The 57671-nt window shown below is 39.2% G+C and carries 46 protein-coding genes and 7 tRNA genes (2 of these 53 cut by a window edge); 26 read left to right on the forward strand and 27 right to left on the reverse strand.

Translation table 11 applies throughout. The features are described 5' to 3' along the window. A protein-coding gene (locus ABN099_RS17010) for a PhoH family protein (protein ID WP_349465535.1) crosses the window boundary here: on the reverse strand, window positions 1-209 show its 5' end (the start). The gene continues 853 nt to the left of window position 1, outside the view; 209 of the gene's 1062 nt are visible here — the first part of the coding sequence; the start codon lies at window positions 207-209; its stop codon lies beyond the left edge, outside the window. A 28-nt stretch (window positions 210-237) separates the two neighbouring features. Further along, window positions 238-1668: a tRNA (N6-isopentenyl adenosine(37)-C2)-methylthiotransferase MiaB gene (gene miaB, locus ABN099_RS17015; RefSeq protein ID WP_349465537.1), complete on the reverse strand. Its 1431-nt coding sequence runs from the start codon at window positions 1666-1668 to the stop codon at window positions 238-240. Between the two features lie 202 nt (window positions 1669-1870). On the opposite strand from miaB, the gene ubiF reads away from it, so the two are divergent. Continuing rightward, complete coding sequence (gene ubiF / locus ABN099_RS17020) at window positions 1871-3055, forward strand: 3-demethoxyubiquinol 3-hydroxylase (protein ID WP_349465539.1); 1185 nt, start codon at window positions 1871-1873, stop codon at window positions 3053-3055. Window positions 3056-3124: 69 nt separating this feature from the next. On the opposite strand, the gene fghA is transcribed toward ubiF, so the two are convergent. The 13 genes from fghA to nagB form a co-directional block, all read right to left on the reverse strand. Further along, entirely contained in the window at window positions 3125-3955 is an 831-nt protein-coding gene (fghA, locus tag ABN099_RS17025; protein ID WP_349465541.1) for an S-formylglutathione hydrolase, read from the reverse strand. A gap of 53 nt (window positions 3956-4008) precedes the next feature. After that, window positions 4009-5121 carry an S-(hydroxymethyl)glutathione dehydrogenase/class III alcohol dehydrogenase gene (locus ABN099_RS17030; RefSeq protein ID WP_349465543.1) on the reverse strand — a complete coding sequence of 371 codons (1113 nt, stop codon included), beginning with the start codon at window positions 5119-5121 and terminating at the stop codon, window positions 4009-4011. An 18-nt stretch (window positions 5122-5139) separates the two neighbouring features. Beyond that, window positions 5140-5415, reverse strand: a complete 276-nt coding sequence (locus ABN099_RS17035) for a metal/formaldehyde-sensitive transcriptional repressor (RefSeq protein WP_349465545.1) — start codon at window positions 5413-5415, stop codon at window positions 5140-5142. A 317-nt stretch (window positions 5416-5732) separates the two neighbouring features. After that, a tRNA-Leu gene (locus ABN099_RS17040) sits at window positions 5733-5817 on the reverse strand. A gap of 51 nt (window positions 5818-5868) precedes the next feature. Continuing rightward, window positions 5869-5943, reverse strand: a tRNA-Gln gene (locus tag ABN099_RS17045). 4 nt (window positions 5944-5947) lie between these two features. Continuing rightward, window positions 5948-6024 (reverse strand) — tRNA-Met (locus ABN099_RS17050). A gap of 45 nt (window positions 6025-6069) precedes the next feature. Beyond that, window positions 6070-6144, reverse strand: a tRNA-Gln gene (locus ABN099_RS17055). Window positions 6145-6187: 43 nt separating this feature from the next. Beyond that, window positions 6188-6262, reverse strand: a tRNA-Gln gene (locus tag ABN099_RS17060). A 27-nt stretch (window positions 6263-6289) separates the two neighbouring features. Then, window positions 6290-6374, reverse strand: a tRNA-Leu gene (locus ABN099_RS17065). A 9-nt stretch (window positions 6375-6383) separates the two neighbouring features. Then, window positions 6384-6460: transfer RNA gene (locus tag ABN099_RS17070), tRNA-Met, on the reverse strand. Window positions 6461-6868: 408 nt separating this feature from the next. Continuing rightward, window positions 6869-8101: a DNA-binding transcriptional regulator NagC gene (nagC, locus tag ABN099_RS17075; RefSeq protein WP_349465547.1), complete on the reverse strand. Its 1233-nt coding sequence runs from the start codon at window positions 8099-8101 to the stop codon at window positions 6869-6871. A gap of 9 nt (window positions 8102-8110) precedes the next feature. After that, a complete protein-coding gene (gene nagA, locus ABN099_RS17080) occupies window positions 8111-9274 on the reverse strand; it encodes an N-acetylglucosamine-6-phosphate deacetylase (protein ID WP_349465549.1) in 1164 nt (387 codons plus the stop codon). Window positions 9275-9400: 126 nt separating this feature from the next. Next, on the reverse strand, window positions 9401-10207 hold the full coding sequence (gene nagB / locus ABN099_RS17085) for a glucosamine-6-phosphate deaminase (RefSeq protein ID WP_349465551.1): 807 nt from the start codon (window positions 10205-10207) through the stop codon (window positions 9401-9403). Window positions 10208-10561: 354 nt separating this feature from the next. Here nagB and nagE point away from each other — a divergent pair, with 354 nt between their 5' ends. The 4 genes from nagE (at window position 10562) to ABN099_RS17105 (ending at window position 17927) form a co-directional block, all read left to right on the forward strand. Beyond that, a complete protein-coding gene (gene nagE, locus ABN099_RS17090; protein WP_349465553.1) occupies window positions 10562-12601 on the forward strand; it encodes an N-acetylglucosamine-specific PTS transporter subunit IIBC in 2040 nt (679 codons plus the stop codon). A 197-nt stretch (window positions 12602-12798) separates the two neighbouring features. Next, a complete protein-coding gene (gene glnS / locus ABN099_RS17095) occupies window positions 12799-14466 on the forward strand; it encodes a glutamine--tRNA ligase (protein WP_349465649.1) in 1668 nt (555 codons plus the stop codon). A 645-nt stretch (window positions 14467-15111) separates the two neighbouring features. Then, window positions 15112-16506: a chitoporin ChiP gene (chiP, locus tag ABN099_RS17100; RefSeq protein WP_349465555.1), complete on the forward strand. Its 1395-nt coding sequence runs from the start codon at window positions 15112-15114 to the stop codon at window positions 16504-16506. 581 nt (window positions 16507-17087) lie between these two features. Continuing rightward, on the forward strand, window positions 17088-17927 hold the full coding sequence (locus ABN099_RS17105) for a DUF817 domain-containing protein (RefSeq protein WP_349465557.1): 840 nt from the start codon (window positions 17088-17090) through the stop codon (window positions 17925-17927). Window positions 17928-18006: 79 nt separating this feature from the next. Here ABN099_RS17105 and fur read toward each other — a convergent pair whose 3' ends face one another. From fur to ybfF, 4 genes are all read right to left on the reverse strand, one after another. After that, entirely contained in the window at window positions 18007-18453 is a 447-nt protein-coding gene (gene fur, locus ABN099_RS17110; RefSeq protein ID WP_349465559.1) for a ferric iron uptake transcriptional regulator, read from the reverse strand. Between the two features lie 188 nt (window positions 18454-18641). Further along, window positions 18642-19169 (reverse strand): flavodoxin FldA, encoded by a 528-nt coding sequence (fldA, locus tag ABN099_RS17115; protein ID WP_349465561.1) that lies wholly within the window; start codon window positions 19167-19169, stop codon window positions 18642-18644. A 155-nt stretch (window positions 19170-19324) separates the two neighbouring features. Continuing rightward, on the reverse strand, window positions 19325-19624 hold the full coding sequence (ybfE, locus tag ABN099_RS17120; protein ID WP_349465651.1) for a LexA regulated protein: 300 nt from the start codon (window positions 19622-19624) through the stop codon (window positions 19325-19327). Window positions 19625-19818: 194 nt separating this feature from the next. Beyond that, window positions 19819-20610 carry an esterase gene (ybfF, locus tag ABN099_RS17125; RefSeq protein WP_349465563.1) on the reverse strand — a complete coding sequence of 264 codons (792 nt, stop codon included), beginning with the start codon at window positions 20608-20610 and terminating at the stop codon, window positions 19819-19821. Window positions 20611-21071: 461 nt separating this feature from the next. Here ybfF and seqA point away from each other — a divergent pair, with 461 nt between their 5' ends. The 7 genes from seqA (at window position 21072) to ABN099_RS17160 (ending at window position 26217) form a co-directional block, all read left to right on the forward strand. Next, window positions 21072-21623, forward strand: coding sequence for a replication initiation negative regulator SeqA (gene seqA, locus ABN099_RS17130; RefSeq protein ID WP_349465565.1), 552 nt, complete (start codon window positions 21072-21074; stop codon window positions 21621-21623). A 75-nt stretch (window positions 21624-21698) separates the two neighbouring features. Beyond that, complete coding sequence (gene pgm / locus ABN099_RS17135; protein ID WP_349465567.1) at window positions 21699-23339, forward strand: phosphoglucomutase (alpha-D-glucose-1,6-bisphosphate-dependent); 1641 nt, start codon at window positions 21699-21701, stop codon at window positions 23337-23339. A 168-nt stretch (window positions 23340-23507) separates the two neighbouring features. Further along, window positions 23508-23990 (forward strand): DUF1456 family protein, encoded by a 483-nt coding sequence (locus ABN099_RS17140; protein WP_349465569.1) that lies wholly within the window; start codon window positions 23508-23510, stop codon window positions 23988-23990. A 155-nt stretch (window positions 23991-24145) separates the two neighbouring features. Continuing rightward, a complete protein-coding gene (locus ABN099_RS17145) occupies window positions 24146-24388 on the forward strand; it encodes a type II toxin-antitoxin system ParD family antitoxin (RefSeq protein WP_349465571.1) in 243 nt (80 codons plus the stop codon). Continuing rightward, the gene (locus tag ABN099_RS17150) at window positions 24381-24674 is read left to right on the forward strand and encodes a type II toxin-antitoxin system RelE/ParE family toxin (RefSeq protein WP_349465573.1); all 294 of its coding nucleotides are present in this window, start codon (window positions 24381-24383) and stop codon (window positions 24672-24674) included. Before ABN099_RS17145 ends, ABN099_RS17150 begins: the two co-directional genes overlap by 8 nt. A 369-nt stretch (window positions 24675-25043) precedes the next feature. Next, window positions 25044-25250: a YbfA family protein gene (locus ABN099_RS17155; RefSeq protein ID WP_349465575.1), complete on the forward strand. Its 207-nt coding sequence runs from the start codon at window positions 25044-25046 to the stop codon at window positions 25248-25250. 223 nt (window positions 25251-25473) lie between these two features. Further along, on the forward strand, window positions 25474-26217 hold the full coding sequence (locus ABN099_RS17160) for a type 2 GTP cyclohydrolase I (protein ID WP_349465577.1): 744 nt from the start codon (window positions 25474-25476) through the stop codon (window positions 26215-26217). Window positions 26218-26287: 70 nt separating this feature from the next. On the opposite strand, the gene ABN099_RS17165 is transcribed toward ABN099_RS17160, so the two are convergent. The 6 genes from ABN099_RS17165 to ABN099_RS17190 all read right to left on the reverse strand — a co-directional run bounded on the left by ABN099_RS17165 (window position 26288) and on the right by ABN099_RS17190 (window position 38726). Continuing rightward, complete coding sequence (locus ABN099_RS17165; protein ID WP_349465579.1) at window positions 26288-28375, reverse strand: SWIM zinc finger family protein; 2088 nt, start codon at window positions 28373-28375, stop codon at window positions 26288-26290. Then, on the reverse strand, window positions 28372-29523 hold the full coding sequence (locus ABN099_RS17170) for a VWA domain-containing protein (protein ID WP_349465581.1): 1152 nt from the start codon (window positions 29521-29523) through the stop codon (window positions 28372-28374). Before ABN099_RS17170 ends, ABN099_RS17165 begins: the two co-directional genes overlap by 4 nt. Beyond that, window positions 29510-32092: a DUF5682 family protein gene (locus ABN099_RS17175; RefSeq protein ID WP_349465583.1), complete on the reverse strand. Its 2583-nt coding sequence runs from the start codon at window positions 32090-32092 to the stop codon at window positions 29510-29512. The genes ABN099_RS17170 and ABN099_RS17175 overlap by 14 nt, the downstream gene beginning before the upstream one ends. 98 nt (window positions 32093-32190) lie before the next feature. Then, window positions 32191-33300, reverse strand: a complete 1110-nt coding sequence (locus ABN099_RS17180) for an ATP-binding protein (RefSeq protein WP_349465585.1) — start codon at window positions 33298-33300, stop codon at window positions 32191-32193. Between the two features lie 84 nt (window positions 33301-33384). Continuing rightward, complete coding sequence (locus ABN099_RS17185; RefSeq protein ID WP_349465587.1) at window positions 33385-37113, reverse strand: DUF4132 domain-containing protein; 3729 nt, start codon at window positions 37111-37113, stop codon at window positions 33385-33387. A gap of 482 nt (window positions 37114-37595) precedes the next feature. Further along, entirely contained in the window at window positions 37596-38726 is a 1131-nt protein-coding gene (locus tag ABN099_RS17190; protein ID WP_349465589.1) for a multidrug effflux MFS transporter, read from the reverse strand. Between the two features lie 103 nt (window positions 38727-38829). Between ABN099_RS17190 and ABN099_RS17195 the strand changes: the two genes are divergently transcribed. Next, the gene (locus ABN099_RS17195; RefSeq protein WP_349465591.1) at window positions 38830-39591 is read left to right on the forward strand and encodes an AraC family transcriptional regulator; all 762 of its coding nucleotides are present in this window, start codon (window positions 38830-38832) and stop codon (window positions 39589-39591) included. Window positions 39592-39676: 85 nt separating this feature from the next. Here ABN099_RS17195 and ABN099_RS17200 read toward each other — a convergent pair whose 3' ends face one another. Then, window positions 39677-40960 (reverse strand): citrate synthase, encoded by a 1284-nt coding sequence (locus ABN099_RS17200; RefSeq protein WP_349465593.1) that lies wholly within the window; start codon window positions 40958-40960, stop codon window positions 39677-39679. Between the two features lie 624 nt (window positions 40961-41584). Between ABN099_RS17200 and sdhC the strand changes: the two genes are divergently transcribed. From sdhC to ybgE, 12 genes are all read left to right on the forward strand, one after another. Next, on the forward strand, window positions 41585-41965 hold the full coding sequence (sdhC, locus tag ABN099_RS17205) for a succinate dehydrogenase cytochrome b556 subunit (protein WP_349465653.1): 381 nt from the start codon (window positions 41585-41587) through the stop codon (window positions 41963-41965). Next, complete coding sequence (gene sdhD, locus ABN099_RS17210) at window positions 41959-42303, forward strand: succinate dehydrogenase membrane anchor subunit (protein WP_349465595.1); 345 nt, start codon at window positions 41959-41961, stop codon at window positions 42301-42303. Before sdhC ends, sdhD begins: the two co-directional genes overlap by 7 nt. Then, a complete protein-coding gene (gene sdhA, locus ABN099_RS17215) occupies window positions 42303-44069 on the forward strand; it encodes a succinate dehydrogenase flavoprotein subunit (RefSeq protein ID WP_349465597.1) in 1767 nt (588 codons plus the stop codon). The genes sdhD and sdhA overlap by 1 nt, the downstream gene beginning before the upstream one ends. A 34-nt stretch (window positions 44070-44103) precedes the next feature. Then, the gene (locus ABN099_RS17220) at window positions 44104-44820 is read left to right on the forward strand and encodes a succinate dehydrogenase iron-sulfur subunit (RefSeq protein WP_349465599.1); all 717 of its coding nucleotides are present in this window, start codon (window positions 44104-44106) and stop codon (window positions 44818-44820) included. A gap of 250 nt (window positions 44821-45070) precedes the next feature. Then, window positions 45071-47875: a 2-oxoglutarate dehydrogenase E1 component gene (gene sucA, locus ABN099_RS17225; protein WP_349465601.1), complete on the forward strand. Its 2805-nt coding sequence runs from the start codon at window positions 45071-45073 to the stop codon at window positions 47873-47875. 13 nt (window positions 47876-47888) lie between these two features. Next, complete coding sequence (gene odhB / locus ABN099_RS17230) at window positions 47889-49097, forward strand: 2-oxoglutarate dehydrogenase complex dihydrolipoyllysine-residue succinyltransferase (RefSeq protein ID WP_349465603.1); 1209 nt, start codon at window positions 47889-47891, stop codon at window positions 49095-49097. Window positions 49098-49260: 163 nt separating this feature from the next. Further along, window positions 49261-50427 (forward strand): ADP-forming succinate--CoA ligase subunit beta, encoded by a 1167-nt coding sequence (gene sucC, locus ABN099_RS17235; RefSeq protein ID WP_349465604.1) that lies wholly within the window; start codon window positions 49261-49263, stop codon window positions 50425-50427. Beyond that, a complete protein-coding gene (sucD, locus tag ABN099_RS17240; RefSeq protein ID WP_349465606.1) occupies window positions 50427-51296 on the forward strand; it encodes a succinate--CoA ligase subunit alpha in 870 nt (289 codons plus the stop codon). Before sucC ends, sucD begins: the two co-directional genes overlap by 1 nt. Before the next feature lie 1489 nt (window positions 51297-52785). Then, window positions 52786-54354, forward strand: coding sequence for a cytochrome ubiquinol oxidase subunit I (cydA, locus tag ABN099_RS17245; protein WP_349465608.1), 1569 nt, complete (start codon window positions 52786-52788; stop codon window positions 54352-54354). A gap of 14 nt (window positions 54355-54368) precedes the next feature. Beyond that, on the forward strand, window positions 54369-55526 hold the full coding sequence (gene cydB, locus ABN099_RS17250; protein ID WP_349465610.1) for a cytochrome d ubiquinol oxidase subunit II: 1158 nt from the start codon (window positions 54369-54371) through the stop codon (window positions 55524-55526). A 12-nt stretch (window positions 55527-55538) separates the two neighbouring features. After that, window positions 55539-55652 carry a cytochrome bd-I oxidase subunit CydX gene (gene cydX, locus ABN099_RS17255; protein ID WP_004244425.1) on the forward strand — a complete coding sequence of 38 codons (114 nt, stop codon included), beginning with the start codon at window positions 55539-55541 and terminating at the stop codon, window positions 55650-55652. After that, entirely contained in the window at window positions 55652-55936 is a 285-nt protein-coding gene (gene ybgE, locus ABN099_RS17260) for a cyd operon protein YbgE (RefSeq protein WP_349465612.1), read from the forward strand. The genes cydX and ybgE overlap by 1 nt, the downstream gene beginning before the upstream one ends. Window positions 55937-56041: 105 nt before the next feature. Here ybgE and ABN099_RS17265 read toward each other — a convergent pair whose 3' ends face one another. After that, a complete protein-coding gene (locus ABN099_RS17265; protein WP_349465614.1) occupies window positions 56042-56935 on the reverse strand; it encodes a LysR family transcriptional regulator in 894 nt (297 codons plus the stop codon). Window positions 56936-57024: 89 nt separating this feature from the next. Between ABN099_RS17265 and ABN099_RS17270 the strand changes: the two genes are divergently transcribed. Beyond that, window positions 57025-57671: the beginning of an MFS transporter gene (locus ABN099_RS17270; protein WP_349465616.1), read on the forward strand. The gene runs 724 nt beyond the window's last position; 647 of the gene's 1371 nt are visible here — the first part of the coding sequence; the start codon lies at window positions 57025-57027; its stop codon lies beyond the right edge, outside the window.

Raw genomic sequence — 57671 nt, forward strand, 5'->3', positions numbered from 1 at the left:
CGTAAAATACTCGCAGCCGCAGTCACACATAATGATTTTCCGGTTAATTTAAAACGGTTATCACGGTGATTAATCTCGATACCTAAACGGCGTTCAAGTTGTTTAATATTATCGTCAAATGGACCACAAAGGCTCATTAAACGGGCATTGTCTGCTGGCTCTAAGAAAATTTCTTGGGTCGCTACTTGTGTATGCGCTATTACTGTCACTGATTATCCTTTTGTTAAGTCTAATAAATTAAGGTTGGTAAACACCTACACCTAATTCATCTTCTTTACGAGTACGAGCAATTACAGATTCAGGTGATTCATGGATACGTAGGTCCATTTGATCTTCTGTTCTGATAACTTTACCGCGTAATGAGTTAGCATAAACGTCAACAATTTCAACATCAACAAACTTACCAATCATATCCGGTGTACCTTCAAAGTTAACCACACGGTTAGTTTCAGTACGACCTGAAAGCTCCATAACACTTTTACGTGAAGGACCTTCAACAAGGATACGTTGTACAGTATTAAGCATGGCACGACTAAAGCTCATTGCTTGTTGATTAATGCGTTGTTGAAGCAGATATAAGCGCTGTTTTTTCTCTTCTTCACTGACATCGTCAGGCAGATCCGCCGCAGGTGTACCTGGGCGCGCAGAGTAAATAAAGCTAAAGCTCATATCGAAATTAACATCAGCAATTAATTGCATGGTCTTTTCAAAGTCGTCTTGTGTTTCACCCGGGAAGCCAATGATAAAGTCAGAACTTATCAGAATACCAGGGCGTGCTTTACGTAATTTGCGAATGATGCTCTTATATTCAAGTGCAGTATGATTACGCTTCATCAATGTTAAAATACGATCAGAACCACTTTGTACTGGTAAATGTAAATAGCTAACGAGTTCTGGGGTATCTTCATAAACAGCAACGATATCGTCTGTAAATTCTATCGGATGGCTAGTTGTGAATCGAACGCGATCAATACCATCAATGGCTGCAACTAAGCGAATTAATTCAGCAAAGCTACAAATTTGTCCATCAAATGTAGCACCACGATAAGCGTTAACGTTTTGACCTAATAAGTTAACTTCACGTACACCTTGTGCGGCAAGTTGTGCAATTTCAAACAGCACATCATCGCAAGGGCGGCTTACTTCTTCACCGCGTGTATAAGGAACGACGCAGAATGAACAGTATTTATTACAGCCTTCCATAATAGAAACAAAAGCAGAAGGACCATCAGCGCGAGGCTCTGGTAAGCGATCAAACTTTTCGATTTCAGGGAAGCTGATATCTACAACCGGGCTTTTTGTCCCTTTAACCTGATTAATCATTTCAGGCAGACGGTGTAAGGTTTGTGGTCCGAAGATAATATCGACACACTGCGCGCGTTGACGGATGAATTCGCCTTCTTGAGAAGCAACACAACCCCCAACACCAATGATAATATCAGGTTTATTATCTTTAAAATATTTCCAACGTCCTAATTGATGAAAGACTTTTTCTTGTGCTTTCTCACGGATAGAACAGGTATTTAGCAGTAGAATGTCCGCATCTTCGGCGACATCGGTTAACTGATAACCGTGAGTGCTTTCGAGTAGGTCTGCCATTTTGGATGAATCGTACTCATTCATCTGACAGCCCCAAGTTTTAATGTACAGTTTTTTTATCGTCGACATTGTGTAAATCCGGTATTTTCAGTGAGACAATTGACCATCACTGGAAAACGTTGCGTGTAATAAGCCAATAAGGCGGTTATTGTAGTCATTTGTATGGTCAGTGACTAGAGTAAGTTCGGCGCTAATTCTTTATGGCGTTTAGTTTAATATAAACAGAAACAGCGCTTACCTATTATTTAAAGTAATGAGTTATGGCATAACAATGATGAGTAATGTAAAAAACGATTTTGATGCAATCATCGCAGGTGGCGGGATGATTGGCGCTGCCGCTGCAATCGGGCTTGCGCAAGAAGGATTGCGAGTTGCAATGATTGAACGACAATCTCCAGCTCCTTTTGATGCGTCATCTCATCCTGATATCCGTATTTCTGCGATCAGTTGCGCGTCAGTTAGTTTATTAAAACAGCTAGGAGCATGGCAACATGTTTTAGCGATGCGCTCTGCGCCTTACTTAACACTTGAAACATGGGAAGAAGAAAATGCCCATGTTATTTTTGATGCAAAAAGTCTTGGTCTACCTGAATTAGGCTATATGGTTGAAAACCGCATTTTGCAATTGGCGTTATGGCAAGAGGCGCAACGTTATAGCAATATCACGATGTTATGCCCAAATAGTCTAAGTAAAATGAATTATTTAGATGATAAATGGAAAGTAACATTATCAGATGGCACTGATGTTACCACAAAATTAGTGGTAGGTGCTGATGGTGCTAATTCACAAGTCCGACAATTTGCAGGTATTGGCAGTAATGGTTGGCAATATCGCCAATCTTGTATGTTGATTACGGTAAAAACAGAGTTACCACCCGAAAATGGCACATGGCAACGTTTTTATCCTTCTGGTCCTCGTGCTTATCTGCCGTTATTTGATAATTGGGCATGTTTGGTTTGGTATGATTCACCTGAAAGGATCAGAAAACTGCAAAGTATGCCAATGGAACAGTTGGATAAAGAGATCCAACATGCATTCCCTGAACGTTTAGGTAAAGTAACGCCTATTGCCGCAGGTTCATTTCCATTAACGCGTCAACATGCCAGCCGTTATGTTGATAAAGGCATTATTTTATTAGGTGATGCAGCTCATACCATTAATCCATTAGCAGGGCAGGGTGTGAACTTAGGTTATCGTGATGTGGATTGTTTTCTTGAATTAGTCGCCAACGCGAAAAAACATTATGAGCCTTGGGATTCGATGGCATTACTGAAAAAATATCAGCGTAAACGTATGCCTGACAATTTAGTTATGCAGGCAGGAATGGATCTGTTTTATCACGCTTTTAGTCACCAATTACCGGGATTAAAACTGGCAAGAAACTTAGGACTATTAGCTGCGCAACATGCAGGAAAAGCCAAAGAAGCGGCACTGCGCTATGCTTTAGGGCTTTAATTGCATGCATTAAAAAATGCGATGATCTTTATAAGATAGATCATCGCATTAGTATTCGGCATTGACGTGTTAGTTATTTAAATGTTTGGCATGAAATGCAATATGCTCGCCAATAAAACTCGCCACAAAATAGTAGCTGTGATCGTACCCTTGATGTAAACCCAAACTATAAGAGAACTGTTTTTCATCACAGACTTGTGCAAATAATTCTGGTTTTAGTTGTTCTTGATAAAACGGATCATCAAGACCTACATCAATACGCATTGGTAATGGGTTTGCCGTATTATTTAGTAACTCAATGGTGTCGTACTGTTTCCATAGTGCTGTATCTTCCCCTAAATACGCATTGAAGGCTTTTTTACCCCAAGGGACTTGTGATGGTGCAACTATAGGTGAAAATGCCGACACGCTGCGATAGCGCTCTAAATTTCGCAATCCAATCATTAACGCACCATGTCCTCCCATAGAGTGCCCACTAATCGCGCGTTTATCACTAACAGGAAAATGTGCTTCAATCAGTTTAGGTAGCTCACCTACAATGTAGTCATACATTCTGTAATGTGTATTCCACGGTGCTTTCACGGCGTTGAGATAAAAACCAGCACCTTGACCTAAATCGTATGCATCATCATTCGCGACTTGTTCACCACGAGGACTTGTATCAGGCACAACTAACACAATGCCATATTGCGCTGCAAATTGTTGAGCACCTGCTTTAGTAATGAAATTTTGTTCATTACAAGTTAAACCAGATAACCAATATAAAACAGGGTATTTGTGTCCATCTTCCATTGGCGGAAGATACACCGCAAATTTCATCTCACAATTTAACGTATTTGAGTGATGTTGATAAACCTCTTGCCAGCCACCAAAACAGGCATGGCGTTCAATCCTTTCCATTTTGACTCCTTTAAAAACAAAGACAAACCGACGAGATATAGGTTTGAGAATGATTAATCAAAATGAATAACAGTCCTGATTGATTTACCTTCATGCATTAAATCAAAAGCGTCATTAATTTTTTCTAGAGGTAAGGTATGAGTGACAAACGGTTTTAATTCAATGTCACCTTTCATGGCATCTTCAACCATACCCGGTAATTGGCTACGACCTTTTACTCCACCAAATGCAGTGCCTTTCCATGAGCGACCAGTAACCAATTGGAAAGGGCGTGTTGAGATCTCTTGACCGGCACCCGCAACGCCAATAATGATTGATTGACCCCATCCACGGTGCGCACTTTCTAATGCGGCTCTCATCACATTGACATTACCAATGCACTCAAAAGTATGGTCAACACCCCATTGCGTCATCTCAACGATAACTTCCTGAATAGGTTTGTCGTAATCCTTCGGATTTAAACAATCGGTAGCACCAAATTGGCGAGCTAATGTGAACTTCTCAGGATTAGTATCAATAGCAAAAATACGACCCGCTTTGGCTTGGCGCGCGCCTTGAATAACAGCAAGACCAATTCCACCTAAACCAAACACAGCAACGGAATCGCCAGCTTGTACTTTGGCAGTATTATGAACAGCACCAATCCCTGTAGTGACACCACAACCGAGTAAACAAACTTCTTCGTGGTTAGCTTTAGGATTGATTTTTGCTAAAGAGACTTCAGCAACAACGGTATATTCGCTAAAAGTAGAACATCCCATATAGTGATAAATAGGCTGTCCATTATAAGAAAATCGCGTTGTGCCATCAGGCATTAAGCCTTTTCCTTGCGTTGCGCGTACTGCTACACAAAGATTGGTTTTACCTGATTTACAAAATAAGCACTCGCCACATTCAGCGGTATAGAGCGGAATAACATGATCACCCGGTTTTACACTGGTAACACCTTCGCCCACTTCAACAACAACGCCAGCGCCTTCATGACCTAAAATAGCAGGGAATACGCCTTCAGGATCGTCACCTGATAGCGTAAAGGCATCAGTATGGCAAACCCCTGAGTGACTAACCTTAATTAGGACTTCACCCGCTTTAGGTGGCATAACATCGACTTCGACGATTTTTAAAGGCTCTCCTGGTCCAAATGCGACCGCAGCACGAGATTTCATGGTGTATCCTTTTTGTTATTAACGCAGGTAAGTGCGGATAAGTGATATGGCATCATCAACGGCGTTCTTTTGGTCTTCAGGAGAAGCGACGGCATCCATTAACCCTTCACGTAGATGACTTTCAAGCACACCCGCCATCAGCCCATTGATAGCGCCTCGAATTGCAGCGATTTGTTGTAATACCTGACTGCATTCGTTTTCATTTTCAAGTGCAGTTTCTAAAGCGAGAAGCTGTCCTTTGATTTTTCTAACGCGAGTTAACGCGGCTTTCTTTTCTGCTGGTGAGTGTGGCATATATAATCCTTATTTATACTATAGTGGAGTATAGTATCGATATGAATACATGTACAGAGCGATCAAAATAAGAGCAATAAAAAGTGGTGTTAATAAGGGAAGTATTTAAGCTAATTAATTGAGTGAAAACTAAAAAATAAGAAATAAAAAATAAAATAGGAAGTTAGATAAAAATAGATTGTTTAAGCAGTACGTAGAGAAAAACGGGTAGAAATCGAGGGTGGAAAAATAGGATAGAAAAAGAGAAACCCTAAAAAGCAAAAAAGACCCAGCTAGTGAGTCTTTTTTGTTTGGTGTTTTATCACCGGATAAATCAATGGTGCGGGAGGCGAGACTTGAACTCGCACACCTTGCGGCGCCAGAACCTAAATCTGGTGCGTCTACCAATTTCGCCACTCCCGCGTACAACTTAGAGAAAAAAAAACTCGCTTAGCAAGTCTCTCTTTCAAAATATGGCTGGGATACCAGGATTCGAACCTGGGAATGCCAGGATCAAAACCTGGTGCCTTACCGCTTGGCGATATCCCAAAAATGGTGGCTATGACGGGATTCGAACCTGTGACCCCAACATTATGAGTGTTGTGCTCTAACCAGCTGAGCTACATAGCCAATAGGAGAATTTTACATCTCACTATTATTGAATTCAGCAGAATATGGCTGGGATACCAGGATTCGAACCTGGGAATGCCAGGATCAAAACCTGGTGCCTTACCGCTTGGCGATATCCCATCCGCTAATTCAGTTGTCAACACACGTAATTTTATCAGTAATATGGCTGGGATACCAGGATTCGAACCTGGGAATGCCAGGATCAAAACCTGGTGCCTTACCGCTTGGCGATATCCCAACTGATAAAATCTGACGATGGTTAAAATGGTGCGGGAGGCGAGACTTGAACTCGCACACCTTGCGGCGCCAGAACCTAAATCTGGTGCGTCTACCAATTTCGCCACTCCCGCAAAAAAAGATGGTGGCTATGACGGGATTCGAACCTGTGACCCCAACATTATGAGTGTTGTGCTCTAACCAGCTGAGCTACATAGCCATCTTTTTTATGCATAACCTTCGTCGGCGTTGCGGGGCGCATTATGCGTATTACAGACAATTCCGTCAACTGCTTTTTGCATTAATTTTCAAGAAACGTGTCCGTTTGCTCGATGGTTAATCATTTTGTCGAAAAAAGATCCAAAAAACAACCTTGCTGATGAAAAATATAACAAAAAAATAGCGGGGTATTAATTTAATAAAAAGAAAAAACAAAGAAATAAGAGAAACGACCAGTATCAAACTAGCTTAAAAAAGAAGGGAAATAATCAAATAAAAAAAGCGCAGTGGGAATCGCTGCGCTTTTTTATTATATATTGTGGTTACTTGCTGAATTTTAAAACGATTTTAGCCAATAATCGCCATAACTTGCTCGTTTTTTACCCTAACTCGTTTTTAGGTTGAAAAGTTACTTTTCTAACAGTTGCTGAAGAAGCTCGCCATTTAGCATTGCTCGTTTTGTAAGAGCAAAGGCACCAATTGCAGAACGGTGATCGAGTTGTGAAATCACAACAGGGAGTTCCTCTCTAAATTCTTTTAACACTTGTGTGTTTATGCAGCTTTGAATAGAAGGAAACAATATTTCTGCTGCTTCTGTTAGTTCACCTGCAAGGACTACTTTTTGCGGGTTAAACAAGTTTATGGCGATAGCAATGGCTTTACCTAAATGTAAGCCTACTTGTTTAATGGTTTCAACCGCTAGCGGATCATTTTTTACCGCTGCACGGCAGATATCTTGGATTTGGCACTGTGTTGGCGATAAATACTGGCTAGGATAACCTTGTTCTAGCTGATAGCGTACTTTAGCTTCTATAGCTGGATTTGAGGCAATAGTTTCTAAACAGCCAAAATTACCACAGTGGCATCGCTCACCTAGGGGATCTATTTGAATATGACCTATTTCGCCTAAGTTGCCTCGCTGGTTGAGTAGGATTTTATTATTAATGATAACGCCTGCACCTGCACCACGATGAATGCGTACTAATAATGAGTCTTCACAATCACGGGTAGCGCCAAAGTAGTTTTCTGCAAGTGCTAGGCTGCGAATATCATGTCCTGCATAACAAGGAAGGCTAAAACGTTTTTCAAGGCTTTCAACTAATGCCCAATTATCTACCTTCATATGAGGCATATAACGAACGATCCCTTTATTAGGATCAACAAGCCCTGGCAAAATAACTGAAATAGCAATAAGTTCACGAATGCGACGTTGATTTTGTTTAATAAAATCATCGATAGCATTAATAAGTAGTTGCTCAACGTCATGTTGAGTACTTTGTTCGATGGGATAGTGCTGGTCGACCAACACCTTACCCGCAAGATCATAAAGCGCTAGCGTGGCGTCGTTGCGCCCTAATCGGACACTAACCGTATTAAAGTTACGATGTTCAACGACAATAGATATCGCCCTGCGTCCACCTGTTGAAGCTTGTTGATCAACTTCTTTAATTAATCCGCGCTCTAGTAGCTGACGAGTAATTTTAGTGACACTGGCAGGGGCTAACTGACTTTGTTCGGCAATTTGGATACGGGAAATAGGCCCGTGTTGATCAATAAGCCGATAGACTATCGCACTGTTAAGTTGCTTAACCAGATCGATATTGCCAATTTGCGTTTCAGTGTTGTTATGACTCATCAGCATATACACCCATTAGTTATCTGTTATTTCAATACCATTGACAAAAGTAGTACAAAGGTTGAAGTCCTTATCAAATGAAGTGAGGTTAGCAACCTTTCCTGCTTCAATTGTGCCTAGTTCTTTATCTGCCCCGATAGCTCGAGCGGGATAAAGTGTTGCCATCCGCAATGTTTCATCTAATGGAATGCCAACATGAATAACACTGTTTTTTATCGCATCAATCATGGTAAGTGATGAGCCACTTAATGTGCCATCAGCATCAACACAAAGACCATTACGATAATATATGGTTTTTCCTGCAAAAACGAAGCTATCCATCTCATTTTTATCAGGATCTAGTCCTGCTGGTGCTGTTGCATCAGTAACTAATAGCAGTTTTTCGCCTTTTAAGCGTTTACTGTTACGGATATTTGCCCATGAAACATGTAAACCATCCGCAATTATACCAGCATAAACCTCCGGTGTATCGTAAATAGCACCAACTAACCCCGGACCACGACCAGTAATGTAAGGCATAGCATTGTAAAGATGAGTGGATAATGAAATACCAGTACGAAATCCTTTACGCGCTTCTTCATAGGTTGAGTTAGAATGACCTGCTGAAACGACAATACCAGCTTGAATTAATTGACGAATATATTTTTCATCAACCATTTCAGGCGCAAGAGTAACTTTAGTGATGGCATCGGCGTTATCACACAAGTAGTTAATCATTTCAGCACTTGGTTGACGAATAAATTGAGGATCATGAGTCCCTTTTTTAATCACATTAATATAAGGACCTTCTAAATGCAGACCCAGCACCTTATTTTTATGTTTTTTCATATAGGTACGAGTTGCTTCAATCCCTATTTTCATCAGTTCATCAGAACAGGTAATTAAAGTGGGTAAATAGCTTGTGCAACCTAAGCGCTCATTGGCTTTTTGCATAATCTCTAATGTTTCAACGGTAACATTTTCTGGCGTATCGTTAAATTGCACACCACCGCAACCATTGACTTGTAAATCAATAAACCCAGGCGAGAGGATAGCGCCTTTCATATCACGGACGGTAATGTTTTCCGGCAGTTGGTCCTGTGGACAAATCTGCTCAATACGGGAGCCGTTAATAATAATGGCGTGATTTTCTAAACGGTCATAACCTGTATAAATAACAGCATTTGTTAAGGCAAACATACCTTAGTCTCCTGATAAGGGAAGTAAATCGAAAAATCCGATATCAGCCAGAAAATACTGGCTGATAATAAAGAGAGTTTAGTACTTTTCCACCAATTTAATAAATTGGGTACTTTATCACTAAACTTAATCTTGGTATTTCTGACACTCTTGTGCTTCGATTTGTTGGAAATAACGCAATGTTTTAACGCGTAATTCCATTGTTGCAGGGTCATCACATACTAACAGCGCTTTTGGATGTAACTGAACACACGAAATCGTCCACATATGGTTCACTGCGCCTTCAGTTGCTGCTTGAACAGCTTGTGCTTTATTGAAACCGGTTGCCAAAATCATCAGCTCTTCGGCATCTAATAATGTACCTACACCCACAGTGAGGGCATATTTAGGAACTTGATTAATATCATTGCCAAAGAAACGAGAGTTCGCCAGACGAGTATCTTCTGTTAGCGTTTTCATGCGAGTGCGTGATGCTAAAGATGAAGCAGGTTCATTAAATGCAATATGACCATCGTTACCGACACCACCCATAAACAGATTGATTTTGCCATAAGACTTAATTTTAGCCTCATAACGTTCACATTCTGCGGTTGGATCCGATGCATTACCATTTAATAAATTGATGTTTTCATCTTTAATATCAATATGGTTAAAAAAGTTTTCATACATAAAAGTACGATAGCTTTGCGAATGGTCGGAAGGAATACCGATGTATTCATCCATATTAAAGGTAACAACATGCTGAAAACTAACTTTTCCTGCACGATGTAACTCAATTAACTCTTTATACGTAGCTAATGGCGTACCACCAGTGGGTAAACCAAGCACAAAAGGGCGTTCAGCCGTTGGATTAAATGCGTTGATCTTCTCAACGATATGATTTGCTGACCATTTTCCCACTTGCTTTGCCGTGGATAGGGGGATTAACCTCATAATAACCTCATAGAAAAAAGACAAATCTGATAACTCAAGAACGTTATATTTCATCGTGTGATTATCAGTGACTCATCTATAACACGAATTTATCTTGTTTTTTAGTCGATGAACGTGTTGTCCACTGAAAAGATATTTTTAATCATAAAATAAGCTTTCTGACTTAGCCAGCATTTCAGTCAAAAAATATACGATATTGGTGACTTTAGTCACAAATTAGCACTAATTAATTTGCGATACGAAATAATTTTTTTAGACTGAAAACGAATTAAATAATTAGCTCATTAATTTTGTTATAGAATATATATGAGTATGAATAAGATCCCAATATAGGGGCTATCCAAGGGGGAGTTTGTGAATATTTTAAGTTATCTGCAGAAAATAGGGCGGGCGCTGATGGTGCCAGTCGCTACACTGCCTGCAGCTGCAATTCTGATGGGGATTGGATATTGGATTGACCCAGTAGGTTGGGGTAGCGATAACGCGCTAGCCGCCTTGCTGATTAAATCTGGTGCTGCAATCATCGATAATATGTCAGTCTTGTTTGCTATAGGTGTTGCTTATGGTATGTCAAAAGACAAAGATGGTGCTGCTGCTTTAACAGGTTTTGTGGGTTTCTTGGTTGTCACAACACTCTGTTCACCTGCTGCGGTTTCAATGATTAAAGGGATCCCATTGGCAGAAGTACCTGTCGCTTTTGGTAAAATCAATAACCAATTCGTCGGTATTCTTGTTGGGGTATTATCTGCTGAACTTTATAACCGTTTTAGTGGTGTTGAATTACCTCGTGCGCTCTCTTTCTTTAGTGGTCGCCGTTTAGTTCCAATCTTAACTTCATTTTTAATGATAATCGTTGCCTTTATTTTAATGTATATCTGGCCTGTCATTTATGGCGGATTAGTTAGCTTCGGTGAAAGCATTAAAGATATGGGGGCATTAGGCGCAGGTATTTATGCGTTCTTTAACCGTTTATTAATTCCGGTTGGCTTACACCATGCGTTGAACTCAGTATTCTGGTTTGATGTGGCTGGTATTAACGATATTCCTAACTTCCTTGCAGGTCAGCAAGCTATTGATTCTGGCTTAGCAACAGTGGGTGTTACTGGTCGTTATCAAGCGGGTTTCTTCCCGGTTATGATGTTTGGTTTACCCGGTGCGGCATTGGCGATTTATCACTGTGCACGTAAAGAACATAAAGCAAAAGTTGCGGGTATCATGATGGCGGGTGCGTTTGCTGCATTCTTCACGGGTATTACTGAGCCACTTGAATTTTCATTTATGTTCGTTGCACCAGTGCTGTATGTTATCCACGCTTTCTTAATGGCGGTTTCTGTTTATATCGCAGCAAGTATGGAGTGGATTTCAGGGTTCGGCTTTAGCGCGGGTATGGTGGATATGTTCTTATCCTCACGTAACCCATTAGCTGTTCACTGGTATATGCTGATTGTTCAAGGTATTGTTTTCTTCTTTATTTACTATGGTATTTTCCGTTTTACTATCACCAAATTCAACCTGAAAACACCGGGTCGTGAAGATGAAGTTGCTGGTGATGAAACGGCTGATGGCTATGATGAAGATATCAAAACAGCACCAACAAATAGCAAAGAAGGTATTCAACAAGAAGCTCGTCAGTATATCGCCGCTATTGGTGGTTCTGATAACTTAACGGGCATTGATGCATGTATCACACGTTTACGTCTAAATGTGAAAGACTCCACGGTTGTTAATGATGCATATGCTAAACGCTTAGGTGCGTCAGGTGTCATTCGTTTAAATAAACAGAGCGTTCAGGTCATTGTCGGTACACGTGCAGAGTTAGTCGCTAGTGCAATGCGTGATGTATTAACACAAGGTCCAGTCCCTGCTTATGCTGGTGGTGCGGCTTCAGTTTCTACTGAGAAAGCGCCAGTTGTAAAAGAAAACACCAATGCAAAAGTTATTCTTGAAATGATTGCGCCTTTTGATGGTGAGGTTGTGGCATTAAAAGACGTACCTGATGAAGCCTTTTCCAGTGGCGTCGTTGGTGATGGTATTGCCATCAAACCCACTTCTAACATCGTAATGGCTCCAGCTGCGGGTACCGTCGTTAAGATTTTTGACACTAACCATGCATTCTGTATTGAAACCGATGCAGGCGTTGAGATTATCGTTCATATGGGTATCGATACGGTAATGTTGGGCGGCAAGGGCTTTAAACGTTTAGTTGAAGAAGGGGCGGAGGTCGTATTAGGTCAAGGTATATTAGAATTAGACCTTGATTATTTAGATGCCAATGCCAAATCAATGATAAGCCCAGTAATTGTTAGCAATATCGATGATTTTGATAAAATTGCAGAGCAAGTATCAGGTGATGTTGTTGGAAATAAAACGGTTATCTTCAAAGTGTTAAAATAAATATCATATAGATATTTAATCCTCTATAAAGAGATGGTTAAATAAGACGATAAAACGGGGAGTCTTTCAAACTTCCCGTTTTTTTATCCCTATTTTGATAAATATCTCAGAGGCGTATTTCGCTAGGGTATTTATGAAACTCACATATTGGATTATAGTGGGTTAATTATGCGTTTTGCTTTGAGGAAAAAATGACCATGAATGAGGCTGATGCCCGCCCAACCAATTTTATTCGTCAAATAATTGACGAAGATCTGGCTACAGGGAAACACAACAGTGTCCATACCCGTTTCCCACCTGAACCTAATGGCTACCTTCACATTGGCCATGCGAAATCAATTTGTTTAAATTTTGGTATTGCTCAAGATTACCAGGGTCAATGTAACTTACGTTTTGATGATACAAACCCAGTAAAAGAAGATATTGAGTATATTAATTCTATCCAAAAAGATGTTCAGTGGTTAGGTTTCCAATGGGATGGTAACATTCATTACTCCTCTGACTATTTTGACCAGCTTTATCATTATGCGGTAGAGCTAATCAATAAAGGCTTGGCTTATGTCGATGAGCTTAGTGCTGATGAGATCCGTGAATATCGTGGTACTTTAAAAGAGCCGGGTAAAAATAGCCCTTATCGCTCGCGTAGCATAGAAGAGAACTTAGCACTGTTTGAAAAAATGCGTGCTGGTGAATTTGCTGAAGGTAAAGCGTGTTTACGTGCAAAAATCGATATGGCATCTTCATTTATCGTAATGCGTGATCCAGTACTTTATCGTATTAAATTTGCAGAACATCACCAAACTGGCAATAAATGGTGTATTTATCCAATGTATGATTTCACCCATTGTATCTCTGATGCATTGGAAGGTATCACACATTCTCTGTGTACTTTAGAGTTCCAAGATAACCGCCGTTTATATGATTGGGTGTTGGATAACATTACTATCCCTTGTCACCCTCGCCAGTATGAGTTCTCACGTCTTAACCTTGAATACACGGTAATGTCTAAGCGTAAGCTTAACCAACTGGTGACAGAACACATTGTTGAAGGTTGGGATGACCCACGTATGTTAACCATTTCTGGTTTACGTCGCCGTGGATATACCGCTAGCGCTATTCGTGAGTTTTGTCAGCGTATTGGTGTGACCAAGCAAGAAAACAACGTTGAAATGGCGTCGTTAGAGTCATGTATTCGCGATGATTTAAATGAAAATGCACCACGTGCAATGGCGGTTATCGATCCGGTTCGTTTAGTGATTGAAAATATGCCAGAAGGCGAAGAGATCCTGACTGCACCAAATCATCCTAATAAGCCAGAAATGGGGACACGTGAAGTTCCATTTAGCCGTGAAATTTATATTGACCGTGCAGACTTTAAAGAAGAAGCAAATCGTCAATACAAACGTCTGGTATTAGATAAAGAAGTACGCTTACGTAATGCTTATGTTATTAAGGCTGTACGTGTTGAGAAAGACGAACAAGGTGAAATCACCACTATTTACTGTACTTACGACCCAGAGACTTTAAATAAAGATCCGGCTGATGGACGTAAAGTAAAAGGGGTTATTCATTGGGTAAGCATTCCACATGCGGTTCCTGCTGAAATTCGTCTTTATGACCGTTTGTTTAGCGTTGCAAATCCTGCTGCAGAAGATGATTTCTTAGCAACAATTAACCCTGAATCACTGGTTATTCGTCAAGGTTTTGTCGAACGTAGCCTTAAAAATGCTGAAATTGAAAAAGCTTACCAATTTGAACGTGAAGGCTATTTCTGTGCAGATAAACTCTCTACTGCGGATAAACTTGTTTTTAACCGTACCGTGGGTTTACGTGACACTTGGGCGAAGATTTCTCAGCAAGGCTGATAAATTTTTTAACCAATTAAGCTTTAACTAAATAAAATGCTCGATAGTTATTATCGGGCATTTTTTGTTTTATCGTTTCATTTAGAATTTATATTTCTTATTAAATAATTTACCGACTGCACGACGATTTATTTTAATACTCAAATCTGCATTTATTTATAAAGCCAATCACTTTTTAATCGTTAATAAAATAAATTACCATTGAAATAGTTAAGTCTAGAGCGTTTTATTCCTCTGTTTTTATGAGTTATTACGCAAAATAAGACTGTAATTAGTGAAATGTGACTTATTCCACATATTTTTCGTTGTTAAAAAAGGTCTCTCATAAGAGATGCTTATTATTATCAATTGAAAAAAACAAATCTAATATCATTAAATGATTAACTAATAAAACAGTTTAAAATCAATGTTTTGATTTTATTTTTAAAGATATAGCATAAAAGAAAAACAATGAAACAGATTTTTAGTTATGTGCCCTTGGTCATATTTTGATAAAAATTCTATTTTTTAGGTTGATAATTCGCGTCGCGAAAAATATGCTGTTTCTAACCTAATTTAGGTTTTTTCCCCACTTGGGGTTTTATATTTGGAAATAGGCATTGTGCTTATTTCTTTTTTAGTCAAAGTCAAAGAGGAAACAATGCTATGGTTATGCAACATGCTAAACCAGGCAGGGTAGCACTTGCCGTTATGGGCGCATTGCTGGTAACTGCACTACCTGCTCATGTGTCTTATGCTGAAGGATTTATTGATGACTCTACCTTAACTGGGGGTCTTTACTACTGGCAACGTGATCGTGATAGAAAACAGATAGAACCGGGTAGCCCCGATCACGGAAAATACAAAGCCAACTTACACCACTCTTCTGCTAATGCTAATTTAGATTTCTCATCAGGTTATTTAGCCGATTTTATTGGTATTGACTTAGCCGCTTTTGGTGCGCTTGAGCTTAATACCAGTGGACCTGCTGCGCCAAATGAAATTGGCTTTAGTGATGCTAAAAGTCGTTGGGATGAAAAATGGACTGGCGACCGCAGTGGCATGAGTGTCTATAAAGCTGCTGCTAAATTTAAATTAGGTAACTTCTGGGCTCAAGGTGGTTATATTCAACCTAAAGGCCAAACCTTATTACGCCCTCATTGGAGTTTCTTACCAGGAACTTATCGTGGTGCTGAAGCGGGTGCTGTTTTTGATTTTGATAAAAGTGGTGAATTGTCATTCTCATATATGTGGACTGATGAATATAAAGCGCCATGGTATCGGAATATGTATAACTTCCGCAAAGCCGACCTTGAAACCAATATCAGCTATCTCCACTCTTTTGGCGCAAAATACGATTTTAAAAATAGCCTTGTTTTAGAAGCGGCTTTTGGTCAAGCTGATGGTTATATCGATCAATATTTTGGTAAAGTTTCTTATGATTTCCCTATCAGTGATAACGCATTAAGAACGTCTTATCAGTTCTATGGCGCTAAAGACAAAGTTACGGGCGGCGGCGTTAATGATGTTTATGATGGGCTGGCATGGCTACAAGCGCTGACTTTTGGTTATACCCATAATGTCTTTGATTTTAAAGTAGAAGGTACTTGGGTTAAAGCCGAAGGTAATCAAGGCTACTTCTTACAACGTATGACTCCGGGTTGGGCAACCTCTAATGGGCGGCTTGATATTTGGTGGGATGGTCGTTCAGACTTTAACGCCGATGGCGAAAAAGCACTTTATGCTGGCGTGATGTACGATCTGAAAAACTGGGATCTCTCTGGTTGGGCGGTAGGAACTTCTTATGTTTACGCATGGGATGCTAAACCAAGTGGTAAAGCTATTTACGACCAAAATAAACGTATCAGAGAAAGTGCATGGAATGCGGATATTATGTATACCGTTCAAGAAGGTCGTGCGAAAGGTACTTTGTTTAAACTGCACTATACCCGTTATGACAATCATTCTGATATCCCAAGTTATGATGGTGGTTTCGGTAATATCTTCCAAGATGAAAAAGACGTTAAATTTAACGTAATAATGCCATTTACTATTTTCTAAGTTAATTGTGAGGATAAAGTGTGTTTATTTGCACTTTATCCTTAATAAAAATAAAACAGTAAAAACGATTACGAGAAGTAAAAATAAAGATTAAGACAGTTAGTCACACAAGCCGTAAAAATGGGTAGTAGAAATAAAGAGATGAGTAAAAATAAGTAGAAAATCAGAGAGTCAAAAGCAATAGATAAGATAAACGTTATCCTCAAATGAGTTAGTCATAAGTGAAGTTGTTAGAAGTAAAGTAGTGAAAGAGTAAGAGTAATAGCAGTAAAAGAGTAAAGGTAGTCATGAAGTAAAAGTCGTCATGTCATGTCGTCAGAAATAAAACTTAAGACAATTAAGTTTATTTCATTTGCTTCAGTTATTTATTTCGCAAAATTTGCGTAAGGTATTTACCCTAAGTAAAGGCAGTCAGAGTGGGTATCGTAGTGGGGGGTAAATACCTTTATTTTTTTCCTTTCTTTTTTCGAATCTTGAGTCATTGTTCATTTTGTGGCAAATTTCTTCCAATTTATCTTATTTAGCCTAATTTATTATTCTGAGATTATAGCATTAGGTAATGCGGGCTTTCAGGAAGAAGTATGTTAAGACGATTGGATGATTTTTTATTAGAGCCCCCATTAAAACCTTTTAAAGGTATTAAACGTTTTATTGTTGAGTTTCTTTTCTTTGGTATAAAAGAGGCTCGCTCATGTTTATTCGCTGGTTTCTTCTTTTTCATATTATTCGCCACACCAAGTAAAGGCGTATTGGGTATACCTCGTTATGATGTTTTATTAATTCTCGCCATTATTTTTCAATTGTGGATGGTATGGGGAAAATTAGAAACATGGGATGAGCTAAAAGCTATCTGTTTTTTTCATATTGTTGGTTTTGTTATGGAGTTATTTAAAACGTCAGCGGCAATAGGTTCTTGGAAATATCCTGATTTTGCCTATACAAAATTATGGGAAGTTCCTCTATTTACAGGGTTTATGTATTCAGCTGTCGGTAGTTATTTAATTCAAGCATGGCGCTTTTTAAAAGTACGAATTGAACATTATCCGCCTTATTGGATGGCCACATTAGTAGCTCTTGCCATCTATATAAATTTCTTTTCTCATCACTTTATTGGTGATTATCGTTGGTATTTAACTGCTTTTATATTAGGGCTTTATGCTCGTAGTGTGGTTTATTTTACACCTTATGATAAAGAGCGAAAGATGCCGTTATTGCTTGCATTTGTTCTTATTGGCTTCTTTATTTGGCTTGCTGAGAATTTTGGTACTTTTTTTGGTGTGTGGCAATACCCTAACCAGATAGGTGCGTGGTCTGCGGTTCATGCCGGAAAATGGGGTTCTTGGTCACTGTTGGTGATTGTGACTTTTACGATTGTGGTGCATTTAAAACATATTAAACATAGTATTAGTGTAGCTAAGTGAATGTAATTTTTAAATTAAGCCAATAAAAAAGGAACTGTAAACAGTTCCTTTTTTTTACTGAGAGATTATCCAGAATGAATTATTTCTCATCATGTGCGTGGTTATCTTCTTTACAATTGCCTTCAGCGCAGTGACCGTATAAATAAAGGCTATGATTGGAAAGTTTGATACCATGGCGCTCAGCGATGTTTCTTTGACGAACTTCGATAGCATCATCTGTAAACTCAATAACTTTACCGCAATCAAGGCAAATCAGGTGATCGTGGTGATGTTGTTGAGTTAGTTCAAATACTGATTTACCACCTTCGAAATTATGTCGGGTAACAATACCTGCATCATCAAATTGGTTTAAGACGCGATAGACTGTTGCCAGACCAATCTCTTCACCGATATCGATGAGTTTTTTGTAGAGATCTTCAGCACTGACATGATGGCACTCAGGATCCTGGAGCACTTCCAAGATCTTTAAGCGAGGAAGTGTAACTTTTAACCCAGCATTTTTTAACGCTTTATTATTGTCGGTCATGCGGATTTAATCCTGTTGCTAATGGTGAATTTAATTATGTGCTCACAAATACTGTATGCTCATTAATACTAAGGTTATGACATAACACTAATGATTATAGGCATGATATTTAAAAATAAACACCCCACCTATCACACTATCTTAGCACACCATTGAATAATTATCATTCTCAATATTGATAATGTGTCTTATCCCAGAATTTCGTCGAGGCTCATTTCTTCTTTGATTTGAGCAACCCAAGCATCAACTCGCTCTTCGGTTAATTCTGGTTGGCGATCTTCATCAATTGCTAAACCGATAAAATGGTTATCATCTGCAAGCCCTTTAGAGGCTTCAAAATGGTAGCCTTCAGTTGGCCAATGACCAACAATAACAGCACCACGAGGTTCGATGATATCGCGGATTGTACCCATTGCATCACAGAAGTATTCTGCATAGTCCTCTTGGTCGCCACAACCAAATAATGCAACAAGTTTACCATTAAAATCAATGTCTTCTAATGTAGGGAAAAAGTCATCCCAATCACATTGAGCTTCACCATAATACCAGGTAGGAATACCCAGTAACAGGATATCAAATGCTTCAATGTCTTCTTGACCGGACTTGGCGATATCGTGAACTTCGGCATTATCTGCGCCCAGTTTTTCTTGAAGCATTTTGGCAATATTTTCAGTGTTGCCGGTATCACTGCCGAAGAATATACCTATGATTGCCATAAAGTGAGATAACCTCTTTTATTCTATTTGTCTGTGTTTGAACAATTATAATTTAAAGATAAACATCATGTTTTCATCGAGAAAACTAAAAAACGTATTTTGACGAAAAAAACAGGGTAATTCTGTCGAATTTGTGTGATTTTTCTGCTAGTTCTTTATTGTTGATGTTTTTCCAAGGCATGTGTTTGTGCTAATTGTTCCAGTAATATTTCTTCAATAAGCTCACTACGGCTGACATTTTTAGCTGTCGCTAGCTCATTAAGTGCATTCACAGCTTCTTCATTTAACTTCAACTCAACTCTACGTAGTCCGTTAACACGATCACGCCGTAGTTGATTGCGTTTATTAATTCTAAGCTGTTCATCCCGAGAAAGCGGGTTTGTTTTAGGTCGCCCAGGTCTGCGTTCATTTGCGAACAAATCCAGTGTGGTGCGATCAGTTTGTTCTTTTGCCATAAAATTTGCTGCGAAAGGGCGTATACCAATGACTAAATGAGAAACGACCAATAATACCTTACATGATGGTGTCCCGCCACTGCTTCATGTATTTAACCTATTGTCATTGGGTCTTTTTATTCATATAACATGTTATTAAGTACAATAATTACGCATTTTACTCAATTATTGTACTTTTCAGGATGTTTAGGAATTTAGGCTTTTGCTAAAAAACGACGAATGGCTTTAAGTACAGCTTCTGGTTTTTCTGAATGTACCCAATGACCTGTATTCGCTACAACAAAGCCTGTTGCTTTCGGAAATTGACGGGCAATATCATCATGATACTCATCAAGAATATAAGGAGATAATCCACCACGAATAAATAAAATAGGGTGTTGCCAAGCAGGAACATCTTCCCAACCAATAATTTGAGGGTAAGCATTTTTAAGTGCAGGTAAATTAAATAACCACTCACCCTTTTTAAACGATTTGAGTAGAAACTGAATAACACCCTCTTCTTTAATAAAAGGACGCATAATGTCGATAGCATCTTGGCGGCTACCAACACCCGCATTGCTCACAGCATCTAAGGCGGCAAAAATTTTATCATGACGACGCACATTGTAAGCCACTGGAGACATATCAATTACAACGATTTTGTCGAGTCTATCAGGGGCTAATGCTGTCATTGCCATCGCTATTTTCCCCCCCATTGAGTGACCAATTACAATGGCTTTGGGCATATTTAAGCTATCAAGTAGAGTCAGCACATCTTGTGCCATATCCAAATAACGCATGCTTTCACTATGAGGTGAATGCCCATGATTGCGAACATCAATTTGGATTACGGTATTATCTTGTCGCAGATCGCGTGCTAATACACCTAAATTATTAAGATCACCAAAAAGCCCATGGATCAAGACAATGGGTAATTGATTTATTTCTGTTTGTAGTGAGTTTGCGGGTTGATGTAGTTGATAATTTAATAATTCATTGAGTTTCATAGTCATGACCAAAATTCAGCGCGATTTTCTTCTATGATGACATGCACAATCTCATTAGCCAACTTATCGCAGTGATATAAAAACGTGATTAAGCAAAAAGGTTGACTGATTAGATAATTTTATTAAATAGCGAGAAAGATGCACTATCTAGATTTTTATTCTAAAGTTATTTAAAAAGTTGAAATCTTGACATTGCTCAAAAATAAATATTTAGAATTTTATATTATTTGAGTGTTGTTGCGGTGCAAGGCGAGGATGTTTTGCTGTACTTCGTGGTAATAATTTCAAAGAATAGAAGATGATACTGAGATAAACAATAGGATAAATACCGAGCTGAAGCTTTAGAAAGGTTAAATTTCGAATGAATGCTCTTTAAGTTATTGAAATTTTACCTATTTTGTTTTTAAAGATTATATCTTATAATCCTAATCACTTTTTTTTGAAAACAGTACTGGGTAGCAATGAAAAAGATAGAAATTGATGACGAACTTTACCGCTATATCGCTAGCGAAACTAGACATATCGGTGAAAGCGCTTCAGATATTTTAAGGCGTCTATTAAAATTTGATGCCACACAGCCCGTACAACCAGTCGTTGTCACTGAGTCAGTACAAGCACCTGTTATCAAACAGGAAGCAGAGCCTAAACCTGTCGCACCAGCAAAAAATCCGATCCGTGAAATGCGTGAATTGTTGTTATCTGACAGCTATGCAGAAAAGACGAAATCCGTAGATCGCTTTTTACAGATCCTTTCTACGTTATATAACTTAGATAGCGCTACTTTTACTCAATCTGCTGAAACAGTACATGGACGCACACGAGTTTATTTTGCGGGTGATGAACAAACATTGCTCGATAGTGGACGCCATACCAAACCTCGTCATATTTCAGGTACACCGTTTTGGGTTATCACTAACTCAAATACTGAGCGTAAAAGAACGATGGTGCAAAGCATTATGCAGGACATGCAATTCCCTGCTAATGAGATTGATAAGGTGTGTGGAACTATCTAAACACTATTATTAATTTGATTCATTGCAAAGGCTTTCGTTTAAAGCGTGATTGTGATGTCAAATAGGAGAAGATTTGTGGCAATCCATTCAAGAGCAGGGCAGCATACTCGTCAAAGCGATCTTATCAATGTTGCGCAATTAACCGCACAATATTATTCGCTTAAACCGCAAGTTAGCAACAGCGCTCACCGCGTGAAGTTTGGTACATCGGGTCATCGTGGTAGTGCAAATCGCCAAAGCTTTAATGAAGCACATATTCTTGCTATTGCCCAAGCAATCGCAGAAGTTCGTACTAGAAATGGTGTAACAGGACCATGTTATGTGGGTAAAGATACTCACGCATTGTCAGAGCCCGCATTTATTTCTGTGTTAGAAGTGCTTGCAGCCAATAAAGTGAAGGTCATTATTCAAGAGAATAATGGTTATACACCAACACCTTCTGTGTCGTTCTCTATTCTGACTTATAATCAAGCCCATCAAGATATCGCTGATGGTATTGTTATTACGCCTTCTCATAATCCACCTGAAGATGGTGGTATTAAATATAACCCTTCTAATGGCGGACCCGCTGATACTGATTTAACATCAGTGATTGAGCAGCGTGCTAATGAGCTATTAGAAAATGGGCTTGAGGGTGTAAAACGCCTTTCTTATAACGATGCGTTAGCTAGCGGTTTTATCCAAGAACAAGACCTTATTATGCCTTATGTCACTGCATTAGGTGATGTTGTTGACATGAACGCGATTAAAAAAGCAGGCTTGAAATTGGGTGTTGATCCATTAGGTGGATCTGGAATCGAATATTGGAAACGTATCGCAGAGTATTATGAACTTGATCTTGAATTAGTGAATGATCAAGTTGATCAAACCTTCCGTTTTATGACACTGGATCATGATGGTGTTATTAGAATGGACTGTTCATCACCATGGGCAATGGAAGGTTTATTACAGCTGCGTGATAAATTTGATTTAGCGTTTGCCAACGACCCTGATTATGATCGCCATGGTATTGTAACGCCATCTGGTTTAATGAATCCTAATCACTATTTAGCGGCTGCTATTAATTACCTCTTCCGTCATCGCCCACAATGGTCTAAGAGTGTAAAAGTGGGTAAAACACTGGTTTCTAGTGCGATGATCGACCGTGTTGTTGCCGATTTAGGTCGTGAATTAGTCGAAGTGCCCGTTGGTTTTAAATGGTTTGTAAAAGGCCTATTTAGTGGTGAGTTTGGCTTTGGTGGCGAAGAGAGTGCAGGCGCATCTTTCTTACGTTTTAATGGTCAACCTTGGTCAACAGATAAAGACGGTATTATTTTATGCCTATTAGCCGCTGAAATGACCGCAGTAACAGGTAAAGATCCTCAGCAGCATTACAATGAACTCGCTGAGCGTTTTGGTTCTCCTAGCTATAATCGCATTCAAGCACCTGCAACTCATGAGCAAAAAGCGTTGTTATCTCGCTTATCGCCTGAAATGGTTACTGCAAATACGCTAGCGGGTGATCCGATTACTGCACGTTTAACCCATGCATCAGGTAATGGCGCGTCTATCGGTGGTTTAAAAGTCATGACCGATTATGGCTGGTTTGCGGCACGTCCTTCTGGCACAGAAGAAGCCTACAAAATTTACTGTGAAAGCTTCCGTGGTGCTGAACATCGTGAGCTTATCGAAAAAGAAGCGATAGAAATTGTGAATAACGTTTTTGCTAATAAGTAATCTATTGCATAATAAACTATCGAAGTGAATCGTTGATAACGAATTTAAATACACTCTGCCTATCGGCGGAGTGTATTTTTTTAATCATTAAATATTTTTTAGATCACAGCATTGATATCCATCATTGAGGTTGATTTAGAATAAAAAATAGAGTGGATAATCAATACAATGATAAATAATTTTGTTTTACGTAGTGTTCGTTACATGCTGGATCTGAGTGATGCTCAGGTTGTTGATATTATCAAATTGGCTGATCTCACCGTAACCAAAGAGCAAGTCAACGCCTGGTTAAAAAAAGATGATGAACCAGAGTATGTTGAATGTGACGACAACACGATGGGGCATTTTTTAAATGGCTTAGTATTTTTCCGTCGTGGAAAAGATGATAATTTTCCTGCTCCAGAAGTAGAAACCAGAATAACGAATAATATTGTGTTGAAAAAGTTACGTGTCGCTTTTGAACTGAAAGATGTTGATATGCTTGATATCTTTGAACGTGCCGATTTTCGCGTTTCTAAACCTGAATTAAGCGCTGTTTTCCGCAAGCCTGGTCATAAAAACTACCGTAACTGTGGTGATCAGATTGTAAGGTATTTTCTTAAAGGCTTAACAATGACACTACGTGGTGATGGTAAAGCGGTTAAGAAATAAGCCTGAGGTATTTTAAGCTATAAAATCCGCTAGTTACTGATGACACCCCAAAATTAGCTTTCGATTTTGGGGTGTTTTTTTATAGTATTCATTGGCAAATAAGTGAATTTATTGCTACTGTTGTATTACTAAGTAATACAATGTAGGAAGGACTTATGGCTCGAGTAACTAGTGTAACTTTGGGTGAACATTTTAATGGTTTTGTTGGTGAAATGATTAGCTCAGGACGTTATGGAAATACCTCTGAGGTAATCAGAGATGCTTTACGTATGATGGAAATCAGAGAGGAACGGATTCAAATAGTTCGTAAAATGGTACTAGATGGTGTGAATTCACCAGAAAGTAAAAATAACATGGATGATATTTTTGCAAGAGCTGAAAAGGATTTAAATGTATAAACTTTCTGAATTAGCAGAAGAAGATATTTATCAAATTGCACGTTATACCATCCAACAATTTGGCGTAATTCAGGCAAAAAAATACCATAATGATTTAAAGCAGACATTTGAGCTACTTGCTAGATCTCCTTGGATTGGGCGAGAGTGTCAGTGGGTTTGTGATGGTATGAGACGATTTGAGTTTAAAAAACACTCAATTTATTATCTACCAAAAAATGATGCCTTATTTATTGTTCGCCTTGTACATCATTCAATGGATGTTGATTTTCTTGATTTTCCTGAATAAATATTTCATTATTCACTGCTAAATATATTATTCAGTTGTACATTATTTAGCAGTAGATCTACGTTATTAATACTAAAACCCCCATTCTCGAATATCCCATATCTCCTCGTTGATTTGATTTTTTCCCTTTTTGATACTGTATAGCTGACGTTATTTATTACGATCTTGGTTAAGTAAAATTACTGATCTAATTATGTTATCAATTATGACTACAGTGTTTCACTTTTGTTTCTAAACTGAAATTTAATTACATATCAAGCAAAATAAAGGTGATTTTTCGCACAAATTAAGTGGTCTGATCAGTAGTAAAGTTTCATTAAATGAGGTAAAATTTCAACCATAAAATTAATCTGTATGCAGGAGAACACTATGCCAGCTTATAACGAATATACAAAAAAACATGTTTTAGCCCGTCGCTCTGGTGCCGTTGCGCTAGGTGTTGTGGCATTTCCTGTTATGCTTTTCCATCCTAAACGCGCTCAATTTTATAGCTATATACATCGTGTATGGTCTAAAACCAGTGATAAACCAGTTTGGCTGGCAAAATCAGAAGTGGCACTAAATAGCCACAAATAACAGAACATTAAAATAGCGCCTACTAATGTAGGCGTTATTTTTGCCTCTTCTTAAGCATTTTCTCAGCGCTACGAACTTGTTTCTTCTCATCGTCAAATAATTCCCACTTTTTACGTTACAATAAACAGCAATGCATCACTTAAACGAGTGCTGATTAATCTATTGCTATTTATTGCATTGTTATATAAATAATGGCACTCGTGATAACAGGGAGAAAAATGATATGAAAAATAGTGATCTTGAATTAATTATCAACGAAAAGCTAAGCATCGAGAATTTTCAGGACTATGCGCCTAATGGATTACAAGTCGAAGGGCGTCCTCATATTCAAAAAATAGTAACAGGTGTGACTGCTTGCCAAGCACTGCTAGATGAAGCGATAAAATTAAATGCAGATGCGATTTTGGTTCATCATGGCTATTTTTGGAAAAATGAGCCTACTGTGATTCGCTCAATGAAGCGTAACCGTTTAAAAACATTACTGTGCAACGACATTAATCTTTATGGTTATCATCTGCCGCTAGATGCACATCCTATACTGGGTAATAATGCGCAACTCGCACTAAAGATGGGCGTTAAAATTGAAGGTGAAATCATGCCTTTGCTGCCTAAAGGTGTGTTTGATTTGCCGTTAACGCCGCTTGAATTAAAAGATAGGTTAGAAAAATCCTTACAACGTAATGTGCTCCATTGTGGTGATAATGCACCTGAAACCATTCGTACTATTGCTTGGTGCACGGGTGGCGGGCAAAGCTTTATTCAAGAAGCCGCAGAGCAAGGTGTTGATGCTTTTGTTACTGGTGAAGTGTCAGAACAGACTATTCATATTGCTAGAGAGATGGGTGTTCACTTTTTTGCAGCAGGACATCACGCCACAGAGCGTTATGGTATTAAGGCATTAGGCGAATGGCTTGCTCAAACTCATCATCTTGATGTCACTTTTGTTGATATTGATAATCCAGCTTAATCGGCTTATCAATAGATAGTTTATCTCCCTTAATATGCTAATAAAGTAAGGGAGATAAACCTAGCCCATTTTATTCTTCGTTTAGTTGAATAGGTAATGGGGTTTGTAATTGTTGCAGATTATCGCAGAGCCAAATAAGTCGTAATAATGCTTGGGTATCACGAGAAGTTAACGACAAATAGTGTGCTATTTGATTGGCAATCAATGTTAACCCTAAATCTTCAGCGGTCTGTTTACCTATTTCCAATTGCTCTTTTTGCATCTCAGAAAGTTGCTCTCGACCAGTACAAGCTTGCGCCTCTAATACCGATAAAATCGGGCGACAAAGTTTTTGCGCTAATGTCGGCTCACTGTGATGCATTGCGGTTTGTCGTTTACGTTTTGCCATATATTCTTGGATACGACTTATAAATCCAGACTGCTTTTTCTTACGAGGAAATTGGTCAAAGTCGAGATAAAACATCTCAATACCTTTTTCGCTCTTTATCCAAATTGTTGTTGGCAATAAATCCATATTTAAATCACGTCGAACAGGTTGCACTGTAACCGCAACAATATCTAACTCTTTTTTGGTGAGAAAACGTAACTCTTCAAGGTTATTTTGTGTTGTTCCTTCCCAATAAAGTCTTAGGAAAGCTGAATTTTCATGATTATCTGAAACTTCCCAAATAACACATTGCTCAACTTCATACCAAATTAATGGTTTATAGCTTTTAATATGCAAAACAAGGGGGGAAAGAAACCCTTCTGTTTGAGTGGCAAAGTAATCAGGTAAATCTTGCCAATGATTAACCCCTAACTCAGTTTGCAACTTTTTATAATCGGCAATATCAAGAAAATCAGCTTGGGATTGAGCAAAGCTATCACCTATTGCGGCAAGTTTGCCTTCATCCGAAACACGCGGTTCTTGCAATAAAAAAGGGCGACGCATGAGTTTATCCGCGGTCTGCTTCCATAATGACAAACTATTCCAGACACTATAGCGATTAAACAGCGTATCAAGCTGATTTGGTCGCGCTTGGGTACTTTGTAATAACTGCTTCTCTTCACTATCCCAAAAAGTAAAGGTAGCACCTAAGGCACCACTTTGCGCTGTCCACCAATTAGCACCAATAGGAGTAAGAGATAAACTCACTTTTTTATCATCATATTGACGACGTAGTTGTCCTCTTAATTCTTTGAGTTGTTCTGGTGTCGCTTGTGAGAGTTGGAATAAGTAAGCGGATATTTGCGCCAGTAGACGCAATACGTTGCTCTCATCCATAGTGAAATGTCTATCAGCCAACAGTTTTACTTGTGTACTCAGAGTACGTAAATAAGAGGCTAACCGTGGTAATCCTTCCGCTCGTGCTGACATATTAAGTAGATGAAGCTGTGTTGCGCTACTGGCACTAATATGGGATAACCCTTGGCGCAATAAATCAGCAATAAACTGCTCAATAGTACCAATAAGAGCAAGCTCTTCTGTAACCAATGGTCGTTTTGCGCTATTTACGACCACTAAATCATCAGGCCATTGCCAAGGCTGGTTATATTGTTCAAATAGTTTGGCAACAATGGCTAAATGAAAGGCTTTTTTCTGTGGATCAGAAAAAGGTGATAGCATTCCCTCGTAGCCACTGCCTTGCAAGAAAATAACCGGTTCTTCAATATCAGGTAGTTGAATTTTAAGTTGCGTTCCTAAGTCTTCAACAATCAGTCTATTTTGTTCCCATTGCTCGATTAACTTTATTGCGGTACGACAAGCGGGTTTTCCGGTTTTTTTAATCAGTAACTCAGATTCTAGTGCCAATAATGTTGGAAGAAGAGGGGATAATTCAACAGTATCTATTGCGACTTCAACATATGTATTTTCTAAATTATCAGCACTATTTTCACTAGGTTGATTAGATTGCGTATTGTTAGCCTGTAACCATAAAACGGCGGCTAAAATATGTTTACAACAACCTGATGCAGAACAGTCACAACTGGCTTTTTGAATACCTGCGACATCTAACGTAACTTGTTGCCCATCACTACTAAATTGACCATTATCAGCATCTGTTAATGTCACTTTTTCATTATCGAGATCTTTTCTTGCTCGGCGTAGTAGCCCGGCATTGGCAAATACAGTTAACGCATCTTCATCGTAATGGTAATAAACAGTTTGCCAACTCATTGCATTACCTCGGCTAGCCATTGTGCGAAATGTTCTGGTGTTAATGCGGCAACCTGCATACCTCTGTCTGCTAATTTTTGCGCAATAGCAGAGTCATAGACAGGTTGTGCTTCATCATCAAGTGCAGCAAGTCCTAGTAATTTAACTTGTTGGCTATTAAGCCGTTGTGTGCAATCAAGTAAGCGGTTTAACGAGCCGCCTTCTTCAAAGTCACTAATAAGAGAAATTACTGTTCTTTTTGGATTTTTAACCAATTTTTCGCAATATTGCATGGCGCTGGCAATATCTGTACCACCACCTAACTGTACGGTCATGAGTACTTCAACCGGATCATCGGCAAGATGTGATAAATCGACCACTTGGGTATCAAACACAATTAAAGAGACATTAACGGCAGGTAATGAGGCTAAAATACTGGCACACACTGCGGCATACATAATAGAACTCGACATTGACGCACTTTGGTCAACACAAAGAATAACATCCCACGGAAAATGCTGTTGCATACGTGAGTTGAAATAAGGTGTTTCAATCACTAAGCGTCGATTTTGGGTATCGTAATGTTTTAAATTGGCGGCAATAGTGGCACGCCAGTCAAAATTTCGGCTATTTGGTACTAAAGAGCGTCGAAAACGATTTCTACGACCAGTCAGTGATTGACGAAAGTTATTGCGAATTTGGCGTAAAATATCTTCTACTACTTTGCGAATAATCGTTTTAACAGCATCTCGTGTCTCTTCGCTCATTCTGCCACGTAGACTTAATAGCGTTTTGGCTAATGCTTTAGTGGGTTCCATCGATTTTAACGTATTGGGATCTTTCAGAAAGCTACTGATTTGATAACGCTCAATAGCTTGCGATTGCATACGTTCAAAAGTGCTATTAGGAAACAGCTTACGTGCCTGATTTAACCAGTTAACAGCGGTGAGTTGAGAAGCATCGAGTGAACCATGACGTCCTCGCTCTTGGCGAAGTCCACGTCTTTGGTATTCACGACGATAAAGAAAATCGAGAGTACGCTCAATTTTAAGGTCATCAGCATTAAAGGAGGCTTGCCCTAATGCATCGTCTGCGTATTGACCTAAAATGAGTCGCCAGCGTTTTGCTTGTTGTATTTTATCTTCAGGCATATCGTCATGCTGACTCATGAGCGTTGTCTCCTTTATCTGTTTTCTTTGTTTCAAACCAAGAAAGCATGCCTTGTTCCGTTATTCTCTGTTGTAATTTTTGATTTAGTTTTGTCGCTTCAAGCATCTGTTTAGCACTAAACTCTGATTGCCATAGTGATAATGCTTGTGTGTCTAGACCAATATCATTGGCAATATATTGAGCAAGCTCAGCATTTTGTTTTGGATTGAGTTGGCTAAAAGCAAAGCGCAGATCAGGTAGGATCTGAATAAATCGTGCTTCATCCCACTGTTGCAATAGGGTATTTAGGTGATCAACAAGTAATGGAAGGCGGATCACTAACTCAGGTGCAGTTCGCATAATGCCAACAAAGTAGCCAATCGCTTGTTCTGGGTCACTTCCTGTACTAAAGGTGGTGTTTAATGCTGCTACAAGCGTGCTTTCATCAATATATGAGCCTAAATAACGTAATGCATCGACCGCACCTTTAAGTCGAGGCACATTGTCTAACTGTCCATCAAGACGATTAAGTTGCTGATAAAAATCATTTTTATAATCATGCTGATTATTTAATGATGGCATAAATTCAATCAATTCACGTAAAGAGAGCAATGCCTGTAGATGTATCTCTTGCTGTTGCTCATCTCCTTGAGAAAGTTGTTCTAAGCAGAAAAAGGCTTGAGGAATAACTTGATGCAGACGATTTTCTAAAGCAACGTCATCTTTAATATCAAGATATTGGCGTCCACGCCATAAATGGATTAATTTATGACCACACTGTGTCAATGAATCGAGACGAAAATCTTGTTGTATATAGCTATCTAATAGCTTAAAGAGTGAAGGAATACGCTGGTGGAGCCCAATTAATGCTGCTTGAATTAACAAAGTAACAGCGCTTTGGCTCGAACGGCTTTGACCTTGTTCTTCTAGCTGTTTTTCCATTGCTAATAGTTTTGAAAGAGCAATGGCTTCAAGTTGGGAGCCTTTTTCTGATAATGAAATCAGTTCACCTTCAACGTTTGGTGTCCAAGCATATTGCCACTCTTCAAATAGCAAATCTAACTGATGACCTGAAAGAAAATCGGGTCCATTAATACGGCGAGCAAAATGAATTTCTAAGAAAGCCAATAAATGTAAAAAACGACTTCTTAAACGATGTTGTGCGTTGCGGTAAACATCACACTTGGTGGTTTTTGCTAAGGTGTCATCAAGCTTAAAACGAAAGGCTTTAGCGCGTTCATAGGCCTCATTCACTAAAGGTGGCGTGGCTGTGCCTAAGGGGATTTTACCAAGTAAGTAACCGGAAAAGCAGGTTTTAATTTCTGTCCATAATTCACTTTGACTGTCATCTAAACTGCCTTTGATAAAAGCACTCTGTAGCCCATCTAATAAATCGTAACGACCAGGACCGGCATGTTCTCTTAATAAAGCTAAGCGTAAGCTCTGTTCTGCGGCTAATTTGACAGCAAGGTAACTGGGTGGATTATCAAACTGTTTTTCTCTAATAGCTTGAGCAACATGGCTTAAAAAAGCGATAGCCATTTTATTGCGATAAGCTTGTGTTGGTTGTTTAGCACATTCATTATTTTCGATTCTATCGTGATGTTGTTGCATCACATTTTGCCAAACTTGTTGATAAAAAGCAGGCGATGGCATACCAGAACCATAGCCATTAAGGGCATCTAGGCGATCAAAACTATAACGAATAAGCCAAGCTTGTTCTTTTTCACCCATTTTCTGCATTTTGCCAAATTGCTTCTGTTCTGTACTGGAGATGGCAAATGACGGCGATTGTGGATCTGCCAAACCTTCAATTAAAGCAAGTGTATGAAACCCCCCTGTAACGATAAGAATTTTGGCATTAGGCTCTTGTTGTTTTATCGTTTTAATGTGCGTCAGCATATGGGCTTCACGTTGTGAAGAACCTTCAGCCTCAAGGACTTGTGGTTCATAGTCAAGGCGAGCAAGGGCGCACCAAACAAAGGTGTCGTAAAAGAGAGATTGCCAATTCGCCATATCTTCAATAGTGCGTAACTCAAACAGATGTTCCCAAACATCATCATGGTCACGGCAGTAGCATTTTTTTGCTAACTGAGCAATAAATTGGCTATGGGCTAAATAGCGCTCTTTTTGTAAGCTACGGCTCTGTGAGTCGCTATATTCTTCGTTATTGACTTGTGCTGCCCAAGGTAAATCAATAAAGCGTGTTTTGGCATTAACGCGCAATCCACCACGCAATGCTTGCCACTCTGGTGAATATTCACAGAAAGGGAAATATGCCGAGTGCAACGATTTCTCACTCTCTTCTTGTTCACCATCGTTATGTAAATATTCTGCTTGTCCCATAATAGCGACAGGAGGAAGGGTGTTTTTATCGGTTAAACTCGGGATAAGTGAGTTAAACGTATCAGGACCTTCTATCAATATATAGTCAGGTTTTACTGAATCAATAAGTGATAAAACACCGTATGCACACGCTGGGCTATGATGGCGTACTGGTGCAAAATAGAGATGCTGTTGCTGTAATGATGTCCATTTCAATCGAGCTTGGTCGAGTCTTTCAGGTAAAGTTATTGAAGGTAGCGTCACCGTTGTCATCCCTTTTTTGGGTGAAAATGCCGAGTTTACTCACTCGGCATTTTGTTGATAAATAACCTATTTTAGTACTTAGCAATCAACTATAAGGCTTATTGCCAAAACTCTTTTGATGCGTCAAAGAAGGCTTTCCACTCTTTGCTGTTTCTAGCACGTTCTCTGGCTACGTTATCCATGTAATAACGCATGCGTTTTATATCATCAGCGTTGTCTTTTAATACAACACCAATTAACTGACGTGCTATCGCACCCGCATTGAGAACACCATCACCCAAGTAGTGCGCTTCTAATGCACAGGCATAAGCAATATTTACCGCTTCTGCGGTAGACATTACTGCATCAGGGGTTTTTATATTGCCGCCATCTTGCGTATTACCTGAGCGTAACTCTTGGAATGTCGTTACCAAAAGCGTTACGACATCAGCAGGAACGGTTATTTCACTGGCTAAAGCACCTAATTCATTTTCGAGTTGTGAATGAATTAAAGAGATCTCAAATGCCGGGTCACGAATAGGTTTAACGGTTTCAAAGTTAAAACGACGCTTTAATGCCGCAGACATCTCATGAACACCTCGGTCACGTAAGTTTGCAGTACCAATAAGGTTAAAACCCGGTTTGGCACTAATACGTGCACCATCACCCATTTCAGGGATCATCAGCTGTTTTTCAGACATCAAAGAGACCAGCACATCCTGAATCTCAGGTGGGCAGCGAGTTATCTCTTCAAAGCGAACAATTTTACCTTGTAACATGCCTTGATATAACGGAGAACCCACTAAAGCACGCTCTGTTGGACCTTCCGCTAATAGCAATGCATAGTTCCATGAGTATTTAATGTGGTCTTCTGTTGTACCCGCTGTACCTTGAATAGTTAATCCTGAGTCGCCACTGATTGCTGCAGCAAAAAGTTCAGATAACATCGATTTTGCTGTACCCGGTTCACCAACTAACATTAAACCTTGTTTACCCAATAACGTGACAATTGCACGATCAACTAATGCATCATCGCCAAAAAACTTAGGTGTGATGCCTAATGCATCATCACCTAAAACAAATTGACGAACAGCACGAGGAGAGCGAAGCCATCCTTGTGGTTTAGGATTATTGCTATCCGCTTGTGTTAAACGTTCAAGTTCATCAGCAAATCGAACTTCTGCGCTTTCCCTAATTGCTAGCTGCTCTACAGGTGCTTTTTTAGCCATTATTCTTTCCCAATTATCCCTATTGTTTGCACACAACGGTATATCAACAATTATGTGCAAATATGTTGCTTACCAATATCATTTTTACCAAGGTGTTTTCTTTTCCCACTCAGGATCAAATCCTGCACAGGCATCAGCAATTTTTAGGTAGTCAGCATAGCTTTCTGCTAATAAAATTGGCGGTACTTCTTTTAGCTCAACATTATTGCGATTCCAGTAATCTTGCTGGTTTTTCTCAAAACTTAAATCAAACAGCACCGCTGGAATATTCTCTTCTGGCACATAACTACCACTAAAGCCAATATTGACGTAATAGTTTAAGCTAGAGAAGAACTTATAATAGTGAGAGAACGAACCACCATCTTCAGCTGGGCCACGTTGATAACCCATTTTGGTTAAAATTCCGCGCAATGTGAAGGTATCTGTTATCCAACCTTTTTTATCTTCAATTTCGGTGAGTTTAAGATCTAACTCTGGGATTTTATGTTCCATTTGTGAGAACAAGAATTTCACTTTGTAATCTTTAAAGTGAGCAATCCATGCTTTTCTTTCATCTTCACCAACCAAAGCGGCATGCGCTAATTGAATCAATGAATCATCAGATAAAGTCACTTCATCATCTTCAAGATTAAGTAATGCACCATCATCAGAAGGGCGGAATGTATTGATGACTTGATTATCTTTCACTTCTTGCCAAACAAGCTGTTCAATCAGTTTGTGCATAATAGGGTGAGCGAGAATATATTCTTGCCAATCAGCACTTAACCACTGACGTTGTGCGCACATTGCTTCATATAAACGCACGCTTTGCAGCTCAATAACTTGTTTTAGCTCTTTCTTACTGGAAGTGAAGAGTTTTTTCGCTTCTTTAATTAGCTCTGCATCATCATTTTTACGTGCTGCTGGAAGCGCTTTAACTTCTTTTCCTTCTGGATTAAATAGCACTAACTTTTGCTTAGCATCCATTTTTGCCGTAAAGATACGCTCGCCATATTCCAGTACTAAAGTACCGGTATCATCAAATCCAGCCGTTGGAATGGTTCTGTCAGCTAATTCATCAGCGCTCCAACCATTACGCTCTGCAATAAGCGTAACAAGGTTACGTGCTTTTTCTTGCACTGATGCGGTGCGATAACGGCGTGAAAGCGAGAGTAATAACTGAATAATAATGGGGTCATTACTTGAAGCAACAGCATCAATCATCGCTTCAATTTGCGCGCGGCGCTGATAGTGATCACGCATATAGTTACGTAATACAGATACAGCCACATGACCTTCGATACCACAAATTAGTGCCAGCATCCCTTTATCACTAATAGCAGAGCCTAAATAACGACGCAGTACTTCGTTTTTAATCTCTTCAACCACTTGTTCTAATGTGAAGTCGGTATATTTAGCATAGTATTCAGGGTAGCGTTTAGCCCAGTTTTGATAATTACTTAAGCGTCCCGGTGCTTCTCGTTGAGCTTCTACCATTGCTTCTTCAAGTGTTGGACCTTTAACATCTTGAGCCACAAAAGTATGCAGAATAAAGCTAGACAGTTTATGTTGGCTTTCTGCGGAAAGTAGACCAATATAGCGTTGAAGTAATGCGTTACCCCCTGGCATTTTTAGTTTTACTGCCAGAATAATCCACCAACGAATAATCGCAGGATCAACCGTTTTTTTGTTTTGCCATGTTAATGCAGGAATAGCATCAAAATTAAACCACGCTAAACTTGCTGGTGCCTTGGCTTTTAATCCTTTTTCTGCTTCTGCTAATAGGGTTTTTGGTGAGAGATAACTAGAGATATCAACACCTAATTGTTCTAACGCAGTAAGCAATGAAGCACGAACAATTTCACGTTTCTCTTTTTTCAATAACGCATTAAGAGCAGGCAATGAATCTGGATTATTCAAACGTGCCAGCCATTCTATTGCGGTTACACGGATCTCTTGTTTACTTGAAGATAAGCCTTCTTGAGCACTTAAATGAATATTAGGCAGTGTTTCTAATAACTTTTGTGCAGAAACACGGTGAGTTTTGTTTTCACCTAACGCTAATTCCATAATACGCGGTACAAATTGAGATGGAATAGTCGGGAATCGAGCCAAAACATCAACAGCTTGCGATGTTTCAAACTGACGATAACGATGCTCACTTTGATTTGGCATCAAATTGAGTGCTTCTGCAATAAAATCAGAATATTGAGAGAAGAAAGGCCATACTTGTTCTGGTTTGCGGAAACGACGTAATCCATCTTGATAAGATTCTAAACACAGTGCAGCAGTCACGCGTGTTGCATTTTTAAAACTACATCGTTGTAGTACGTTTTCAATATGACGTAATTCAATATCACTAAATAAGCGCTCAGGAATTTCGCCATTAAAATAGTGTGAAGAGAAATGTTCTGCATGTTGACGATTATTAGTAATTAATCGGACCGCATGGAAAAAAGTGTATTCAGGTAAATTTTGGACACGATTCTTATGTTTGATAATTTGAATTTCATTGGACTGAATAGAACCTTGTCCACTATTTAATTTATCAACTAATGCACGACACTGTTTGTCATCAAGTTTGCACAGATCTTTATAATGGCGTTGTGCCCAATTATAAGAGTGTTTTGAGGTTTTATTTTCTTCAATTTCACGCTCTGCGTTTTCTTTCGCTTTTTCTAAAATCTCATGATAGTTATTAACCAGAATATCACGCGTACTTTCTGGTAATGGCGTATCTTCTAGCGGCGTAAAATCAGGTGCTTCTATCGCTTCAATGGTATTTGCATTATCAATAACATTAAAACGTAATAGGGCGCTTTCAATACTTTTTTGTACCGCTTTAGAGATTTCATTCTTTAGTGCTTCTTCTAGCACATCACGGTTTTCACCTTGGCGAGCAAATAAATCAGCTGCTTGTGTACGCTGTTTTGGTGTGCCGTTAAGTAAAACATGAGTTAAATTTGCTTTAACGATATCGGCAGGCAAGGTATTAAGAATAGGCTCTGCCGCTTTTTTGACCGTTTTTAAGCTGCTGGTGGCAAGTAAAATAATCACATCAGCAAAGGTATCGCGCAGTATGGTGTTTTTATTAAGGTAGTTAATAAGCTCAACTAAGCCATTTGCAGATAACTTCTCAATTAAAGTTGTTCGAACAAATTCTTGGTGTTCAAGTACGTAATCATGTAAGTCAGATAGCTCATAAATACGCTTAAGATTTGTTGCATAGTATTCAGAAATATCTTTTCTATCAAATACGGCAAATAACGCATTTTCACCCGCGATATTCGCTTCTTGCGCCACCAGATCGGCGATAAACGCCATACTCCAATGTTTTCTATGCTCTAAGTTGAGCTTATTTGCATTCTCAAAAGTGTTATAAAACACATCAATTAACAGATAAAGCACCCATGTTGGTACTTCTTTTGTGGTGACTTTAATATTGATATCTTGACATGCAGCTGCAAGCACTTTGCCATAACGTGCAATTTGCTCTGCTGAAAAGCCATCGCCGACTTTAGAGTAAAGTTTGTGTCGAGCATTAAGACCTTGGGTGATAACTTTGCTGTATTTACCTGTATTAACACTATGAGCATACCACCACTCTAAAGTGCCAGGTTTATCAAAGTAAACTGCCGCTGTTGAAGCATCCAGCTTATTTAATTCAAAAAGAACCTCAGGATTTTCACCAGTGAGCACATAGTTTAATGCACGCTTAGGTAATTCTTCATCAAATGTAGCGAGTAGTACAAGAGATTCCTGAAGGTATTTTTCGGTTATTGCGACATCTTTTTTCCCAAAGATAGGAAAAATGTCTAAGATTTTTTTTATCACGCCAGTTCCTTAAGCTATGTATGGATAAACAGTTTTTTTTACCATGAAATAGCGAAACGAACAATTTGATTATCCGCTGTTGGTATTAGCGTGTTCTGTATGTTTTGTGAAATTTATAGAGATAAACGCTAAAAAATATCGCTTAACTTTATTAACATTCAATTTATCTTTATATAGATGCTTATATCAGGAAAAACGACTGAAAATGAAGAAGTGATAAATAAGGCATTTATTGTGGGATTTAAAAAAATTAAGAATTGTCTGTTGAGTGGAATAAGCGTTAATACTTATCAAAACCGATTAAAAAATAACAGTAAGAAATACACCGAATAATAAGCGAAAACCCAGTGCCATTAATCAACGCTAGATAAGAATATTATGGCTTAAAAAAAAAGAAAAAAATAAGGCATTCATAGGAAAAATTAATGCGCTTTAAGGTAATAACATAAAAACAGCCTCTTAAAAGAGGCTGCTGAGGTTTATTATTTTTTTGACTGACCACAATAAGAGAGTATTAATGAACCCGCACTGCAAATAAGTAGGGTTATGGCTAAATCTTGTCCCCATCCTGCCAGTGCAAGCCCACCACCAATAAATAAATAATAGAATAGACCTAATAATGCACCCGCGGTGCCTAAACGGTCTTTATATTGCGCTAAAGCTGTCGCGAGTATATTGGGAATAGCAATACCATAAGCAATAACACTCCCCATCATTGGAATAATAAAACTAATGTGATTACGTAATAAATAAACACCGATCGCACTGATTAACGCGATAACGCTGGCTAATAACACTAACTGTGCACATGACCACTGACGGTTTAATAACGCTTTATTAATAAAAGAGCCAATACCAACACCTAATGCTAATACAATACCGCTATAACCAAAGGTACTGGCACTATAGCCTTGTTTATCAAACATAAAAGGTGCCAGCTGATAATAAGCAAATAAACTGATATTAAAAAAGGCAATTAATAACACTGTTTTGGCAATTTGCTTATCACCTAGCATTTTTATTGCAGTCTCTCCTAATGGAGAGGTTTTTATCGTTTCAGGGCGGCTTTCTGGTAATGCAAACGTGCTCCATAACAATAAAATAACCGCAAGCAATGCAAGCCCACTAAACACGCCTTGATAACCAGCGTAGTTTACTAGTAACGAACCACTTAACATGCCAATTGCTGGGCTTAATGCGATAGCTGCACCCATAACGGAGAAAACTTTCGCTAATTCATCGCCACTATAGACATCTCGCATAATCGTTTGTGTTCCTACGGATCCTACCGCTGCACCAAATGCGGATAACATGCGTAATCCCAATAAAACCGAGAAGTCTTGCGTCATAAATACACCAAGACATGCAATGGCATAAATAAATAGCCCAGCAAGCATAGTCGGACGACGCCCAATGACATCACATAACCGACCCCATATAATGACGCCCAGTGCAAAAGCAAAAAAATAGAGCGAAAGTGTTTGTCCAGCTTCACCTGCACTAACCTTAAAGCCGTTTGAAATATCAGTAAGCGCTGGGCTATAAATGGTTTCTGCAATTTGGGGAAACATCATTAACGCAATTGCTAACCATAAAGAGAGTTTTCTGTTCATCTGTTGTATATCCTGAAACGTTAAATCTTGATGACAGAATACAGAGATAAATAATGTCTAGTTATAAACATAAAGACATATTATTTTCCAAATAGGACAAGTAATGGCTTGGCTTAATCAATACGACCACTTTGTGCCAGAAGAGCATCTTGCATCAGTCGTTGGTATTGCAGCAGAAATGGGAAAGCACGATTCAGGTTTTCATTCGCACGATAGAGGGCAATTGTTATTTACGCAATCTGGCTGTATGAGAATAACATTGTCTGATCGGGTGTCTGTATTACCACCAATGCGAATAGCATGGATCCCACCTAAAATAGCGCATCGTGTAGAAATGTATGCCTCTGTTGGTTATCGTTCAGTTTATCTCTCTGATAAATATCATGATAATTTTCCTATAGAGAGTGAAATTTTAACCATTTCACCACTGCTTAGAGAAGTATTAGAACGAATTACAATTGCAGATTTTGAAACTCAGTGGGAAGAAGGGCGCTATGCTAATTTGCTGGCGGTATTCTTTGATGAAATAAAACAGTCTCAACGACAACCTAATCACTTATCAATGCCTAAAGATAGGCGATTAAGTAAATTATCATTTCATGAATTACCACCACCGTTGCAAGAGATGGCAAAACATGTCGGTGCCAGCGAAAAAACGATTACACGCTTGTTTTATAAAGAGACAGGATTAAGTTATCAGCAGTGGCGACAGCAGTGGCGATTAATGAAAGCTATCGAATTATTAGCTATGCATCATCGTTATATTGATATTAGCCAAATATTAGGCTTTGCCAGTGATAGTGCATTTATTACTTTTTTTAAAAAAATGACCGGGCAAACACCACAGGAATATTTGAAAAATTAATCGTGCTGTTTTATTTGTGACTTAAAACATAAAGCCCCGATAGTTAACGGGGCTTAGCAAGAGAAAAAGCGAATCTTAAATTAACTTATTTCTTTTTGGTATTACTGTGGAACTCACGTTCATCATAACCAGTATAAAGCTGGCGAGGACGTGCAATTTTCAGCCCATCTTCATGCATTTCATTCCAGTGAGCAATCCAACCAATAGTACGTGCTATCGCAAAGATTACCGTAAACATATTAGATGGAATACCTAATGCTTTGAGAATAATACCTGAGTAGAAATCTACGTTAGGGTAGAGTTTTTTCTCAATAAAGTACGGGTCGTTTAATGCAATACGTTCTAATTCCATTGCCACTTCAAGCAAGCTGTCATTCAGATTTAACTCTTTCAGCACTTCGTGACAAGTTTCACGCATTACTGTTGCACGTGGATCATAGTTTTTATAAACGCGGTGACCAAAGCCCATTAAGCGGAAAGAGTCATTTTTATCTTTTGCGCGTTTAATAAATTCAGGGATGTGTTCGACCGTTTTAATCTCTTCCAACATACGCAAGCATGCTTCGTTTGCACCGCCATGAGCCGGTCCCCAAAGAGAGGCGATACCCGCAGCAATACAGGCAAATGGGTTTGCACCAGAAGAGCCTGCAGTACGTACAGTTGATGTTGATGCATTTTGTTCGTGATCTGCGTGCAGGATTAAAATTCTGTCCATTGCGCGTTCAAGAACAGGGTTAATCACATACTCTTCGCAAGGTGTTGCAAACATCATATGAAGGAAGTTACCTGCATATGAAAGGTCGTTACGCGGATAAACAAAAGGTTGACCGATAGAGTATTTGTAACACATGGCGGCGACGGTTGGCATTTTAGAGAGCAGGCGATAAGCCGTAATATCACGGTGAACAGGATTACTAACATCAAGAGCATCATGATAGAACGCCGCTAGTGCACCAGTCACACCACATAAAACAGCCATTGGGTGAGAGTCACGACGGAATCCATTGAACAGTCGAGTGATTTGTTCATGGATCATTGTATGGCGAGTTACCGTCTTCTTAAAGTTGTCGTATTGCTCTTGTGTAGGAGCTTCGCCATAAAGCAAAATGTAACAAACTTCTAAATATGTTGATTCCGTTGCTAATTGCCCAATAGGAAAACCACGGTGGAGTAATATGCCGTTTTCACCATCGATAAAAGTAATTTTTGACTCACAAGATGCGGTTGAAGTAAAGCCGGGATCATAGGTGTAATAACCTTTGGAGCCGAGAGTACGAATATCAATGACTTTGGAACCGAGTGTAGGGGTGAGAACGTCCAAATCCGCAGATGTATCATCTATCGTTAGCTTAGCTTTGTTATCAGCCATTTATAATCTCCTTAGCGCTTATTAATCTCCTAACATTGTCGAGTGTTATCTTCATAAAGATGCACTTCGATAGTGAAACTATAGTTGATGTAGGATACCTAGCGAGTTTTATTTAATGCCAATAAAAATCTAGGTCTATAGTGTGCCACTTATGTTACGGAGCTTTTGATGTTATGTTTTTTTAGGTGCTTTTTTATGCAATGCACTTAGAATTAGTACTGCCAACACTTTTACATAAGTTTGCGGTTTCTGGAAGCGTGTTTGCGCACAAAAAAAACATAATCATTAAAATTATGCAGTAAATGTAATTAAAATGTTGTACATGTGTCAAAAATGATAACCATTTTTGCATCAGATGTATGAGATCGTGATCCCTCTCACTGTTCGAGGCAAATGTCAGGCACACTAGTTGTGTGGTAATTGTAATAATTTTGTGAAGGACTTATACTGCGCTCAGGTCTCCGGAACCGCTGTTGTATGGAGAACCAGCGTAACGAATCCACAATTTTCGTAAAATAGACGGAATTAACATTTTACTTAAAATGTGCCTTTGTACCCCATTCGCTGTTTGATTTCCATCCAGGTCCGGAGGAAGGAAAAATTATAAAAGCTGTGTGGGCATAAATTGTGAAAAAACAAAGACCTGTCAATCTGGATTTACAGACGATACAGTTTCCACTACCTGCTATCGCATCGATCTTGCATCGCGTCTCTGGGGTTATCATGTTAGTCGCAGTTGGTATTCTACTGTGGTTACTTGGCACCTCTCTCTCATCTCCTGAAGGTTTTCAGCAAACAGCTGAAATAATGACTGGCTTCTTCGCAAAATTTATTTTGTGGGGCATCCTAACAGCATTGGCATACCATATTTGTGGTGGTATCCGTCATATGTTGATGGACTTCGGCTTTATTGATGAAACATTGATTGTTGGTCGCAATTCAGCGGCAATTTCAATGGTAATTACTGTTATTTTATCAATATTGGCGGGGGTATTAGTATGGTAAGTAATTCATCGACTTTGGGCCGTACTGGTATTCAAGATTGGTTATTCTTACGTGCCACTGCCATCATCATTGTTTTATATGTGCTCTATTTTTTGGGTTTTATTGCAACAACTGACATTACTTATGAAGTATGGCGTGGGTTCTTTAGCTCATCCTTAACCAAAGTTTTCACCATATTGACTCTGCTTTCTATTCTTATTCATGCATGGATCGGAATGTGGCAAGTGTTAACGGATTATATTAAATCAGTGGCGTTACGCTTAACTCTACAACTTATTATCGTAGTTGCGCTGTTGGTTTATCTTATTTATGGAACAATTGTGGTGTGGGGTGTGTAATGAATCTGCCAATAAGAGAGTTTGACGCCGTCGTTATTGGGGCTGGTGGTGCGGGAATGCGCGCTGCTTTACAGATTTCCCAAATGGGGCTGTCATGTGCACTAATATCTAAAGTTTTTCCAACGCGTTCTCATACTGTTTCAGCTCAAGGTGGTATTACCGTTGCATTAGGTAATACACATGAAGATAACTGGGAATGGCATATGTACGATACCGTTAAAGGTTCTGATTATATCGGTGACCAAGATGCTATCGAATACATGTGCAAAACTGGCCCAGAAGCAATTTTAGAGCTAGAACATATGGGGCTACCATTTTCTCGTCTTGATGATGGTCGCATCTACCAACGTCCTTTTGGTGGTCAGTCTAGAAATTTTGGTGGTGAACAAGCTGCACGTACTGCTGCTGCTGCTGACCGTACAGGACACGCATTATTACACACCCTTTATCAACAGAATTTAAAAAATCATACAACCATTTTTTCTGAATGGTATTCACTGGATTTAGTGAAGAACCAAGATGGCGATATCGTTGGTTGTACTGCAATTTGCATTGAAACGGGTGAAGTTGTCTATTTTAAAGCGAGCGCAACCATTTTGGCTACAGGTGGTGCTGGTCGTATTTATCAATCAACCACTAATGCGCATATTAATACTGGTGATGGTGTTGGTATGGCGGTTCGTGCAGGAGTTCCTCTGCAAGATATGGAAATGTGGCAATTCCATCCAACCGGTATTGCTGGCGCGGGTGTGTTAGTGACAGAAGGTTGCCGTGGTGAAGGTGGATATCTACTAAATAAAGACGGCGAACGCTTTATGGAACGCTATGCACCAAATGCCAAAGACCTTGCCGGTCGAGACGTTGTTGCACGTTCTATTATGATTGAAATCCGTGAAGGTCGTGGTTGTGATGGTCCTTGGGGGCCTCATGCTAAATTGAAACTCGATCATCTTGGTAAAGAAGTTCTGGAGTCTCGCTTACCTGGTATTCTTGATCTTTCTCGTACTTTTGCTCACGTTGATCCTATTAAAGAGCCAATTCCGGTAATTCCTACTTGTCACTATATGATGGGTGGTATTCCAACAAAAGTAACGGGTCAAGCTATTCGAGTGAATGAAAAAGGCGAAGACGAAGTTATTCCAGGCTTATTCGCTGTTGGTGAAATTGCTTGTGTATCTGTTCATGGTGCAAACCGTTTAGGTGGTAACTCGCTACTTGACTTAGTGGTATTTGGTCGCTCTGCGGGGGTTCACTTAAAAGAGTCACTTATGGAACAAGGTACAATGCGTGAAGCGAGCGATTCAGATGTTGAAGCCGCATTGACGCGTTTAAATCGCTGGGAAAATAATCGCTCTGGTGAAGATCCCGTTGAAATTCGTAAAGCACTGCAATCTTGTATGCAGCATAACTTCTCAGTATTCCGTGAAGGTGATGCAATGGCGAAAGGCTTAGAAGAGCTGAAAGTCATTCGTGAGCGCTTACACAACGCACGACTTGATGATAATTCAAGCGAATTTAATACCCAGCGTATTGAGTGCTTAGAATTAGATAACCTGATGGAAACAGCATATGCCACAGCGGTATCTGCAAACTATCGTACAGAAAGTCGTGGTGCTCATAGCCGTTTCGATTACCCAGAACGTGATGATGCGAACTGGTTATGCCATACATTATATCAACCGCAAACCGAAACAATGACACGACGTGAAGTCAATATGCAGCCGAAACTGCGTGAGGCTTTCCCTCCAAAAGTGCGTACATATTAATTAGCGGTGTTATTGAAGTTGCGGAGACTCAATTATGAAACTTGAATTTTCGATTTATCGTTACAACCCCGATGTTGACAATGCACCGCATATGCAAGATTACACCCTAGAAGCACCTGAAGGGCGTGACATGATGCTATTGGATGCATTAATTCAGCTAAAGGAAAAAGATCCTACTTTATCGTTCCGTCGTTCTTGTCGCGAAGGGGTCTGTGGTTCAGATGGTTTGAACATGAATGGTAAAAATGGTTTGGCTTGTATCACACCTATTTCATCTTTACGCAGAGGAAGTAAGAAAATTGTGATCAGACCGTTACCCGGTTTACCCGTGATCCGTGATTTAATAGTAGATATGACTCAGTTCTATACACAATATGAGAAGATTCGTCCTTATTTACTGAATGATGACAAAAATCCTCCTGCTCGTGAGAACTTACAGTCACCAGAACAACGTGCAAAGCTTGATGGACTCTATGATTGTATCCTTTGTGCGTGTTGTTCAACTTCTTGTCCGTCATTCTGGTGGAACCCAGATAAATTTATCGGACCTGCAGGGCTGTTAGCTGCATATCGTTTTTTGATTGATAGTCGTGATACAGAAACAGAATCTCGTCTTGATGATCTTAACGATGCTTTCAGTGTTTTCCGCTGTCATGGAATTATGAATTGTGTCAGCGTATGTCCTAAAGGACTTAATCCGACAAAAGCAATTGGTCACATTAAGTCAATGTTGTTAAAACGTAGTGCATAAAATAATAACCGCCCTAAAATAGTTAGGGCGGTTAATGGAAAAACTAAGTTAGGCGTTTGCAATAATAAGTGTGTACAACTAGGCATCTTTAAACACTGTCAGACAGTGCTTAAAGGTTCCTTGAGAGCTAAGCTCCATATTTAAGAACCTGCGAGAGAGCGGGTCATAAGAGAACCTTGCAATCGACACCGTTTAATCACGGTATTAGTTATCCACGGCGAACTAAAGCTGTATAGCTTAAGGGATCATAATGCAGAACGGCGCAATGAAGGACTGGCTAGAATCGACATTTCTAGCAGGAGAGAATCAGTCTTACATAGAAGATATCTATGAAGATTACCTAACTGACCCAAACTCTGTTGACGAAAGTTGGAGAGAGATTTTTCAACAACTGCCCGCAAGTCAAGGCATAGAGCAGTCGCATTCTCAAACCCGCGACTACTTCAGACGCCTCGCTAAAGAATCCACTCGATATCATACCTCGGTAAGTGATCCGGCTACGGACTCAAAACAAGTCAAAGTTTTGCAGCTCATTAACGCCTTTCGTTTTCGTGGTCATCAAAATGCGAATCTCGACCCGCTTGGGTTATGGAAACAAGAATCTGTTCCTGATTTAGATCCAGCTTTCCATAATCTAACGAAAGAAGACTTTGAAGAAACGTTTAATGTGGGATCTTTTGCTATTGGCAAAGAAACCATGAAACTAGGTGAATTATATGAAGCTCTGAAACGCATTTATTGTGGTTCAATTGGTGCTGAATATATGCACATTACCAATACAGAAGAAAAACGTTGGCTTCAACAGCGTTTAGAATCAGTTAATGTTGCAGAACAATTTACTAAAGAAGAGAAACTTCGCTTTTTAACAGAGCTAACTGCTGCTGAAGGTTTAGAGCGCTATTTAGGTGCTAAATTTCCGGGTGCAAAACGCTTCTCTTTAGAAGGTGGTGATGCATTAGTTCCAATGTTAAAGGATTTAATTCGCCATGCAGGTAAACAAGATACACGTGAAGTGGTTCTTGGTATGGCGCACCGTGGACGTTTAAACGTTCTGGTTAACATCTTAGGTAAAAAACCAGCAGACTTATTTGATGAGTTTGCGGGTATTCATAAAGAGCATTTAGGAACAGGTGACGTTAAATATCACCAAGGTTTCTCATCAGATTTTGCGACAGAAGGGGCACAAGTCCACCTCGCATTAGCCTTTAACCCATCTCACCTTGAGATTGTTAGCCCTGTCGTTATTGGTTCTGTTCGTGCTCGTCGAGATCGTTTAGATGAAGCGCGCAGCAATATGGTTCTACCTATTACGATTCATGGCGATGCGGCAGTGACAGGACAAGGGGTTGTTCAAGAAACCTTAAACATGTCTCAAGCGCGTGGTTATGAAGTGGGTGGTACTGTTCGTATTGTTATCAATAACCAAGTTGGTTTCACCACATCAAATCCAAAAGATGCCCGTTCAACACAATATTGTACTGATATTGTCAAAATGGTTCAGGCTCCAATTTTCCACGTTAATGCAGATGATCCTGAAGCGGTTGCATTCGTTACGCGTTTAGCATTGGATTTCCGTAATACCTTTAAACGCGATGTGATGATTGATTTAGTTTGTTATCGTCGTCATGGTCATAACGAAGCTGATGAGCCAAATGCAACGCAGCCTTTGATGTACCAAAAAATCAAAAAACATCCAACGCCACGTAAAATCTATGCGGATAAATTAGTTGAGCAAAGTTTACTTGATGCAAATGATGTTACTGAATTAGTGAATCTTTACCGTGATGCATTAGATCGTGGTGACTGTGTTGTTGAAGAGTATCGTCCTATGGGGCTGAACTCTTTTACATGGGAACCGTATCTTAATCATGAGTGGAACGAAGCGTATCCACATAAAGTAGAGAAAACACGCCTACAAGATTTAGCTCGTCGCGTGAGTAATGTTCCTGCTGAGATAGTGATGCAATCTCGTGTTGAGAAAATCTATGCTGACAGAGCAGTCATGGCTGAAGGTAAGAAATTACTCGATTGGGGGGCTGCTGAAACGCTGGCTTATGCAACCTTAGTTGACCAAGGTATTACCATTCGCCTTTCAGGCGAAGATGCGGGGCGTGGTACTTTCTTCCATCGTCATGCGGTCATTCATAATCAAACTAACGGCTCAGTTTATGTACCATTAGCCAATGTGCATAATTCGCAAGGTCAATTTAATGTTTGGGATTCTGTATTAACTGAAGAAGCGGTACTGGCTTTTGAATACGGTTATGCAACAACAGAACCTCGTGGACTGACTATTTGGGAAGCGCAGTTTGGTGACTTTGCTAACGTTGCACAAGTTGTTATCGACCAATTTATTAGCTCTGGTGAGCAAAAATGGGGTCGTATGTGTGGTTTGGTGATGCTGTTGCCACATGGTTATGAAGGTCAAGGTCCAGAACACTCCTCTGCACGTTTAGAGCGCTATCTGCAACTGTGCGCAGAACAAAATATGCAGGTCTGTGTGCCATCAACACCCGCTCAGGTTTACCATATGTTACGTCGCCAAGCATTACGTGGAATGCGTCGTCCATTAATTGTAATGTCACCAAAATCATTGTTACGCCATCCATTAGCGGTTTCTGAGCTTGATGAGTTAGCAAACGGTAAGTTTTTACCTGTTATTGGTGAAGTGGATGCGTTAAAACCCGCTGATGTGAAACGTATTGTCATGTGTTCGGGTAAGGTTTATTACGATTTATTAGAACAGCGTCGTGCTAATGAGCAAAACAACGTTGCCATTATTCGTATTGAACAACTTTATCCATTCCCACATGAAGATATTGCGCAAATTCTTGCACCATATGCCCATGTAAAAGATTTCGTTTGGTGTCAAGAAGAGCCTCTGAATCAGGGTGCTTGGTACTGTAGCCAGCATAACTTCCGTGATGCTATCTCTACAGGCGCAACATTACGTTATGCAGGACGTCCTGCATCAGCCTCTCCAGCAGTTGGCTATACCTCTGTTCATCAGGAGCAACAAAAAGCTCTGGTTGAAGATGCACTGAAAGTTGAATAAATAAGGATAGAAAATGAGTAGTGTAGATATTCTAGTTCCGGATCTCCCTGAATCAGTTGCTGACGCATCGGTCGCAACTTGGCATAAAAAACCTGGTGATAGCATTCAACGCGATGAAGTGCTGGTTGAAATCGAAACAGATAAAGTTGTATTAGAAGTCCCTGCAAGTGAAGCGGGTGTATTAGAAAGCATTCTTGAAGACGAAGGTGCAACTGTTGGATCACGTCAGTTATTAGGTCGTATTCGTCTTGGTGATAGCACTGGTATTCCTGCTGATATTAAACCTGCTCAAGGTAGCACACCAGCACAACGTCAAAGTGCAGACATTGCAGAAAAAGGCAATAACGATGCACTAAGTCCAACCGCTCGTCGTTTAGTTGCTGAGCACGATATTAATCCTGCTGATGTTAAAGGTAGCGGTGTGGGTGGGCGTTTAACTCGCCAAGATATCGAAGGTCATGTTTCTAGTAATAAGCCAGCAGCACAACCAGCGGCTCAGGTACCACAAGAACTGTTATCGCACCGCAGTGAAAAACGTGTCCCTATGACACGTTTACGTAAGCGTGTAGCTGAGCGTTTATTAGAAGCGAAAAACACCACCGCAATGTTGACTACATTTAACGAAATCAACATGCAGCCAATTAAAGATTTGCGTAATCAATACGGTGAAGCTTTTGAAAAACGTCATGGTGTACGTTTAGGCTTTATGTCTTTCTATATTAAAGCCGTAGTTGAAGCACTCAAACGTTATCCAGAAGTGAATGCTTCTATTGATGGCACTGATGTGGTTTATCACAACTATTTTGATATCAGTATCGCCGTATCAACACCTCGTGGTCTGGTAACACCAGTATTACGTGATGTAGATGCAATGAGCATGGCGGATATCGAAAAAAATATCAAAGCATTAGCGGTTAAAGGCCGTGATGGTAAGTTAACCGTTGAAGATTTAACGGGTGGTAACTTCACTATTACTAATGGCGGTGTTTTTGGCTCATTGATGTCAACACCAATTATCAACCCACCACAAAGCGCTATTTTGGGTATGCATGCTATTAAAGATCGCCCAATGGCAGTAGATGGCCAGGTTGTTATTCTACCAATGATGTATCTAGCGCTTTCTTACGATCACCGTTTAATCGATGGTCGTGAATCTGTTGGTTTCTTAGTGACAGTCAAAGAGATGCTAGAAGATCCAGCTCGTTTATTACTTGATGTATAGGTAATAAATATCGCTTTTAGGCAGGAGATGCTCCTCCTGCCTATCACAAGCAGCATACATAAACATCAAAGAAGTACAGTGTGTTCGTGAAGTCAGATTTCTCTGGCTTATAGTCAAAAAAATAAGAAAGCCCGACTTTCAACAAGATTATGGATAGAACATCATGAATTTACACGAGTATCAGGCAAAACAGCTTTTCTCACGGTATGGATTGCCAGCACCTGCTGGTTTCGCCTGCTCCACACCGCGTGAGGCAGAAGAAGCTGCATCGAAAATTGGTCAGGGCCCTTGGGTCGTGAAATGTCAAGTTCACGCGGGTGGACGTGGTAAAGCGGGCGGCGTAAAAGTCGTTAAATCTAAAGAAGAGATTCGCGCATTTGCTGAACAATGGTTAGGCAAACGTTTGGTGACTTATCAAACGGATGCTAACGGCCAACCCGTTACACAGATTTTGGTTGAAGCAGCAACAGATATCGCGAAAGAGCTTTATCTTGGAGCCGTGATTGACCGTGCTACCCGTCGTGTTGTCTTTATGGCTTCAACAGAAGGTGGCGTTGAAATTGAAAAAGTTGCCGAAGAGACACCAGAGCTGATTCATCGCGCAATAATTGATCCACTGACAGGTCCTATGCCTTATCAGGGACGAGAACTCGCTTTTAAACTGGGCTTAAAAGGCAAGCAAGTTAGTCAGTTCGCTAAGATTTTTATGGGGCTGGCAACTATTTTCTTAGAGCGTGATCTGGCGCTAATTGAAATTAACCCACTGGTTATTACTAAAGAAGACGACCTTATCTGTCTTGATGGTAAATTAGGTGTAGATAGCAACGCATTATATCGTCAACCAGAGATGCGTGAAATGCACGATCCATCACAAGAAGATCCTCGTGAAGCACAAGCAGCGCAGTGGGAACTTAACTATGTTGCGTTAGATGGCAATATTGGTTGTATGGTTAACGGTGCAGGTTTAGCGATGGGAACCATGGATATCGTTAAACTTCATGGTGGTGAGCCAGCAAACTTCCTCGATGTAGGTGGTGGTGCAACTAAAGAACGTGTAACAGAAGCGTTTAAAATTATTTTGTCAGACGAAAATGTGAGTGCTGTATTAGTCAACATTTTTGGCGGTATTGTTCGTTGTGACCTAATCGCAGACGGTATTATTGGTGCTGTTGAAGAAGTGGGCGTCAATGTTCCAGTTGTTGTACGTCTTGAAGGAAACAATGCAGAGTTAGGCACCAAAAAATTATCTGATAGCGGATTAAACATTATCGCCGCTAAAAGTCTAACAGATGCCGCTAAACAAGTTGTTGCAGCAGCGGAGGCAAAATAATGTCCATTTTAATCGATAAAAATACCAAAGTAATTTGCCAAGGCTTCACCGGTAGCCAAGGAACATTCCATTCTGAGCAAGCAATTGCTTATGGCACTAAAATGGTTGGCGGTGTAACACCCGGTAAAGGTGGCACCACACATTTAGGTCTACCTGTATTTAATACCGTTCGTGAAGCAGTAGAAGCAACTGGCGCAACAGCGACTGTTATCTATGTACCGGCACCATTTTGTAAAGATTCCATTCTTGAAGCTATCGATGCAGGCATCAAACTAATTATCACTATTACAGAAGGTATTCCAACATTGGATATGCTGACTGTAAAAGTAAAATTAGATGAAGCCGGCGTGCGAATGATTGGTCCTAACTGCCCAGGAGTTATCACTCCAGGTGAATGTAAAATTGGTATTATGCCAGGACACATTCATTTACCGGGTAAAGTAGGCATTGTCTCTCGTTCAGGAACGCTAACTTACGAAGCTGTTAAACAAACAACGGATGTAGGTTTAGGTCAATCAACTTGTGTTGGTATTGGTGGCGACCCAATTGCGGGTTCTAACTTTATTGATATTCTGAAGTTATTCCAAGAAGATCCACAAACTGAAGCCATTGTGATGATTGGTGAAATAGGTGGTACAGCAGAAGAAGAAGCTGCTGCTTATATCAAAGATCATGTTACTAAACCCGTTGTTGGTTACATTGCTGGCGTTACTGCGCCTAAAGGCAAACGTATGGGTCATGCTGGTGCGATTATCGCGGGTGGTAAAGGTACTGCTGATGAGAAATTTGCCGCATTAGAAGCTGCCGGTGTAAAAACTGTTCGTAGTTTGGCAGATATCGGCGAAGCAATTAAGTCACTTGTTAAATAAGTAACAATTCTGTTAATAATCTCAGTTTGATACTATTAAAATACCAGCCTACTAAATATAGGTTGGTATTTTTTTGTCTGCATTTTTAGATTTCTATTATGTCGTAGCAAAATTGTCTTTTTTATAGCTAGTAAATCTATGTATCTCTTTAGAACTATGTTTTATAATGATTTTATCAAAAATTGATCTATGCGGTTAAATTGTTGAAAAGTATTTTTTCTATCATTCTTGTTGTACATTTTTTCTTATAAAAAGTGTTTTTTGGGGTGAATTGTTAAAAATAACCTTGATAAATAGATTGTAGTAAACGGAAAATGAAATTAAGGATACTTGCTTCTTGTTCTGTGTTTTTTTTATACAATTTAAACTCGATAATATGTAATTAGTAGCAAGTTAATATTTTTTAACTACACTTATGAACTAAGAACAGTCCCAAAATTGCTTTTTATGTCAGTGCAATTTTTCATTTTGAAACATATTAATGAATGGATAAGAGTGGAAGATCGAGAGGCTAGTTAGTGGAAAAAAAACACATTTTCATTGTGTCATCACTTAAAGTCGAATTTTTCTTAGTTTCCTGATGTTTTATTGCATTTTCTCTATAACGCAATTTTTATGGCATTAATCGTACTTTGAATATTAAAAAAATATTACTTTATAACAGATAGATTATCGAACTTTATTGATTATTATAATTCAATGAATCTAACTTATTGATTTTATTTTGTTATGTCCATTTTTTATTTTTTTATTAAAATATAGGTTATGCTTGATTAATAGCGATTTTTTATAATGATAGAAAAAAAAGAAAATACTAATTTTATTGATAACATTTAAAATTGATTATCAAAATAAGAATCTATTTAGCTATTTAAACTTATAGTTATATTAATCCTATTTTTCCTATATTATAAAACGGTAAATTTTAACTTACTAATTAATAGATTATTTTTTTAAAACATTTATTTTTTACCTGCAAAAATGTGTTTTTAATATTAAAATTAGTGAAACATAATTAAATGTGTTTATTTTTAACTCGCTTATGAAAATAAAAAGTTAAGTTTTTTATAGGAAATATAGAGAGGTAAATTAAATTCAAAAACAAAATCAACATTGCTTTAACATAATGCTAACTATTGGGTAAATTATTCGCAACTAGTTAACATTAAAGTGTTTTTTTGATGTAGGTCAAGTTATTAATTGTGGCAAAAATTTCTGAGTATGCTTAAATTGGCGCACGATCAAATATGCTGTTACTAACTTAAAAGTCGTATTGTTGACCTAAGCTCAGAATTCAAATCTGGGTCACGCAAAATATATTTATTATATGTAAATATAAGCGTACTATTTGTAAGGTATTGTGTTTTTGGTCTTTAATATTCGTTGTTGTTTTTAGAGGCATTTATTGCTGGTAGTTATGAGGCTTTATTATTTAATAAAGTCGGGTTGCCGCAAGTCGGTGTCTTCCTGCTAGGAGCAAGGAGTCAAGATGTTTGATATTGTCGAACTGTCACGGTTACAGTTTGCCTTAACAGCAATGTATCACTTCCTGTTTGTACCATTAACGCTTGGTATGGCGTTTATGCTGGCAATCATGGAAACGATATATGTTCTGTCTGGTAAACAAGTTTACAAAGATATGACAAAGTTCTGGGGTAAGTTATTTGGTATTAACTTTGCTCTGGGTGTCGCAACTGGGTTGACCATGGAGTTCCAATTTGGTACTAACTGGTCATATTTCTCTCATTACGTCGGTGATATCTTCGGTGCGCCTCTCGCTATCGAAGGTTTAATGGCGTTCTTCTTAGAATCAACTTTCGTCGGATTGTTCTTCTTTGGTTGGGATCGTTTAAGCAAGAAGCAACACTTAATGGTAACGTGGTTAGTTGCCTTCGGTTCTAACTTCTCTGCACTGTGGATCCTTGTCGCGAACGGTTGGATGCAAAACCCAGTCGCTGCAGATTTCAACTTTGAAACCATGCGAATGGAAATGTTGAGCTTTGCTGATCTGGTTCTTAACCCTGTTGCTCAGGTGAAATTTGTTCACACTGTTGCTGCTGGTTACTGTACTGGTGCATTCTTCGTATTAGGTATCAGCTCTTACTACCTACTTAAAGGTCGTGATATCGGTTTTGCAAAACGTTCTTTTGCAGTTGCGGCAACTTTCGGTATTGCAGCTGTATTATCTGTTATCGTTCTAGGTGATGAATCTGGTTACGAAATGGGTGACGTACAAAAAACCAAACTGGCGGCAATTGAAGGTGAATGGCATACAGAAGCAGCTCCTGCTGCATTTAATCTGATTGCATTCCCTAATCAAGAAAAAATGGAAAACTCGTTTGCTCTACAAATTCCTTATGTAATGGGAATTATCGCAACGCGTTCTTTCGATACGCCTGTATTAGGTTTAAATGACTTAATGAGTCAACACGAAGTGCGCATTCGTAATGGTATGAAAGCTTACGCATTACTGAATGAGCTGCGTTCTGGTAACACAGATCCTCAAGTTCGTGCAGCATTTAATGACGTGAAACAAGATCTTGGTTATGGATTACTGTTGAAACGTTATACAGAGCAAGTTGTTGATGCGAGTGAAGAACAAATTAAAGCGGCTGCAAAAGATACAATTCCTAATGTAGCGCCTCTGTTCTGGTCATTCCGTTTAATGGTTGCTTCTGGCTTCCTGATGTTATTAATTGTAGCAATCTCTTTCTGGACTGTTCTGTCAAACCGCATTGGTAACTACAAATGGTTGTTGCGTGCTGCCCTGTTTAGTATTCCATTACCTTGGATTGCTATTGAAGCAGGTTGGTTTGTCGCAGAATATGGACGTCAACCGTGGGCTATCGGGGAAATCTTACCTACAGCAGTTGCGACTTCATCACTGACACAAGCTGATATTCTTGTCTCAATGGGTCTAATCTGTGGTCTGTATACTCTGTTCTTAGTTGCCGAAATGTTCCTGATGTTCAAATTTGGTCGCCTTGGGCCGAGTAGCCTGAAGACGGGTCGCTATCACTTTGAACAGAAGACTACTTCTTCTGCACAAAGTAAGTAACACAGGAGTCCACTATGTTTGATTATGAAGTATTGCGGTTTGTCTGGTGGCTACTGATTGGTATCTTACTGATCGGCTTTGCTGTCACCGACGGTTTTGATATGGGTGTTGGTGTTTTATTGCGAGTTATCGCAAAAGATGACACTGAACGCCGTATTTTGATTAACTCAGTAGCACCTCACTGGGATGGTAACCAAGTATGGTTAATCACCGCGGGTGGTGCGTTATTTGCTGCATGGCCAATGGTTTATGCTGCGGCATTCTCTGGTTTCTATTTCGGTATGATTTTAGTACTGGCGGCACTCTTCTTCCGTCCAGTCGGTTTTGACTACCGTTCTAAACTAGAATCTCCAAAATGGCGTGGTATGTGGGATTGGGGCATCTTTATTGGTAGCTTCGTTCCACCATTAGTTATCGGTGTTGCTTTTGGTAACCTATTACAAGGTGTTCCATTAGAAGTCGATAGCATGCAACGTGTATCTTACAATGGTACAACTAACGCTATCATTAACCTGTTAGGTCTATTAAACCCATATGGTTTATTAGCGGGTGTGATTAGCTTAATGATGATTATTGCACATGGTGCAAGCTATCTTCAGATGCGTACTACAGGTGAGCTGCATGAGCGTACTCGTAAAGCAACTTACATTACCTCATTAATCACTTTCGTAGCATTTGCAGTAGCAGGTGTGTGGTTAATCTACGGTATTGATGGCTTTATTATTACTAGTGCTGTTGATACTGCTGGTCCATCATCACCATTGCTGAAAACTGTTTCTCATGAAGCAGGTGCTTGGATGACAAACTACAACAAATATCCAGCTTTATGGGCACTGCCTGCATTAGGTCTGATTGCTCCTTTACTGGCGATTGTAGCAACCAAAGCAAATAAAGGTGGTTGGGCATTCCTGTTCACTTCACTGACTATTGCTTGTGTTATCTTGACTTGTGGCGTGACTATGTTCCCATTTGTGATGCCTTCAAGCACTTTCCCAGATGTGAGCTTAACAATGTGGGATGCAACATCTAGCCTGTTTACTCTTCAGGTAATGACTGTTGTTGCGATTATCTTCGTACCACTGGTTCTGCTGTACACCATCTGGTGTTACTGGAAAATGCATGGTCGCCTTGATAAGAAATTTATCGAAGGCAATAATCATAGTCTTTACTAAGGAGCATAGAGTATGTGGTATTTTGCATGGCTTCTCGGCACACTCTTCGCTTGTAGTATTGCGGTAATCGCAGGACTGGCTTACGAGCACGCTGAAGCAAAAAAAACTTCAGAAAGTGAAGAATAATGTTGGATAAAAGCTACCAACTACTAAACAAGGGCCCGATTAGGGCTCTTGTTTTAATCATGGCACTGGGTATGGCATTCTGTGTAATGTGGGATCCTAGCCGCTTTGCCGCTAATACAAGCTCTTTGGCTATTTGGCAAGGAATATTATTGATTTGGGCTGTATGTGCAGGTGCAACTTTTGGGGTGGCATTTCATCCTAAACATGTTGTTGCAAAATGTTTACTGCATCCAATCCCTGCAATTATTATTCTGATTATAGGGTTGTATTATTTCTTCAGTTAATAGAAATGCCTTATTTCTTATCACTCAATGAAAAAGAAATAAGGTATTTTAATTGTTTTCCCCCATTCTTTTTATTCTCCGGTTTTTATCAAACTTCTTTATTATTTATATATCTAATTTAATATTTTCTTTTAAAAAATCAATGAATAAGCGTGTTTTCCGTGGTACATGCTCACCATAAGGAAAAATAACATTTACTGATTGTGATAATAGAGGTAATTCAGGAAAAAGAGCAATAAGCTCACCTTTTGCAAGTTCCTCTTTAATATACCATTGCGGTAAAATCGTCATACCAGCATGGTTAATAGCCATCTTTTTTAATGCAGCAATGGTGTTGGTTTCAAAAAAGCTATTTTGATGCAGCTGTGAAAATAGCGCATTTAACTTAACATCATGGCTAAGTTTACTATGACGCAAATTACTATTTGCTAAATAGGGTAGTGTGGATAAATCTTCGCTATTTTCTAATGAGAATTTTTGCAATAAAAGAGGAGAGGCAACCAGTTTTATTGTGTAATCAGCGAGCTTTCTATGGCGGTAGTTACTGTCTTTGAGCGTGCCTAAACGAATAGCAAGGTCTAATTTATGGTTAATTAAATCATCAATTGATGAATTAAACATATACTGAATTTGTAGTTGAGGGTGCAACTGCATAAATTGATTTAATAGCGGCAAAATATAGTATTCACCAAATTCAGAGGTTGAGCTTAATCGTAAGTAACCTTGCAACTCTTGTTGACCAAGACGCGCTTTATCGAGCGTTTGCTCTAATTGCATTAAGACTTGGCGAAAATCTTGATAAAGTATTTCACCTGTTTCAGTCAGCGTAAATCTGCGTGTATTACGATTAAGTAAAGAAACACCGAGTTCTGTTTCTAACGCTTTGATATGAATACTTACCATTGATTTACTTAGGCGTAAATATCTTGCAGCTTGAGTAAATGAGCCCGTATCAACTACCGCAATAAAAGAGCGGATCCTATCTATTTGGTTTTGCATGATTGTTTACTCTGATTAAACAATAAGTTCTATTTTGTCAGATAGACGCTATTCGTCAATCTTTCGTATTCTATATGCGGAGGATTCTTATGACTTATCGTTACCGTATTGCGCTTATTTTTCTGCTTGGTTTCTTTATCGACTGTATTAATATTTTTATGTCAGCGATAGCACTTCCTGCAATAGCAGAAGATATGCAAGTTTCTATCGTTTCAGTTACTTGGGTGTCAAATAGTTATATTCTTGGTTTAACGCTTATTATTCCATTAAGCCATTGGTTATCTCAACGTTTTGGTATTCGGGCACTGATGGTTACATCAATGCTATTTTTTAGTTTATCAGTAGCGTTGGTAGGGTATTCTCACCATTTTGGCGAACTTATATTTTGGCGCTTTGTACAAGGTATGAGTGGTGGGTTACTAATACCTATTGGACAAGCGCTGACTTTTCAATATTTTCAAGGTCATGAAAGAAGCAAAATATCAACGTTGATTATGGCTGTTGCGCTTATTGCTCCTGCGATTTCACCAACATTAGGGGGATTAATTGTTGATGTAGTATCGTGGCGTTGGGTATTTTATAGCAATATTCCTTTCTCTTTATTTACCGCATTTCTCGCTTTTCTATGGGTAAAAGAGCCGTTACCTACAGGGAAAAATATACCAGATATTAAAGGTGTTATTTTAATTAGCTTAATGATCGTTTCTGGATTATTAGCACTCTCTTCTTATGGTGA

This window comes from Proteus hauseri, from assembly GCF_040139125.1.
Classification (GTDB): Bacteria; Pseudomonadota; Gammaproteobacteria; order Enterobacterales; family Enterobacteriaceae; genus Proteus; species Proteus hauseri_B.

What these genes read in the sequence shown, in the direction of transcription:
- miaB (WP_349465537.1), bottom strand. Translation starts at nt 1,668, where the DNA reads ATGTCGACGATAAAAAAACTGTACATTAAAACTTGGGGCTGTCAGATG.
- ubiF (WP_349465539.1), top strand. Translation starts at nt 1,871, where the DNA reads ATGATGAGTAATGTAAAAAACGATTTTGATGCAATCATCGCAGGTGGC.
- fghA (WP_349465541.1), bottom strand. Translation starts at nt 3,955, where the DNA reads ATGGAAAGGATTGAACGCCATGCCTGTTTTGGTGGCTGGCAAGAGGTT.
- ABN099_RS17030 (WP_349465543.1), bottom strand. Translation starts at nt 5,121, where the DNA reads ATGAAATCTCGTGCTGCGGTCGCATTTGGACCAGGAGAGCCTTTAAAA.
- ABN099_RS17035 (WP_349465545.1), bottom strand. Translation starts at nt 5,415, where the DNA reads ATGCCACACTCACCAGCAGAAAAGAAAGCCGCGTTAACTCGCGTTAGA.
- nagC (WP_349465547.1), bottom strand. Translation starts at nt 8,101, where the DNA reads ATGCTGATGAGTCATAACAACACTGAAACGCAAATTGGCAATATCGAT.
- nagA (WP_349465549.1), bottom strand. Translation starts at nt 9,274, where the DNA reads ATGTTTGCCTTAACAAATGCTGTTATTTATACAGGTTATGACCGTTTA.
- nagB (WP_349465551.1), bottom strand. Translation starts at nt 10,207, where the DNA reads ATGAGGTTAATCCCCCTATCCACGGCAAAGCAAGTGGGAAAATGGTCA.
- glnS (WP_349465649.1), top strand. Translation starts at nt 12,799, where the DNA reads ATGAATGAGGCTGATGCCCGCCCAACCAATTTTATTCGTCAAATAATT.
- chiP (WP_349465555.1), top strand. Translation starts at nt 15,112, where the DNA reads ATGGTTATGCAACATGCTAAACCAGGCAGGGTAGCACTTGCCGTTATG.
- ABN099_RS17105 (WP_349465557.1), top strand. Translation starts at nt 17,088, where the DNA reads ATGTTAAGACGATTGGATGATTTTTTATTAGAGCCCCCATTAAAACCT.
- fur (WP_349465559.1), bottom strand. Translation starts at nt 18,453, where the DNA reads ATGACCGACAATAATAAAGCGTTAAAAAATGCTGGGTTAAAAGTTACA.
- fldA (WP_349465561.1), bottom strand. Translation starts at nt 19,169, where the DNA reads ATGGCAATCATAGGTATATTCTTCGGCAGTGATACCGGCAACACTGAA.
- ybfE (WP_349465651.1), bottom strand. Translation starts at nt 19,624, where the DNA reads ATGGCAAAAGAACAAACTGATCGCACCACACTGGATTTGTTCGCAAAT.
- ybfF (WP_349465563.1), bottom strand. Translation starts at nt 20,610, where the DNA reads ATGAAACTCAATGAATTATTAAATTATCAACTACATCAACCCGCAAAC.
- seqA (WP_349465565.1), top strand. Translation starts at nt 21,072, where the DNA reads ATGAAAAAGATAGAAATTGATGACGAACTTTACCGCTATATCGCTAGC.
- ABN099_RS17140 (WP_349465569.1), top strand. Translation starts at nt 23,508, where the DNA reads ATGATAAATAATTTTGTTTTACGTAGTGTTCGTTACATGCTGGATCTG.
- ABN099_RS17145 (WP_349465571.1), top strand. Translation starts at nt 24,146, where the DNA reads ATGGCTCGAGTAACTAGTGTAACTTTGGGTGAACATTTTAATGGTTTT.
- ABN099_RS17150 (WP_349465573.1), top strand. Translation starts at nt 24,381, where the DNA reads ATGTATAAACTTTCTGAATTAGCAGAAGAAGATATTTATCAAATTGCA.
- ABN099_RS17155 (WP_349465575.1), top strand. Translation starts at nt 25,044, where the DNA reads ATGCCAGCTTATAACGAATATACAAAAAAACATGTTTTAGCCCGTCGC.
- ABN099_RS17160 (WP_349465577.1), top strand. Translation starts at nt 25,474, where the DNA reads ATGAAAAATAGTGATCTTGAATTAATTATCAACGAAAAGCTAAGCATC.
- ABN099_RS17165 (WP_349465579.1), bottom strand. Translation starts at nt 28,375, where the DNA reads ATGAGTTGGCAAACTGTTTATTACCATTACGATGAAGATGCGTTAACT.
- ABN099_RS17170 (WP_349465581.1), bottom strand. Translation starts at nt 29,523, where the DNA reads ATGAGTCAGCATGACGATATGCCTGAAGATAAAATACAACAAGCAAAA.
- ABN099_RS17180 (WP_349465585.1), bottom strand. Translation starts at nt 33,300, where the DNA reads ATGGCTAAAAAAGCACCTGTAGAGCAGCTAGCAATTAGGGAAAGCGCA.
- ABN099_RS17190 (WP_349465589.1), bottom strand. Translation starts at nt 38,726, where the DNA reads ATGAACAGAAAACTCTCTTTATGGTTAGCAATTGCGTTAATGATGTTT.
- ABN099_RS17195 (WP_349465591.1), top strand. Translation starts at nt 38,830, where the DNA reads ATGGCTTGGCTTAATCAATACGACCACTTTGTGCCAGAAGAGCATCTT.
- ABN099_RS17200 (WP_349465593.1), bottom strand. Translation starts at nt 40,960, where the DNA reads ATGGCTGATAACAAAGCTAAGCTAACGATAGATGATACATCTGCGGAT.
- sdhD (WP_349465595.1), top strand. Translation starts at nt 41,959, where the DNA reads ATGGTAAGTAATTCATCGACTTTGGGCCGTACTGGTATTCAAGATTGG.
- sdhA (WP_349465597.1), top strand. Translation starts at nt 42,303, where the DNA reads ATGAATCTGCCAATAAGAGAGTTTGACGCCGTCGTTATTGGGGCTGGT.
- ABN099_RS17220 (WP_349465599.1), top strand. Translation starts at nt 44,104, where the DNA reads ATGAAACTTGAATTTTCGATTTATCGTTACAACCCCGATGTTGACAAT.
- sucA (WP_349465601.1), top strand. Translation starts at nt 45,071, where the DNA reads ATGCAGAACGGCGCAATGAAGGACTGGCTAGAATCGACATTTCTAGCA.
- odhB (WP_349465603.1), top strand. Translation starts at nt 47,889, where the DNA reads ATGAGTAGTGTAGATATTCTAGTTCCGGATCTCCCTGAATCAGTTGCT.
- sucC (WP_349465604.1), top strand. Translation starts at nt 49,261, where the DNA reads ATGAATTTACACGAGTATCAGGCAAAACAGCTTTTCTCACGGTATGGA.
- sucD (WP_349465606.1), top strand. Translation starts at nt 50,427, where the DNA reads ATGTCCATTTTAATCGATAAAAATACCAAAGTAATTTGCCAAGGCTTC.
- cydA (WP_349465608.1), top strand. Translation starts at nt 52,786, where the DNA reads ATGTTTGATATTGTCGAACTGTCACGGTTACAGTTTGCCTTAACAGCA.
- cydB (WP_349465610.1), top strand. Translation starts at nt 54,369, where the DNA reads ATGTTTGATTATGAAGTATTGCGGTTTGTCTGGTGGCTACTGATTGGT.
- cydX (WP_004244425.1), top strand. Translation starts at nt 55,539, where the DNA reads ATGTGGTATTTTGCATGGCTTCTCGGCACACTCTTCGCTTGTAGTATT.
- ybgE (WP_349465612.1), top strand. Translation starts at nt 55,652, where the DNA reads ATGTTGGATAAAAGCTACCAACTACTAAACAAGGGCCCGATTAGGGCT.
- ABN099_RS17265 (WP_349465614.1), bottom strand. Translation starts at nt 56,935, where the DNA reads ATGCAAAACCAAATAGATAGGATCCGCTCTTTTATTGCGGTAGTTGAT.